Source organism: Salinivibrio socompensis S35 (genome assembly GCF_000513715.1).
Lineage (GTDB): Bacteria > Pseudomonadota > Gammaproteobacteria > Enterobacterales > Vibrionaceae > Salinivibrio > Salinivibrio socompensis.
Window position 1 is genome coordinate 1 of the sequence record NZ_AQOD01000037.1, and the last position, 56,418, is coordinate 56,418.

Genomic DNA, 56,418 nt, shown 5'->3' on the forward strand with positions numbered 1-56,418 from the left:
GCTTCGTCATGCTTCCTCAGCCTGTCATCGTCAGGGCGAGTTCTAGGTGTAATGGATGTAGATAGAAGTATGATYGWGGCAGCGTTCTTTAAAGCCGCACWYCATTTTCTGACGACCTAGCTGACCCACAAACAAATTGCTTGGCATAGTGAACATCTGCTCCATCACAGCGGTGATAAGCCGCTAGTGCTGGTGAGTAAAAAAGCGACTCGCGGCGGTACAGAAATATTCGTTTACTGCCAAGACAGACCGAGCTTATTCGCCCGTGTGGTTGCCGCATTAGATAAGAAAAACCTCAGTGTCCATGATGCCCAGGTGATGACCAGTAAAGATGGCCACGCACTCGATACCTTTATGGTGCTCGACCAAAACGATGAGGCTATCCCTATTGATCGACACCCCAGAATCATTGAAGGGGTTGGCAAAGCACTCGATGAGACTGGCAAGATAACCATTCCTAAACGTCGATCGCCGCAAAAGTTGCAACATTTTTCGGTTAAAACTCAGGTGTTATTTTTACCCACCAAAAACGGACGGCGTACACTTATGGAATTGGTCGCGCTTGACACGCCGGGGTTATTGGCACGTGTCGGGGCGGTTTTTGCTCGGCAAAATGTCAGTGTTCACGCGGCTAAAATTACCACCATTGGCGAGCGCGCAGAGGATTTTTTTATTGTCACGGATCTCGACAATCAAGCGCTCACCTCTGAACACCAAGCACAATTGAAAGCGGCACTCGAGAAAGCCTTCTCGCGCGCCAACAAATAATACCAGATCATCGCGAGTGTAAGGCTCGCGATCGTTACGATGTCTAACAATGAGGTGGCTATGTATCAACAGTTAAAAAACATCGGCGTTGAACACCCTGAAAAAATAGAACGCTACTCGCTACGCCAAGAAGCGAGCTACGATACGCTCAAAATTTATTTTAGTAAGCCAAAAGGCGATCTGTTTGCACGGAGTATGAAATTTAAATACCCGCGACAGCGTAAAAATGTGGTCGTCGACAGCGGTACAGGTCGCTCAAAAGAAGTGACAGAGATAAACCGGAGCCTATCTTTGGTCATTGATGAGCTCGATCAGATCGTACAACACGAGCATACCGAGCAAGACGTGAAGCAAAAAGTACTCACCGACCTACGTCATCTAGAAAAAGTGGTCGCCAGTAAGATTGCAGAAATCGAGGCCGAGCTCGAAAAACTGTAAGAACAGCATGCAAGTACACCGCCCATGGCAAGGTCTAGTTATCGAATGATGACGCCGGCGCTTCCCAGCCCAACTGTTCAATAACATGCTGCCAGACTGTATCCAAAGGCGCCTGAATAAAAACAGTCTCGCCACTGGCTGGATGCGTTAGCATCATTTCGCTGGCATGCAAGAGCAACTGATGACAATTAAACCGCTCTCTAAAGACGCGATTGTGCCGACCATCTCCATGCGTGGTGTCGCCAATGATTGGATGGCTTAAGTGGTGCATATGCCGCCGCAATTGATGCTTACGTCCAGTATGAGGTTGCATCGCTACCAAGCTATAACGACTGGTCTCATATCGTCCGGTCGCGATCGGCAACTCAACCGTCGCCAATGGCTGATAGTCAGTCACCGCCGGCTTTGCTGTCGCCGGTTGGCTGGCGTGTTTATCCGCTATTTTGTCTTGCTCTTCCACCAACGGATAATCGAGTTGTCCAGCGTCGGAAACCCAGCCTCGTACAATAGCATGGTACGTTTTTTTAACTCGTGCTTCAGCAAACTGCGGCATCATCTGAGAGGCCACCTTACTGGATAGCGCAAACACCAAGACCCCAGATGTCGGCTTATCCAGGCGATGCAGTGGGTACACGTGCTGGCCAATTTGATCTCGCAAAGTTTGCATCACAAACCGAGTTTCCCCCTTGTCTAACCAAGAGCGATGAACCAGCATCCCAGACGGTTTATTGACCACGACCAAGTACGCATCGTGGTACAAAATAGAGAGTGGCGATATTGTCATGATTGAGCAAAAAGCGCATCAATACGATAAATCACGTTGACGACTGCGGCCGCGCCATACTGATCTTTCATAGCCTCTTCCACATAGGGGGCCATTTCAACGTTGCTTGGCAGTGACTGGCCAGATAACACCAACTGGCGCATCCGTGGCAAAAATATCCATTGCAACCATTCATGGCATGCCAGTGTATCAACCGCAAACGGCTCAGTGCTCGCCAGTCGTTTGGGTGACGGTGGCGTCGACTGCAGTAACTCGTAACTTTCAAGCACTTGCTCTAATTCATCAAGGAGTTGTTCACATTGTTGGCAAAGAGTCATTGACAACCTCATCATTACTCAATCGGAAAAGCGCGAAGCATAGCACGAACCGATCAAAGACGACATCAACAAGGCGAGCATAGCCTGGATAAAAACTGGTATACTCGCGCTAATTAAGTGATAACGAAGAGCGGATATCATGCAAACGGTTCACGCCCTCAGCGCCCTGTTTGATCAAGCAGGTTGTCAATTCAGTGTCTATGATTTAGGCCGTCGAGTGTGTCGCCTAGAAGAGGCATCCTTTCGTGCCGTCGAGGCCAACCAACAACCTTACCCTCACCCATTACGCCAATATGCGCACATGGCCGTTGCTTTTTGGCCACCAGGGGGAACGCCCTGGGTATGGTTTTTAAAAATGCCTTTAGATGAACGAGGGTTATTAAATCACACCGCGATGGGCGATTTCCTTCAGTATGTCAGTGCTGCAATGGGCGAGAGTCTAACTGCAACGCCAAACAAGGCACAGCGCGAGAAACTGGCCAACAATCCTTACACCTTTACCCCAACTGACGACAAGATGGCGATGTTTCACGCCACACTGACCTATCAGCTGGGTCATCCCGCCAGCCAGTACTATGATTATGCTCAGCATTATCTGAATGGCGAGCTCGGCTGGGACAATTGGCAAGGTGTTGGGCTACAGGGCCTGGCAGATATTTGCGTGCGTATGCAAGCGCAAAATAATGCAACCCGCATCCGTAAAGCACTGAATAATATACCCACTATGCCACTGTATGCGCTTTTAGGTTGTTTGGAGCATTGTGATATTAATGCCAAATTAGCGGAAAGTTTACGCGAGATATTTACCCAAATGTGCCAACGCCAAGATGTCGACTTATTTTTGGTCAGTGCATTACTTCGTGCTCACGCAGGGCGCCTTCAGACACGGCACATTGTTGATAGAAGCCGTACTTGAAAGACCAGAACTCCACCACCGAGAAATTTTTGTCGCCATTGCTGGTCGCTGCTGGCGTAGCTTAGCGAATGAGTCCGTGCTTGATCGCTTTTTAATTGCTCTGGCGGACCAACACGATGCAGCGTTATTTCAGCAGATCTATACGGATTTAGTCATGTTGCCACCGTTACGCGGTGCACTACTGACCCGCCTACACGGTCACACATCGCCTGCACTGACGCAGGCAATGGCTCGGATGCAACAAGCCGTAACACAAACCACCCATGATCACTGATCTGTTTACCATCTTGCTGGTTGTCGTCGTTGCATTGCTATTTTGGCAACAGCGGCGACAGTCTGAGCAGGCTCATCAGCATATTCGTCAATACTGTCAGCGAATGGAGTTGCAGTTGCTCTCCATCGCGCGCGGTCGTCATACGATGGTCAAAACAAAAGTCGGTTGGCGATGGGTAACGCATTATTGGTTTGAGTTTTCAGCGACAGGTAATGATCACTACACCGGCCAAGCACAGCTTTATGGGCTAAGGCTGAAAACGATTGAGACGCCTGTCCATGCGATGCCAGGTCAATCCGATTAATCAATGGCAAGACCGTCAGTGAAAAGACATGGTCGCGCATCGCGATAAGCTGTACTAGATTAAAATAATGGTGCACACGCTGAGGTTGTTTTTGACAATGCGTGACAGGGAGTCACCGAGTGTCGGCCACCGAGTGTCGGGTCTAACACTCAAAAAGGAAAGGGCGCAGCTTGCGCCGCGCCCTAAAGTTTTACTTGCAGCTGTCCTGCTACTAAAAGGTGCTCCCTGCATCATTCCTTGATCAGTCGCTGATTCCTTCAGCGTCGTTCCTTGTCTCTCCGTCTTGGAGGTGTCCTTTCGTCATCCTGACAAACCGAAATTCCCATTTTCGATAAGCTCTCCATCCTGGATGGTGTCCATGACTTCATCCTGAAGTGGTCCTTAAGCCCCCGTCCTGGGTTGTCCTAAGTCTTCTTGACCTACAAGCTTCCTGCTTGTAGAGAACGGCTCCATCCGTTGTCCTTTTTGCAATCCCTGCCAGCGCTTCTTCCTGAAGTACTGCCTCATCCTGAGGGTCCAATCCTTGGTGATTCCTGTTCCCTGTGTCAGTTCCCTTCCGACACCCATAAGATTACGCGAATCGACGTTGGGTACAAGCCACTGTCACGTGCGTAATCTCTCATTTTTTTGTCTGAATAATCGATAAAAGAATAAGTGGCTGTTTTTATTTGGAAATAAATAAAGAAAAGCGATTTGTCTTGATGCGATTCTGCTTTTATCCCACGCCTTTGTAAGAGATATCGCACACGGCAAAGGGGGATTTTCTCTTCAGAATAGAATTGGGTTTTCAGCAGAAGGGACTCGGCCTAATGTTTTTACGCTTGCTATAGTTTTTACGTTTTCTACAGTGAGTATAGACCCATATCAACCGAATAGGAGAGACAATGGAAACGTTCCAACATGATTTGCAGTATCTGTTTGAGCAACTCGGTTTAGCCAGCGATCACTCTGCCATTGAGCACTTCTTATCCAGTCATTGTCTGGTGGACGGGCAAACGCTGGTGGATGCCCCTTTTTGGAATGCCGCGCAACGAGCATTGATTGATCAAGCAGTAAAAGAAGATGCCGACTGGGCTGAACAGGTTGATATGCTTGATGCATTGCTGAGAAAGCCCTAACCTTGCCGCTTACCTGAAAGCAAGGAGATGAAATGAGCTATCAAGCTGCATTAGAGCGAGCATTAAAAGCGCTTGCCGCCAAAGGACAGAGCGCGACAGTGGCAAAAATAAAAGCCCAACTGGATACACAAGTTCCATTGCCGCTTATCATTCAGGCAGTCAAAAGTGCCAAAGACAATCGGCCTCTTCCGGCAATGTCTGCGCCCGAAACCGTTTCGTCTGACGCTGAGCGTATCGATAAACTTGAACAACATATTACACAGCTAAGCGAGCGCTTGGCCCAGTTAGAAGCAAAACTGGGCAGCCAATAAAACAAGCGCATCGTCATCACGTCAGTTTAAAGTCCCAAGACAGATTAGACACCAAACGGCAACGGTCGCATTTGAACAAAAAGATATCATGGAGTGGGGACGCTAAACGCCATGGCTGCCCGCACTTAGGACAAGGGCGCTCTAACTCACTTTCTTTGTCCTGTGCCCCCCACACGATACTGATAATAGTAAGTTGGGTCCCGGTTAGATATTCAATGCGGCCACGCAAATCCCAGCCGCGTTGAAATAACCGGGTATGCGGGCTTTCTATTTCTTTTAGTCCTGCAAACTCAGCATCGCTAGCTCCTGCCATTTGTAGCTCGTCACAGGCCTGCCATTCCGTTTGCCACTTGATCACCGCTTTGTGGTCACCATTAAAGGTGGCGGGTAAGCGATAGAGCGGTATCGGAAGCAAGGTATCTCCGCAGCGCAGCGGTGAGCAAGTATGCACAAATGTGGTGTAGAGTACTTGCCAGCTCGGAGAAGCACTGGGCGCCGCCTGCTCTGAATTAAGATCGCGTCCCAAAAGACGCACTTTAGGCTGGGTTAAACACGCATCCGCCAATTGTTGCAACGCACGTTTGACTTGCGGGCTATGATATTTGGGTTGTAACGCGTCTTCATCAGGGCACACAACACGTAACTGAAATTGCCCCTCTTGCATGAGAATGGGAAACTCGCGTCCGAGCACCTGACCGTTATAACGAAGCGCGTCCATCAGGCCATTTAGCGTACGATCGACGGCACTGACTGTGGTGTTATCAAAACACTCAAACGTAAGCTCGGTTAGGATCATACGACATCAACCTCCAAAGCGGTTACAAACGCTTCGGCATCTTTAGCTATCACCTCGCGCGTGCCCGTATTCAATCCTTCCTTCACCACTTCGCCGCTCATGTTATCGATCGCAATAATCGTCATTTCGTCCTCCGTGGTGGCAATGAAAACAGTCGGGGTCAATTTACGCTGACGTTGCATCATTAAATGCCCCAAAATATTTTCTTGTAAACGTGCAAGATCGTCGTCGCTCCAAACTTGTACCAAACAGAGTGATTCCCCCTCAAACCGAACCGGTAAATCGGCACAATAGAGACGATTATAAAAATCCTTGATATCACTGTGTAAACGAAGCGATATGCCCGTTTCAACGTTGGTAAAATCTGCGGCGGTATCGCGCTTAACCGGCCTCCACTGCACTTGATGCGTATTTTCACTCACGGCACAAGGCGACGAGAGCCCAATATAGTCCTCTGTGCATGGCAAACTCTGATGCTGATGCTGCCATGCGGTAACGTAATTCTGTGCCAGCGCCCAAAGGGCAAGATGTAATGTGTTCTCCATTCGCAACCTACAGCAAGATTCAGTAAACTTTACCCATTCTACTTGAATCAATAGCAGATCCGTATGAGCAATTATCAAGATGCCGATGCCCTAGCAAAGCTATCTCTAGGCCAACACACTGATTATCCGACTGAATATGACCCGTCACAGCTACGTGCGGTCCCGCGTCAATTAAATCGCCAAGCTATCAGCCTCGATCAGGCGTCGCTTCCTTTTACGGGATATGATACTTGGACGCTCTATGAACTCTCCTGGTTAAACAAAAACGGCTTACCTCAAGTGGCGATAGGCGAAGTCCGTTTGCCCGCATCGAGTCCAAATCTGGTGGAATCGAAATCGTTCAAGTTATACCTCAATAGCTTTAACCAAACCCGATTCGATAACTGGCAGCAAGTGGCGAATGCATTGCAAACCGATCTTTCCGCGTGTGCTGGTGAAGCCGTGGATGTCACCTTATCGCCACTCAGTGAGCTAGAAGGGGAGACGATTGCCGGATTGTCTGGCGAATGCTTGGATCATCAAGACATCAGTATTGATGACTACCGTTTTCACCCGGAGTGGCTAGAAGACGCTGCTCAAGGTGCCGTCGTCTCTGAGACACTTCATAGTCATTTACTTAAATCTAATTGCTTGATCACCAACCAGCCCGATTGGGGCTCGGTGAGAATTGCTTATAAGGGCAAGAAAATAAACCGTGAGGAATTGCTTCGTTACCTGGTGTCATTCCGTGAACATAATGAATTTCACGAGCAGTGCGTTGAGCGCATTTTTATGGATATTATGCGCTTTTGTCAGCCTGAAAAACTGACCGTCTATGCTCGTTATACTCGCCGCGGTGGTTTAGACATTAACCCCTACCGTACCAATATGGGTAAAACCCCCAGTGAAAATAACCGGTTAGCACGACAGTAACCAAACAGGCTGCTTTTCGGCAGCCTTTCTTTCATTTTTATACATAGAGGATGGCGCATGCGCATCAGCCGACTACTTGTAGGCCTGCTTTTCTGGTTGACGTCGATGACGGCGTTCGCTTCTATCCACTCCTCGCCTGTCTTGACCGATGCCGAAAAATTACTGGATACGTCACCGATCCAATCATTAGAAATCAGCAATCGATTTCTCGCCCAACGACGATTAACAACAGGCGCTAATCGTTCACACGTCAACAATGATACAGATCGGTCTATCCGAACCCCACTGCACACGGTTTACGCGTACTTGATCAGTGCCCGTGCTTATGCGCATTTGGAGCAGCCGATTGAGTCCAAAGCGGCGCTCCAAAAAGCGTATCAGGTCGTTGAAGAGTACGATTTAAAACACACTTACGTGCAAGTCGTGCTTACCGAGGCGTCACTCATTTGGCATTTAGACCGCGATGAGCAAGGTGCACTTGCAAAGTTAGATAACGTACAAACGGCGATGAATGGCTTGCCGGAGAATAGCCTCAATGGACCCGATATTCGCTTTCGTAGTGCTCTGTTACGCGCCAACATACTGGCCGAAACATCTGATACCGAAACGGCGTCAGTGGCCTATGAAAACGCACGCAGCCAACTGAGCAATGATCCGCAAGATCGTCGCGACAAAGTCGAGTTTCAACTCTCATTTGGACGTTTCTTACTGGCACAAGCACAGCATGAAAGTGCATTAACTGAACTGCTTAGCGCGTTCTGGATCGCCAGTGAAAATGAATATACCGCACTGATCGCGAATGCCAACATGGAACTCGCTCGACTTTATTTCCAACAAGGTGTTCTTGAGCAAGCACTCGAACATGCCAATCAAGCGGCGGCGTTTTTCGAACACTTCTCACTCAGCCGACGACTATCAGCCTCTCAACGCCTATTGGCTGCCTTGTACGAGCAGCAATCTCGGTATAATTTTGCCCTCGTGCATTATTTTAATGCGCTAGAAGTTGAGCAGTCTCTTGGCCGAACGCAACCTTTAGCCGATGTACACCTCGCCATCGCACGGACCTACTTTGAACTAAAACACTTTCCCCTCAGTGATCGTTATATTCAGGATGCATTGCGGCTCGTGGGGAGTTTGCCTAACTCGCCACTGACAACACAGGCAATGCTGCTACAAGGCCGTATTCATTTAGCCCTTGAACAACCCAAACAAGCAGAAAAGGAAATCAAGACCGCGCTTGAGCGTGCAGAAGAGGAAAACGATTGCCTCTACCATGACCCACGCTTATCAGGCACTATCAAACGCATTAGAGGCTCAGGGGCGGTATCAAACGGCATTAGCAATGCAGCGAGAATATGAGCAATTACGTGCAAAACAGACACAGTCAAAGCAACAACAACAAGCAGATACCTTCAAACAACAGCAACGTGTGGTTGAACGTCAGTTACAAATGGATGAGTTACAGCGTCAGCTCGATACCGCGCATCAAGAACAGTTGCACCTCCAGAAAGTTAATTATTTCTTGTTGGGCAGCCTTGGCGTATTAATTGCGATTGTCTATCTGCGTCACCGTGCCGCCGTATTGCGTCAAATCGAGCTAGAGCAATTGCGTGATGACTTTTATACCCACCCACGCACTGGGCTGAGAAATTTACGCATGCTGAATGCCAAATTGCCACGTTCGCTCGAAAAAAGTAATGCCAACTTTGAGCAATGGTACCTCAACGATATGATCCACCAGCCACTGAGTGATCGGCTACGCTTTGCCATGTTTGATGTCGCTTTTCTCAAAGAATTGTTTTTGTTGCATGGCTATCAGCGTGCTCAAGACATAGAGCGTCAACTCGGGGAGTACCTGTCGGAACGCGTGACCCAATCTGGGCGCCTTTACCATTTTGCCGATACGCTGTTTATTTACATTGAAACCAACTGGGACGAAGACACTAAACCTGAAGCACTCGCGCAGTTTGTACAAACCTTGATTGAGGATTTTGTCACTCAATACCAAAACACGGTAACCGAGGAAACACCCGAGGACGCTGCTGCCGGAATATCAGATGAATTGCTTGATGAAAGCGCATCCACTGATGCCGCTCCCCAACCTCTGGCTTGTTTAACGCCACACGTCGCCATTGGCCTGGCGGAATACCCCTTTTTGCCACGCGCATACACCTCAATCAACGATCAAGAGTTGATCGAAATCTTGTTAACTGCCACACACCAAGCTAGAGCATTGGTCCAACAAAGCGAAGAAAGCCATTGGGTACACTTTAGTGCGATTAATACGGCGCCAGCAGCGAGCTTCGTTAACACTAACCTTCGTCAAGCCTGTTTGAAAGGGATTGACTCTGGGCTCGTAAAGGTTAAAACATCATCAAATGGCTTCATGGACTGGCAGAAGGATCACGAATCTGATAAAAAGCGACCATCTTTTATTGATGACGATAGCAATAAGTCGGTATAGCTAACGTCCGTGGGTGGGGCGATGTCGCCAACTATGATGCTAAATCGCGAATGTAATCAGGTATTTTCTCGACAAAATGACTAAGTCAACTCCATCACCGTTGTCGGCACAGACCGCTCAGGCGGATCATCATAATGCGCCTTCAGCGTATCGAGAGTTGGCTTTGAAGTCGCGTCGAGAGATCCACGCGCTTAAACGCTTAGTGTCGCGATTGATTGCAACATGCACAGGTAAAAACACCGCGGCAGATCAAAAATTAACCGATTTCCGTGACGTATTATACTCGGCGCAGGATGTTAGCGCGTTGCTTCCGCGTTTAGCTGTTATTGAACGCATGGTGAGTCATCAAGACATGACACAAAAAAAGCACAGTCACATCTCGAGCAGCAGTTTCACACCAGTGGTGAAACGCTACAACGTGTCACTGGCCTACCTGCTCAGCTCAAGCGAGATTTGCGAGAGTTGTTGGCAAAACCGGCAAACAGTGACACAGAGCGTACTCAGCATTTAATCCGATTGCTTCAGCTCTACGAGCGAGCCGTGACCTTGCAAGCCACACGCCCTCGGGCTCAACAGGCGCAAGTAACGCTCGACCAAGACCAAATTCGTCGCGTCGCCGATGAACTACAAAACCTCATTACAGAACTAGATATTGATGGTCAAGCTGGCAGTCAGCTGCTTGATATTCGTCGCCAATTATTGACTGATGTATCGCCGGCAACTGTCGTCTCACTCACGCTCACCGCACTTCGGTTAATTTTAGACGCCACACACGCGGAGCGTCTGGCGTCGCAACAGTTCCTCGCCCAGGTCAATGATGATCTGGTTTCAATTAGCCAGCAAAATACGCGCGCGTTTGATCATGCCACGCAATTACGCATGGCACACCAAAGCGTGGACCAACGTTTAGATCGCACCATTACTGATATTGAGCACGAACTGAGTTTAAAAGGTACCTCAGAGTCCAACCCTGAGGCCGCACTGACGCGTGCACTCGACGCGCTCAACGTCATAGCAAAAGAGAACGACGCCCTCAAAACGCGAGAGCAGGCACTCGAAGAGCAACTGAGTCATAATCAAAACCAGCTCAGCACGTTAGCCGAGCACACCATGGATCAACGCCGCCACGTTGGCGACCAAGAACGTAAGCGTTTACTCGATCCTCTGACCCGTGTTTACAATCGCGCCGCGCTCAACGATCGCCTCGAACATGAATTTCGCTTGTGGAAGAAGTACCAACGGCCGTTTTGCCTCGCGGTGATTGATATTGATCACTTCAAGCAAGTTAATCAACAGTTTGGGTATGAAGTCGGTGATAAAGCCTTGAAGATCGTCGCGCGTACGATTTATCAATGCTTGCGTGACACCGATTTTATTGCCCGATTTGGGGGCGAAGAATTTGTGATCTTATTACCTGATGCCAACGATGATACCCGCACGGAGATCCTAGCCAACATCAGCCATACCATCCGCAAGCTACCGTTAAAATTCAAAAACGAGCGCGTCGCGATCACGGTATCGATTGGTGCCACCCTCTTTAGCGGTCAAGATACCCCAACCCCGGTTCTAGAACGGGCAGACCAGGCACTATACCAAGCCAAAAACAGTGGGCGTAACCAAATCATTTGGTGTTAATTATTACTGGTCAATTGTGGCTGGCGTGTGTATTTTTAATTAACACACTGATTTTTATAGCACCGTGCTATCTCCCCTACTTGGTTTTCAAAAGGGGGCGGTCCGCAAGAGGTTGTCGTTATGATCACACATATTAGCCCTATTGGAACGATGGATCTGCTTTCCCAGATTGAAGTTGATCGTTTAAAAACCAGCGCCAGCAGCGGGTTATATCGTTTGTACCGAAACTGCTCATTGGCTGTTTTAAATTCCGGTAGTCATACGGATAGCTCTAAAGCGCTGCTAGAAAAGCATGAAAACTTCGAGATCCGGGTACTCCGTCGTGAGCGTGGGATCAAACTCGAGTTGGTCAACCCGCCCGAACATGCTTTCGTCGATGGTAAAATCATTCGTGGTATTCAAGAGCACATGTTTTCTGTGCTAAGAGATATCATTCATGTCAATGTGCAGCTTGAGCACAGCCCGGCGCTAAACCTAGACAGCTCGCCACATATTACCAATTTAATCTTCGGTATCTTACGCAACGCCAAAGCACTGCGTCCTCATGTCGATCCTAGCTTGGTTGTCTGTTGGGGCGGCCATTCGATCAATGACATCGAATACCAATACACCCGTGAAGTAGGGCATGAATAGCTGAGAGAGCTGGATATTTGTACCGGTTGCGGGCCAGGCGCGATGGAAGGCCGATGAAAGGCGCGGCCATCGGTCATGCAAAACAACGCACTTATGATAGCCGCTTTATAGGCCTGACTGAGCCGTCGATCATCGCCGCCGAACCACCCAACCCGATGGTGAATGAGTTGGTGATCATGCCCGATATCGAGAAGCGATTAGAAGCGTTTGTTCGTATAGCCCACGGTATCGTTATCTTTCCTGGCGGCGCCGGTACCGCAGAAGAGTTACTCTATATTCTTGGGATCATGATGCATCCCGATAATCGCGCACAACCACTACCGATCGTACTCACCGGACCAAAAGAGAGTGAAGCTTATTTCCGTAACATTGATGCATTCATTCGTGATGTGCTCGGTGAAGAAGCCACACAATACTATGAAATTGTGATTGATGATCCGGCCAAAGCTGCACGGTTAATGAAAAACGCCATGCCGGCGGTAAAAGAACATCGCAAAGCAACGGGTGACGCATACTCGTATAACTGGTCATTAAAAATTGAGCCTAGCTTTCAACACCCCTTCGCGCCCACACATGAGAACATGGCAAACCTTAACTTGCACATGAATCAACGCCCTGAGCTGCTTGCTTCTGCGCTGCGTCAGGCTTTTTCAGGCATCGTCGCAGGTAACGTAAAAGATGAAGGGATGCGCAATATTGAACGCCATGGCCCATTTAAGATTGATGGCGACAAATATTTGATGGCAAAAATGGATAAACTTTTGCAAAGCTTCGTCGAGCAACAGCGCATGAAGCTACCTGGCACCGAGTATGTGCCGTGCTATGAGATTGTGTCTTAGCGACAAGCGCAGCAACCCACGCCCTGCGTCCTAAACAAAAACCGGGTATAATGCGGCATTTATACGACGCATACCCGGTTTTTATTATGTCTAGGCTCCATGTTGTTATTATTGATGCGATGAATCTGATCCGCCGAGTCCACGCTGCCCAGCCGGATCAAGCGTCTATCGATGCGACGGCTCAGTCATGCATCAAAACCTTGGATAAAATCATCACTCATAGCCAGCCCAGCCATATTGTTGCCGTGTTTGATCATATTGGCCCCGACCGAGGTTGGCGGGCCGAGATACTTCCCACGTATAAACAGAACCGTAAACCCATGCCTGTAGCACTAGAAAAAGGCTTGGATACGATCCAAGAAGCATTTTGGCAACGCGGCGTCGATGCTTTGCTGTCGCAAGGCGATGAAGCCGACGACATGATTGCTACCTTGGCATTAAAAGTGGCAGCGCGTCATGAGCACGTCACGATTGTTTCAACCGATAAAGGCTATTGCCAGCTATTACAGCCCACGCTAAGCATTCGTGATTACTTCCAACATCGGTGGCTCGATTTAGCGTTTGTTGATGCTCAGTTTGGTGTGCGCCCCGAACAGCTCTGCGATTTTTGGGGACTGGCCGGGATCAGCAGTAGCGAGGTGAGCGGCGTCCCCGGTATTGGCCCAAAACCGCCGCGACCCTGCTTGAGCGATACACGACGCTAGAGGCGATTTCGCCGCGGACGATATTGAGCAAAAATGGCAAAAAAAGCTCGCCGGACACCAAGAGTTAGCGCAACGCTGTAAAAAGGTCGCTCAATTAAAAACGGATATCCCGTTAGGCTTTAACCTACAAGATATCCGCTTTGAACACTAACCGCGACTTGGCGCGCGTTTATGTCAACCGTGAGGGATTAGCACACGATTAACGCTGGCGTTTGACCCGTCGCATGTGCACGGTGATTTCTTCACGATCATGGTAAAGGTGTTTCGCGCGCATTTCATAGGGCACATTGTAGTCAGCTAAAAAAGCGCCGAGGGTTTCTAAGTTTTCTGATACCTGCTCATAGCGTCGGCTCATCGGCAGCTTTAAGTTAAAAATAGCCTCTTGGGCCCAGCCTTCAATCAGCCACTCGCCCATCAAGCGCGCCACTCGCGAGGGTTTTTCAATCATGTCGCACACCAACCAGGTCACATTCTTACGCGTCGGCTCAAATTTAAACCCGTCTTCGGCATGATGAAACACTTGCCCCGTTTCCATCAGGCTTTCTGCCATGGCACCGTTATCCACCGCATGGACAAACATCGACCGCTTCACTAATTGATAGGTCCAACCTCCGGGACAAGCGCCTAAATCGACCGCCCACATTCCTGGTGCTAAACGCGTATCCCACTCTTCCTTCGGTATAAAGTGATGAAAGGCTTCTTCCAGTTTTAATGTCGAACGGCTTGGCGCATCAGACGGAAATTTCATCCGTGGTAAGCCCATATAATGAGGCGAGTTATTGGTCGTCAGCGAGTAACCCACCAAGCAGGTACCCGGTGCGGTAAAGCATAAATGAATCACCGGTTTTTTGGGGTTATCTTTGGCTAACATAATCCCTTGTTTACGCAAGGCTTGACGCAATGGCACGGTGAACTTACGACAAAACTTCAACAAGGCCTTGGCCTCGTCGTTATCTGGGGTTTCCACTCGCAGATCGCCTCCTTTTGGGAGACCTTCTCCCGCTGCGAGAATCGGCGAGATACGATCATCCGGGTCGAGATCAGACAAGGTAGCAGTCACGGCGATCATTTGGCGAGCAAAGATCAGTGAACCTAAAGCCAGGTCACGGACAACACGTTCAGCGTCATCTTCTTGGTAACACTCAAAGAGAACATACGCACTGTTGTTTATCACGCGTGGAAATCCATACACGCCCATTTCGGTGGTTTTTTGTTGGATTTCTGCGGCGCAGTCTTTTTCAAACCCAGCACGGCAGTAAAGCAAAACCTGGTTCATAACACCCTCTGGTTCGACGATAGGATCACGCTATGTGATGATAAAAATAAGCTGCGCATTATATCTGTCATCTCGACAAGAAAGAAATGCAGATAGACCCTTTTAACACGATGGACTGGATAGAGAGGCATTCGTACGCCATGCGCCTACCGCGAGCCCTCCCCAGCCGATTAAAAAGCTCACCCCGCCGACCGGCGTTATCGGCCCGAGCCAGTGCATATCGGTAAGAGCGAGCAAATATAAACTGCCACTAAAACAAATCACACCGACTAACCAAGCCCAGGCCACCCAGTTGAATAACCGTGTGGAGAGCCGAGAGGCAAGTGCACACAGTCCAAGCAACGCTAAACTGTGCCACATCTGATAGTTGACGCCGGTTTTAAAAATGGCTAATTGATAATCGGATAAAACAGGTTTCAACCCATGTGCGGCAAAGGCACCGAGTCCGACAGCCAGCCCTGCGCCTAACGCGGCAATGCTGATCCAGTGGTTTAATTTCATGCTTTTGCTCCTTGGCGCTCAATAAAATCGAGTAGGCAGTTGACAGCAAACTGCCGATTGTCCAACTCGGTATAGCCTGACGCTTTGCGCGGTTTAAAGCTATGGTCGCCATCTGGAACGAACATACGCTCAATGCTTGATGAACACGGATAACCCATCACGTCTTCTTTTCGACCAAAGGTGTCGCGCTCTCCTTGCACAATCAACAACGGTTTAGTCACTGTCGCCAAGTGCTCACCTTTATATTTTTCAGGCTTGCCCGGGGGATGGAAAGGAAACCCAAAACATATCACTCCACTGACAGAACTGTGGTCGGTAAGATGGCTGGCCATACGCCCTCCCATCGATTTACCGGCAAGCCATAAACGGCTTTCCTTTGGGCGTAGACCATCGACGACATCAATCACGGATTCAAAGTGCGCAAGTAGCTTAGGTGCGCGATCTGGCGGGCGCTTTTTACCATCTTCCTTACACTTTTCCATATAGGGGAAATTAAACCGCACCACGCGACAATCGACACCGATACGTGTCGCAATATCCGTCATAAATTCATGCTCTTTTCCTGCGCCTGCGCCATGGGCCACGATCACCCAATCGGTCGCAGACTCAGGACCATCAAATTGTAAATCCATCATAAATTCATACTCGCTTGTTCTTTGGCCGCAGTCGCTAACATCCATTCTCGAAACGCGGTAATTCGCCCGGTATCGGCATCTCTTTGCTGACTCACTAAATAAAAGCCATTATCACTTTTTAATACCTGCTCAAAAGGTTGCACTAAGCGTCCAGAGGCCAACTCAGGCTGGGAAAGTACGTTGTTGCCCAAGGCGACACCCTGCCCGTGGGCCGCCGCCTGAAGCACCATCGACGAATGGCTAAAAATAGGACCGTGTTCAACATTCACTTCATTGAGCTGGTGTGCTTTGGCAAAGGCCTTCCATTCTTTGCGTGAACGATCATGCAATAATACATGATGCACCAGATCACCTGGCACTTGCAGCGGGTGTCCTGACTCAAGCAACATAGGGGAACACACTGGCAGCAAGCACTCTTGGTACAATAAGTCGCAACGTAAACCGGCCCAATGGCCGCGACCATAATAAATGGCAACGTCAACATCATCGGTTAATGAGCCATCCTCCAAATCAACCGCTTTAATCCGAACATCGATGTCTGGATGCGCTTTATTAAAATCAGCAAGACGCGGCACCAACCATTGAATCGCAAAGCTGGGTGGTAAGCTAATGGTAAGAGCCCCTTTGGCACTTCGCTCTAACACTTTATCGGTGGCATAAGAAAGCTCAGAGAATATATCTTTAATATCAAGAAAGTAGCTTTGCCCCTCTTCCGTTAACAACAGCGAACGGTTACGACGACGAAATAGCTTTAAACCCAGAAATTCTTCTAACGCTTTGATTTGATGGCTCACTGCCGCCTGCGTTACAAACAGCTCTTCAGCGGCACGGGTAAAACTTAAATGCCGTGCGGCTGCTTCAAAAACGCGCAGCGCGTTAAGTGGAGGAAGACGCCTTGCCATAAACGGACACCTTATTCATTAATTTTTCTAATCGTTGACATTATAAATTGTCGATTGCTGATATACCAGCAACACCCTATAGTGCATCCCGCATCCACTTGTGACGTCTCTTTATTTAGATTGTTTCCGTGGTTGCGATGTTGTGTTTGCATTTGTCTAACACTGGTTAGACAGGTAGTCGTATCTACCACTTTTAACTTCCTGTATTTTGACATTGTCTGTCATTACATATTTGTTGGCACTGAGCCTGGCTCAGTGCTTTTTTTTGTCCGTTGTATGGCGACATCACTCGGTCACCTCACCAAAACACTAAATCGCTTGAGTACTGCGCTACTTAAATACAACGTCGTTTAAGTACAACGTCGTTTAAGCACAAAGTCACTTGAGTTCAAGCCCCGAGACTGGGATCATAAGCAGGATTCAGTTTGGACAACGCATACTATGACGCAAGATTTCGACATCCATGCGCTACGCGCACAATTTCCTGCCTGCGCCGATCCTAAGTGGGTATACTTAGATAGCGCCGCGACCGCGCAAAAGCCTCAGGCTGTGATTGATGCCATCAGTGACTTTTACGGATCACCACTGGCAAACGTCCACCGTGGTCAGCATCAAGCGTCACTTTCTGCGACCGAGAAATTCGAGCAAGCGCGACGGGATGTGGCAGCGTTTATTGACGCTAAGCCGAGTGAAATCATTTGGACCCGAGGCGCCACTGAATCAATTAATTTGTTGGCTTACAGCCTGAGCCAGCATTTCACCCAACACGATAAAATCGTGGTCAGTGAGATGGAGCATCATGCCAATTTGATCCCATGGCAGTTAGTGGCGCAACGCACAGGCGCACAGCTGGTAAAAATTCCATGTTGTATCAACACGGGTCAGTTAGATATGGCGGCCTATCAGCAAGCGTTGATGACCCACCCTCGTATCGTGGCAATCAGTCATGTCAGTAACGTGACCGGAACACGCCACCCGATAGAAGAAATGACCGAACTCGCGCATCGTTATGGTGCTATTGTGATCATTGATGGTGCACAAGGGATCGTGCACGAGCCTCTCAGTATGCAAACCTTGAATGCTGACTTCTATGTTTTTTCCGGCCATAAATTGTACGGTCCGACAGGCATTGGCGTGCTTTATGGTAAGCAAGAGCGCTTAGCCGCGCTCTCTGCTTTTCATGGCGGTGGCAAAATGATTTCCGAGGTGAGTTTCGACAGCCACACCCTCGCCCCACTTCCGGCCCGCTTTGAAGCAGGCACCCCCAATGCAGCCGGGGCGATTGGGCTCGCCGCTGCTATTCACTGGCTGGATCAATATGACGCTCGGGCCATGGATGCCCATATTAGCCACTGTTACCAAGCACTACTCGACGGCTTGAAACAACGGCCAGTTATCAAGCTAATCTGCCCCCAACCATATAGCACCATGGTATCATTCGTGGTAGAGGGAGAGCATCATGCGGACATTGCTGAACTGCTAGGCCAACAAAACGTAGCAGTCCGCGCTGGCCACCACTGCGCGCACCCTTTTATCAAAGCGCTAGGGGTTGAGGGGACGGTCCGTGTGTCACTTGGCGCGTATAATAACCAAGAAGATATTCAACGCTTCCTCACGGCGTTAGACAAGACATTATATTTACTCGGTGTTTAATTACTTAATGACAGGATTTACGATGGACTTACCAACTCATCCGTTTGGCAGTGAGCTTGACCAACAAACGGTTGCCGAGATGCTCGCGCAACACACCAGTTGGGAAGACAAGTACCGTCAGCTTATCGTGTGGGGGAAGCGTTTACCGACGTTTACTGATGCACATAAACACGCTGCTAGCCTCGTGAGTGGATGCGAAAGTGACGTCTGGTTTTTACATTACTCGGATGGCAACACGCATTATTTCGCTGCAGACTCAAATGCAAGAATCGTAAAAGGTCTATTAGCCGTCGTACTCGCGTGTGTTCATGGTCAGCACGGTGATGCCATTCGGGCGCTTGATGTCGATCAGATTTTCCATCAAGCCGGATTATCGCACCATTTAAGTGAATCACGCACCAATGGGTTGCATGCGATCGTGCAATATATTCATCATCTTACGGCTTAACCCAAAGAACGTGCCCCACCCAAACTGCCCACATATAGCGACACTCTCTCTGCTTACCGACAAAATTCACTAACCAAATGTAATCCTTTTCACTTTATTACTTATGCTAATGTTTAGCGACCAAGAAAACACAATAAAAAAACCAAAAACAAACATACTATTAACAATTTATTGCAGTATTACCTACTAACATTGACCAAGATCGCGAATATGTAATCCAAGGCTTTTAACCTTTGCGTATTTGTCCAGATTCGTTAGCTTAGAAGCAGGCGGTCATGAAAGGGTCACACCGATAAGCTAGGCTGCCTAACAATATCGGCAGCATGGTTGTTAGCTATTGGCACAACGCTTGCTGCTGTTATAAGACAATAAGGATGACTGTAATTCTGGTTTAATGTGGTTCCAGATGCGGCTTCAGGCATCTCGTTATGTTTGCTTGTTGTAGTGAATGGAGTCATAGATGAAAAAACTGGCATTAGTAACTGGCGCAAAAGGCGGCATAGGATCAGCAATCACCGAAAAACTAGTTCAAGATGATTATCGCGTCATTGCGACACACTTCACGGGCGGGGCCCAATGCGCACAAGACTGGTTTGAAGAAAAAGGATTCAAGCAAGATCAAGTGCGCCTACTTGAGCTTGATGTCACCGACACAGATCAATGCGCCACCCGTATTGCCAAACTGCTTGAAGAAGAAGGCACTATTGACGTCTTGGTCAATAATGCTGGTATCACGCGTGACAGTGTATTCAAAAAGATGGATGCCGAAAAATGGCACGACGTTATCAACACCAACCTCAATAGCCTCTTTAACGTCACCCAACCTTTGTTCGCGGCAATGTGCGAAAAAGGCGGCGGACGTATCATTAATATCTCATCGGTGAATGGTCAGAAAGGTCAATTTGGTCAAGCAAACTATGCAGCGGCCAAAGCCGGTATGATGGGCTTTAGCAAATCTCTGGCTGCCGAGGGTGCCCGTGCAGGCGTGACTGTCAATGTGGTTGCGCCAGGGTATACCGCAACGCCAATGGTAACCGCCATGCGCGATGACGTACTTGAGTCGATTACCAACCAAATTCCGATGAAACGCTTGGCGAAGCCAGAAGAGATCGCGGCATCGGTGGCTTACTTGGCGAGCGAAGCAGGTGCATATATCACCGGTGAAACCTTATCGGTCAACGGCGGCCTGTACATGCAATAAATCAAGGATAGATTGATGGAACGCATTTTTATTGTGGCGGCAAAACGTACCGCCATCGGTGCCTTTTCAGGCACACTCAAAGATGTCCCAACCGGACAATTGGCAGCCTATGCAATCAAAGGCGCATTAGCTGAGAGCCGATTAAATGGTGAGACTATCGACGAAGTGATTGTGGGTAATGTGATCAGCGCCGGGCAAGGAATGGGGATCGGCCGGCAAGCGGCGATCTATGCCGATATTCCTGCCAGTGTTCCCGCCTACTCTGTGAATATGGTTTGCGGTAGCGGTATGAAATCTATCATGGATGCGGTGACTCACATTCGCGCCGGTGATGCCCAGCTTGTCGTTGCTGCTGGGGTAGAAAATATGTCTCAAATCCCCTTTGCAGCAGCGGGAAACCTACGAACCGGGCAAAGAATGGGCAACTTTGCGATGAAAGATCTGCTCATTAATGACGGCCTCACCGATGTCTACAATCAATACCATATGGGTGTTACCGCGGAGAACGTCGCCAAAGAGGTGGGGATCACCCGCGATCAACAGGATCAGTTTGCATTGAAAAGCCAGCAAAAGGCGATTGCGGCGATAGAGGCAGGTTACTTTAAAAATGAAATCACCCCTATTGAGATTAAACAACGTAAACAGACCCTCACCTTCGATACCGATGAGTATCCTAAAGCAGACGCAACCCTTGAGGGATTGAGCAAATTACGCCCAGCCTTTGATAAAGAAGGCTCGGTGACCGCGGGTAATGCATCAGGTATCAACGATGGTGCCAGCGCGGTGATCTTAGCCTCCGAGTCGGCAGTGACCCAGCATGGTCTCACCCCATTAGCAGAAGTGAGTGCTTATGCGCAGCACGGGGTTGATCCTAGCGTGATGGGATTAGGCCCGGTGGGTGCAGTCAATACTGCACTCGATAAAGCCAATCTCACTCTCGATAACATTGATTTATTTGAACTCAACGAGGCGTTTGCTGCGCAAGCACTCGGTGTGGTTCACCAATTGGCTGATCACCACAAAACGACGACCGATGCCATCTTGGCACGTGCTAACGTCAATGGCGGAGCAATTGCACTGGGACACCCGCTTGGTGCATCCGGCAACCGGATTGTCGTGACCTTGCTACACGAGCTCGCACGAAGAGGCGAAACCTATGGCGTCGCTTCTTTGTGTATTGGCGGCGGCATGGGTACCGCTTTAGTGATTAAGCGTACACAAGCATAAACGGACACTTGCGACCTTGGGGGTAATCCCCATAACAACACTATCAGGAGATACACCATGTACACAGATATGTTTAAAGCGTTTTCTGAGCAATCTGAAAAAGCCTTGGCTCCCTATGTTAATTTCAACAAATTGGTAGCCAAAAACGTCGAAACGTTAACCGAACTGCAAATGAACGCGATGCGTACATACAGCTCGCTCGGTCTTGAGCAGATGAAAGCCGCCAGCGAAGTGAAAGATGTCAGCAGCATGACATCATTTAGCAGCCAGCAACTGGCAGCATTGACCAAGCTGTCTCAGCAAATGATGGATGACAGCACCAAATTGCAAAACATCGCCAAAGAGTTCAAAGAAGATATCGACAAAGTCACGGCTGACAACATGAAAGCCGGCACCCCAGCATAAAGGCAGGTTACTGCACTATCGCCTGCTACTCACAGTGGCAGGCCTTTTTAGTGCTTTTCCGATCAAGAGGGCAACATTATGTTTCATCACTTCTTTTCGGACTACCTTGCCAGGCTGCAAGAACAAAACCAGCAATGGTGGCAGGATCTTGAGCAGGGCAAGGCAGCCGTAGACACACCGTTTAATCAAGCCATGCAGGAAGTCAGCCTGCAAGACACTGCTCAATTGCTGGAAGGCGCGGCTCAACAGCCCGCTGCACTTCTACAAGTACAGATGCAGTGGTGGGAACAACAAATGCAAATCTGGCAGAACGCCATGCTCGCCCGTGATAATACGGAAGAGGTGGTCAGCGAAGGTAGCGACGATAAACGTTTCAAGGACAAGGCATGGCAAGAAGATGTCCTCTATAACTTTATTAAGCAATCTTATCTGCTATTTGGGCGTACCTACATGGAAACCATTGAGGCCATCGAAGGGCTCGATGACAAAACCCGTGAGCGTCTCGCTTTTTTCTCTCGCCAAGCCATTAATGCCATGGCACCCAGTAACTACATCGCCACCAACCCAGAGTTGTTGAAAATGACGCTGGAATCCAAAGGTGAAAACTTACTGCGTGGTATGGAGCAGTTAAAACAAGACATGGAGTCTAGCGCAGACATCCTCAAAGTACGCATGACCAATAATAACGCCTTCCGTGTGGGTGATGACGTCGCGAACACCCCTGGAGACGTGGTTTATAGAAACGAGCTGTTCGAACTAATCCAATACCGTCCAGTCACCGAAAACGTCCATGCCACACCTGTATTAGTGGTGCCGCCTTTTATCAATAAGTATTACATTCTCGATTTACGCGAGAAAAACTCATTGGTTCGTTGGTTGGTCGAACAAGGACATACCGTGTTCCTTATGTCTTGGCGCAATCCTTCTGCTGAACAGGCTGACATTGGGTTTGAAGATTATGTCACGCAAGGGACAGTGAAAGCAGTTAGTGCCATTGAAGACATCACCGGCCAATCACAGATTAACGGTGTCGGCTATTGTATTGGCGGAACCGTATTGGCATGCACCATTGCTTACTACTCCGCCAAACGCATGAAAGCACGGATTAAGTCGGCGAGTTTCTTTACCACCTTACTCGACTTCTCTCAGCCTGGTGAAATTGGCGCCTACATTAATGACAGCATGATCCGTGCTATAGAAGCGCAGAATACGGCTCGCGGTTACATGGATGGACGCTCGTTGAGTGTGACCTTTAGCTTGTTACGAGAAAACAGCCTCTATTGGAACTATTACATCGAGAACTACCTGAAAGGTAATAGTCCGGTCGACTTTGATTTGCTGTATTGGAACAGTGATAGTACTAATGTGGCGGCGAAGACTCATAACTTCATTCTGCGCGATTTGTACCTTGAAAATAAACTGGTGCAAGACAAAGGTGTCAAAGTCGGTGGCGTGTGGATTGACCTCAATAAGATCAAAGTCCCCAGCTACTTTATTTCGACCAAAGAAGACCATATTGCCTTATGGCAAGGCACGTATCGCGGCGCGCTCAATGTCGGTGGCAACAAGACCTTCGTATTTGGGGGCGAGTCTGGCCATATTGCAGGGATTGTTAACCATCCTGTGAAGAAAAAATACGGCTTTTGGACCAATGATCACCTCGCGGATACGGCAGAAGAGTGGCTAGAAGGCGCGTCTCACCAGACAGGCTCATGGTGGACTCACTGGGAAAAATGGTTACGAAGTTATAGTCCGGCAGAGCAAGTTGCGCCTTATGCAATCGGTTCTGAAAACTATCCGGTACTCTATGCCGCCCCCGGCGAGTATGTGTGTCAGGTACTGCCTGTAAAATCGGACGTTGAGTCGAACTCAGCCGAATCTGAGCCGGAGAAAGAAGAGGCTTAATAGTTGTTTCACTGGGAAAATGGCGCCCCTACAGGAACACTGAGGGGCGTCACTTTTTAAAGGCGAGGAAAGCTTTAAAGCTGAATGAATTAACCTCCACGACGCTGATCAGCGGCGATTAACTTTTGTAAGATGCGTGAGACCGCGACAAAACCGAAACTGGCTGTCACCATGGTTGCGGCACCGAAACCACTGGCACAATCCATCCGTTTAGGCCCGTCTGCCGATGATTTACTCTCGCACACACTGCCATCCGGCTGCGGATATTTGAGCTGCTCGGTCGAGTAAACACAATCAATCCCAAACTTGCGTCCTTTCGTTTTGGTAAAACCATAAAAGCGACGCAAATTGTTGCGCAGTTTTGCCGCCAACGGATCTTGAATGGTTTTGGTGAGATCTGTCACCTGGATTTGCGTTGGGTCAATCTGCCCACCAGCTCCCCCGACGGTAATCACTTTGATTTTATACCGCTTGCAATAGGCGAGCAAAGCCGTTTTCGGTTTGATACTATCAATGGCATCCAACACATAGTCAAAGCGTTGATCGATATATTCAGCAATATTATCCGGTGAGATAAAGTCATCAATGACAGTAACCTGACAGTCCGGATTAATCGCCGTAATTCGCTCTGCCATCACTTCACTCTTGCTTTGACCAACCGTACCTTTCAGCGCATGGATTTGTCGGTTGGTATTGGTCACGCACACGTCATCCATATCAATGAGGGTAATCGCACCAATCCCAGTACGCGCCAGTGATTCTGCCGCCCACGAGCCCACACCACCAATTCCAATCACACAGATGTGGCTTTGACTAAATACTTCGAGCGCACGCTGCCCGTAGAGCCTCGCGGTTCCACCAAAACGTTGCCAATATGCATCTGATAGCTGATGTGTCATACCCATCTCTTTGTTCATCAAGCCGAGGGCGGTTATACCGACTTGCTTGCCGGATGTCTAGCCAGATCCGCACCAAACGCATCACACAGCCAATTCACAACTTGAGTAACAGCTGGCGAGCGCTGCTTATACCGCGCGCTGTAAAGGTAATAGCCATAGCCGCTATCTATGCTTAAACCCAACGGGTTAACAATCTGATGGTTTGACAGGGTGGCTGGAGCCATAAAGGTCGGGATCAACGCCATCCCCATCTGTTGCTTTACCCCTTCAAGCGCCATAAAAAAGTGCTCAAAACCTGCGCCATATTGCGGATTGCTATCAGCCAGTCCAAATTGCTGCCAAAACTGCTCCCACAGTGAAGGACGCGTTAAGTGAGAAAGGACCGGAATGCTCGATAACAACGCAGTTCGGTCGAGAGGCTCTGGCAGCAAGGTCGCTGATGCAACAAGCAATAAGTGCTCGCGAATCAAACAGACTCCTTGCGCGCCTGCCTGCTGATGAGGCTGACAGCGGATTAAAATATCCAGTTCGCTCTCTTTCCCTTGAGGCACATAATCACTGGCACTGACCACCACAGAAATATCAGGATACTGCGATTTAAACGCTGGCAGTTGGGGGATCAACCACAGGCTGGCAAATGATGGCGGTACCAGCAAACTGACTGACTCGTGCTGTATGCTTTGCTGACGCGCCTGTGCGGTGGCATTAGCAATATCATTCACGCTGGCCGATATCATAGTTAAATAAGGCTCACCGACACGGTTGAGTCTTACTCCACCAGCGTGTCGCTCAAAGAGTGGTTGACCAATCCCTTCTTCGAGCTGCTGTATTTGCTTGCTCACCGTACTTTGGCTGACATGCAATACCTTGGCAGCTTCTGAAAAGCTCCCCGCCTGTGCCACCGCAATCAGTGTTTGTAACGAACGCATCGACGGCAAACGCACATTCATTAAGCCATTCCTTTTTTGCATGCCTGGTGAAAATATATCCTTTGCGGTTCAAAACACAAGCCCACCATACTGACTTATCCATTTTTGGTAGAGGCCGTCCTATGAGCCATGTCTTTCACCGCCATTGTCATCACCTTCCTCCCACCATCGCCAGTGGTCAAGGGGTCTATCTAACAGATACTCAAGGTAAGCGGTATCTCGATGCCTGCGGAGGCGCTGCCGTGTCTTGTCTTGGTCACAACCACCCAGCTGTTTTAGAGGCTATCCATCATCAGCTTGATGCGATTCCTTATGCGCATACTGGCTTTTTTACCTCAGAAAGCAGTGAAGCGCTCGCCGATATGTTGACGGGTCTTGCGCCTCCCTCGATGAATCACGCTTACTTGGTCAGTGGTGGCTCAGAGGCCATGGAAACCGCACTCAAACTCGCCCGCCAGTATTGGGTCGAAGTAGGCGAGCCTCAGCGACAACACTTTATAGCACGTCGCCAAAGCTACCACGGTAATACACTCGGGGCACTGTCCGTGGGTGGCAACGCATGGCGACGCGCCCCCTTTGCGCCGTTGTTGATGGATACCAGTCTGATTGCGCCCTGTTACGCCTATCGTGATCAACGCGCCGATGAAACCGGATATGAGTACGGACAACGTGTGGCGAACGAGCTTGAAGCCATGCTGTTAGAGAAAGGACCAGAGACCGTCATCGGATTTGTCGCTGAGCCTGTCGTCGGAGCAACAGCTGGCGCATTGATCGCAGAAGCAGGCTATTTTAAGCGTATTCGTGAGATCTGCGACCAGTACAATATTTTGCTGATTCTTGATGAAGTGATGTGCGGCACCGGACGCACTGGACGCTTTTTCGCTTTTGAGCACGAAAGCATCGTTCCGGATATTGTCGCCATCGCCAAAGGACTGGCTGCCGGTTATCAACCTATTGGCGCCACCTTGGTCACTGATCGCCTCTATGAAGCGATAGCCTCAGGTTCAGGCTTTTTCCAACATGGCCACACCTTCATGGCCCACCCAACGGCATGTGCTGCCGCCTTGGCGACGCTCACCACCATTCAGCAAGAAGGTTTAATCGACGCCGCTGAGGAGCAAGGAAAGACGCTCAAAACGTTGCTACACCGTCAGTTCGATTCGCACCCTTTTGTCGGCGACATTCGTGGCCGAGGGCTATTTTTAGCGTTGGAGCTCGTAGCAGACAAAACCAGTAAGCGCCCCTTTTCATCTGATCTCGCGCTCCATCAGACGATAAAACAAACCGCCGTGCATAACGGACTGATGTGCTATCCCATGGGCGGCACCATTGATGGTAAACACGGGCATCACGTCCTGCTCGCACCACCGTATATTATTGAAGCACCTCATATTGAAGCGATAGTCGATAAGCTAGCACTGACATTTGAGATGTGCTTGCCTTGCCCATAACGACAGATTGAGCCAAGAGGAAAAAAAATGCTAGACGCAAGGACGATCATGGTTGCCCCCAATGGTGCGCACTTACAGCCGACACACCATCCGCGAGTGCCAGTCACAGGCGAGCAGCTTATTCACTGCCTTCAAGCATGTGCCGAGGCAGGCGCAACCATGGCCCACATCCATGCCCGTGATGAACAAGGAGCACATAGCCTAGACCCCATCATTAATCAACGCCTTTACCAGCAAGTGCAAGACGCTGTCGGTGATCGTATGGTGATTCAACTCACCACCGAAGCCGTAGGCCGCTATTCCCCCCTGCAACAAATGGCGCTGATTAAAGTCATCAAACCCGAAGCCGCTTCCTTTGCGCTACGAGAGCTTATCCCCGACCATCAGCCCCCAAGCAAAGCGGTAAGAGATTTTTTTGCTTGGACGGTTGAGGCTCGGATTTACAGCCAGTTTATTCTCTATCACCCCAGTGAACTGGCACGCTACTACACGCTGCGCGAACAAGGCATTTTGCCCTCACAAGGTCACCACCTGCTTTTTGTTGCAGGGCGAGATCGGACTCCACCCCGAGGCACATCCGAAGATGTCGTCGTCATGTATCATGCGCTTCACGCCGATAACACCATTCCTTGGTCTGTCTGCGCATTTGGGTGTGATGAAAGTCGCTGTGTAACGACAGCCGCGTTACTAGGCGGTGACGTTCGAATCGGCTTTGAAAACAACACCCAACACATCGATCACAGCCAAGCACTCGATAACGCATCACAGATCACAAATTTACGCAACACACTGGAAAACCTGGGATATTGTACTAAACCTGTACAAGCACTAAGACAAACCATGACCCAATCGTTTTAACCCAATACTATTGCTTGCAAATATTGTTAAAAGATTGAAAAAATAGCGCGGTGACACTTTATTGTCATCTTGTCATCGAGTGTCACACCATCTTCGAGGGTGCGCCCGGATAGCAACCTCTAACTTAAAAAGGAATCTTAAGCATGAAAGCGATGAAACCGACTCTGATTGCGCTCAGCTTTTCCGCTGCACTAGGAACCGCAGCAACGGCTCAAGCCAATCAGTTTGTAACCATTGGTACTGGCGGTGTGACGGGTGTTTATTACCCGACGGGCGGTGCAATTTGTCGTCTGGTTAATAAAAGTAAAGATGATCACGGCATTCGCTGCTCTGTCGAGAGTACAGGCGGTTCAATCTACAACATTAATACCATTCGTGCTGGCGAGCTCGATATGGGGATCGCACAATCCGACTGGCAATATCATGCCTATAAAGGCACCAGTAAGTTTAAAGACCAAGGCGAATTTAAAGATCTGCGCGCGGTTTTCTCTATCCATCCAGAACCTTTTACCGTGGTCGCTCGTGCGGATGCAAACGTAAAAACCTTTGATGATCTCGAAGGCAAGCGCGTTAACATTGGTAACCCAGGGTCAGGCCAACGCGGCACCATCGAAGTATTGATGGATCAAATGGGCTGGGATATGGATAAGTTTGGCCAAATCTCCGAGCTGAAAGCGTCTGAGCAATCAAAAGCCCTTTGTGATAACAAAATTGACGCCATGGTTTATGCGGTCGGTCACCCAAGTGGTGCAATTCAAGAAGCGACCACTGCGTGTGATAGCGTATTGGTTGAAGTCGCTAACGATGCAGCTAAGCAATTGATTAGCGAGCGCGATTATTACCGTAAAGCCGTATTACCAGGCGGTATGTACCGCGGAAACGACAACGACGTGACCACCTTTGGTGTCGGCGCGACATTTGTGTCTTCAACGCAAGTCTCTGAAGACGTTATCTATCATGTTGTCAAAGCCGTTTTTGAAAACTTTGATGATTTCCGTCGCTTACATCCAGCATTTGCCAACTTGAAGAAAGAAGAGATGGTGAAAGACGGCCTATCTGCGCCTCTTCACCCAGGCGCAGCACGTTATTACCGGGAAGCGGGTCTAATCGAGTAATCACTTCTCAGTAGCTTAAATGCAAAAGCGAGCGTCAAACGCTCGCTTTTTTAGTCCCGTCACGGTGTGATTAACCTTGGATGTGAGAGTCATTGCGGCGGTAAGGCGTCCAGTTTCCAAACCCGACCAAAGTGTTTGTAGTGTCCAGCTTGCTCGCCTGCTTCATTGCCCATCCCATGGTAAAGGTCGAGATGATTTTCTTTCACTGCCCCACCGGTATCCAACGCCATTAAGAGCTTGAGCACATGCTCTCCCGTCCATTTGCCCTGGTCATCAAGCTGTGGCACTTCAGCAAGTAATACACTGCCCATGGGTAAGTAACGTCGATCCGCCGCGACAGAGGCACCCGCTTTTAACGGGATACCAGCCGTCCCACTGACAGGAGCCGCCGCTTTGGGCGTAAAGAACACATACGACGGGTTGTGTTCCAATAACGTCCGCACCTCTTCGTCGTCGTGCGCCGCGACCCAGTCTTGAATCGCTTTTAACGACATATCTTCTCTGGCGACTTCACCATTTTCAATTAATACCTTACCAATACTGACATACGGATGACCGTTTTTGCCGCCGTAGGCAAAATACTCGAGCTGACCATCGTCGCTAAAGTGGACAAAGCCGCTGCCTTGCACTTCCATAATAAAGTTATCGATGCGAGATGCGCTGTAACCCAACGCCAAACCCAGCCCTTCTAAAGCACCGTCATAAATCGCTTTACGGTCGGGGCAATCCTCATCACAAGGAGGTTTGGCGTACACCGGATAACGGAATAAGGCATCCGGTTGATGACGCATTTCAATCACAGGCGAGAAATAGCCGGTAAACATCACGTTGCCAAAGTCATCCCCACCGCCCATTTGATTCACGCCGAGCCCATAGTCTGCCAGCGCACCGACATCCCCACCCGCATCGAGCCAACTGGCTAAGCGTTGATAAACCGCCTGATGCTGAGCAACTAACGAAGGAGACGTTGTCTCGACCTCTGCAAGCTGCTCCTGGAATAAACTAAAATCGCGCGGGCTTTCCGACACGACTTGGGAAACTGGCGTTAAAATACGCTCAAACCGCCCATCTTGATACTGCTGGCCACGATCAGTCGGCCGCACACACCCTGCGAGTAGCGCCACACACGCCATCACGACTAACGCTTTTTTCACACCATCACCCAATCAGTTAGTTTGTAGCGCTAAGGCTCGCAAAAAGCGATGAATTTGGCAATCACTTATCATTATCAAACTGTAAATGCCTGCAAAGTAATACAGATTTATTGTGATGCTATTCAGGTTATCTCGCTAAGTTTACTGCCATTCATCAAACTGCCATATAATTGTTGTGTACTGTGCATGAAACAAAATTGCATAGAAAATGCAACAAAAAGGAGTAATGATGGCTATGGACTTGAAAGTTGGGCGTTCGACGTTACTGGATAACGATGCAGTGGAATACCAATGGATCCGTATGATGGCCAGTGAAGGCTGCACACGCCATGTGATTAACACCAGCATTCAACGCTGCCTAGGCGGCGATTCAGAAACCGCCGATCTGTTACGCCGAGTGGCCACCAAGCAATGCTCAGTCAATGAGTTATTGACGACAATAGAGCCAGATCACACGATATCAGGTGTTCTTGGCACTACCGCGCCTGACTGACTAAATGGGACGCTAACGGTTACTTGGTTTTGGCAAAAAAAGACGTGTAATGCGCAGGCGACAGGCGCTCTAACGTCTTTTTGTTCTCGACTCGATACAGGTAGCTTTGTGTACCAATAGAATAAGTTAGCTGATCACCATCAAACTGATAGGTCGTTGTCACCCGGCTGCCATTGGTATAAATACCATCTTTACGCACCTCAAACCGGTCAGCAGCGTAAGGCGCGACATCTGTTTCCACCCATTCTCCATATAAATCAGCTTGCGTCACGTCAGGAGCAAAAAGCGCAGGCTGAGTCGCCACTAAAAATCCCGTCCCACCAAACAATATTAATAGAACTAACAGAACGACTTGTTTCGTTTTTCGCACACGCTACCCTCAATGCTTTTTATATCATACCAGCATAACTGACCCATTCTTTTACTTTAGACGCTGAACGCCAGATTGTGATCTTGCTTCATCTACCTATATTGAGAGTGCGAGCTCATTCTTATCGCTTCACGCGCGCACTGACACTGCACAGGACTTGACACCCAGACCAAAAAAAGAATAAAAAGGCATATAAAGTGAATAATTAAACGGATGCGCGCGTGAAGATAAGAAGTACCGCACTGGTAAAAGGATTTCGCCAATCGGCGCCTTATGTCAATGCTCACCGAGATAAAACCGCGGTGATCATGCTCGGGGGCGAGGCGATGGCGGATGAGAATTTTCAGAATATCGTCAATGATATTGCACTACTCAATAGCCTGGGCATGAAGCTGGTATTGGTCTTTGGCGCCCGTCCTCAAATCAATCGCACTCTCAATCAGTACGGACTGGAAACGCCCTATCACAAAAGCATACGCATCACCGATAGCCATGCGCTGGAGGTGGTAAAACAAGCCGCTGGCCAGGTCCAGCTCGATATTACCGCCCGCTTATCCATGGGCCTCAATAACACCCCGATGGCGGGCGCCCAGATAAATGTGATCAGTGGCAATTTTGTTATCGCTCAACCGCTGGGTGTCGATGAGGGGATTGATTATTGCCACAGTGGCAAAATTCGCCGTATCGACATTGAGGGAATTCAGCGTCAGTTGGATCAAAATGCGATTGTGTTGATGGGTCCGGTGGCTAGCTCAGTGACCGGCGAATGCTTTAACCTCACGTCTGAAGAAGTCGCCACCCAGGTCGCGATCCGCTTACGTGCAGACAAACTGATCGGCTTTTGCTCCGAACAAGGGGTATTGAACCAAGACAATGAAGTGATTTCTGAGTTATTGCCCACCAAGCCCAGCCTCTATTAGAAGCCAGAAAGGCCGCTGGCGATACGGGCTCTGGCACTAGCCGCTTTTTACGGGGCGCGATTGCTGCGTGTCGCGCGGGCGTCACTCGCAGCCATTTAATTAGCTATAAAAAAGACGGCGCCTTGATCCAAGAGCTGTTCTCAATTGAAGGGATCGGCACCCAGATCGTGATGGAGCGTGCCGAAAAAGTGCGCCAAGCGCAGATTGACGATATCGGTGGGATCTTGGATTTGATCCGACCTTTGGAGCAACAAGGGATCCTGGTGCGCCGCTCGCGAGAGCAATTGGAACAAGAAACTCCGCGCTTTACCATCATCGAACGGGACGGGTTAGTGATCGGCTGTGCGGCGCTCTACCCGTTTAGTGACGCGCGCACCGGCGAGATGGCATGTGTCGCCATTCATCCGGACTATCGTGATGGCGACCGCGGCGTCATGCTTCTCAATCACCTTAAACAACGCGCCAAAGCCAAAGGACTCGAGACCATTTTTGTACTCACCACCCACAGTCTGCACTGGTTCCTGGAACAAGGCTTTTTGCTCTCCGATGTGTCAGCGCTCCCTAACACCCGTCAAGAGCTATACAACTATCAGCGTCGCTCTAAGGTACTGACCCTATCGCTTTAACTGGCTTCGCTACTATAAAGGCGCCAACAAAGCATCTGGCAAGCCGCTATAACGAGCGGTGCGGGCGCCCACACCGTGACGTAATACCGGCCAAGACGCGTAGAGATCAAGCTGGCTTTTTGCCCGCGTGATGCCGGTATAAATCAGCTCGCGAGTGATCACCGGTGAAATGGTAGGCGGACACACCAGCACTGTGTGCGCAAACTCAGAGCCCTGTGATTTATGCACCGTCATCGCAAACGCGGTTTGATGGGCGGGCAGACGGCTGGCAAGCAGATAGCGCACCTCGCCATCGTGGGTTTCAAATGCCACACGCGTAATCCCTTCATGTTGCACCGCAATCCCAATATCGCCGTTATACAACCCCAGAGCATGATCGTTTTGCAAAATCAATGATCGGTCGGCCGTGATACCAGGTGTCACGCTCTTTAGCGATCAAACCTGCCGATGCCAAATGCTGCTCAATCGCTTGGTTTAATCCCGTTACGCCAAACGGACCTTCACTCAACGCACATAACAGTCGAAAACGGGTAAAGGCACTCAGCACGTCTGCCATTGGCTGTGCGTTATCAAACGTAGCATTGTCAAGCGTCGATAAGTAGTCGCGATATCCCGCTACCGTTTGGTGCATCAGTGTCTGATAGCTGTCATCACTCAACACATGGTGGGTAATATCGCCATAGCCGCGTTTTAACACCGCCCCCACTTCGGCCATCTCTCCTCGGTTCACGGCAAAGGCGAGCTGACCAATGCCGGATTGGGCATCAAAGCGATAGCTTTTGCGTAGTAAACACAAGGCGCTGGCAATCGCAGGCGCGTGCGGATTGTCCGGCACTTGAAAGCCTGTCAGTTGGCTTAAACGCGCTGCTTGCGCCGATGGGTAGCCAGCTTCCGCGTACTGACAAATATCGCCTAGCACCGCGCCCGCTTCCACAGAGGCAAGTTGATCTTTGTCTCCTAGCAGGATAATACGTGTAGAGGGCGCCAAGGCATCGAACAGCTGCGCCATCAAAGACAAATCCACCATCGAGGCTTCATCGACAATTAGTACATCCGCATGCACGGGATTATTTTTATGATGGCGAAACGCCACTCGCTGCGGAATGGCCCCTAATAATCGGTGAATGGTACTGGCTTGTGTCGGCAGCGCCGCTTTCACCTCATGGGCAACAGGCAAGGCCGCGATCGCCCGCCCGAGTGATTCGGTCAATCGGTTGGCCGCTTTGCCCGTCGGGGCGACCATTTTGATGGTAAGCCCTGTAGAGGTTGAACGTTCGGCATGGTGCGAAGCCACCAGCGCCGCCAACAAACGGGCTACCGTGGTGGTTTTACCGGTGCCCGGCCCCCCAGAAATCACCGCAAACGGCTGAGTCAGCGCCGTCGCCGCTGCCACTTTTTGCCAATCAATCTCCGTATGTGAGGTCGCAAATAGCGTATCCAGGGTTTGTCTAGCCTCATCCGGCACCGGCAGCGCCGTCAATCGTTGGCGAATATGCCCCGCCACTTGCTGCTCGGCATGCCAGTAGCGATGCAAATACAGTCGGTGCCCGGCGAGCACCAAGGGCGTTGCCTGGCCTCCGTCGGACACCACCGATGCCTGCGCTAATTGCTCACTTGGCGCTTGGCTATCAATGTGCGCCAGCAAAGGCTGCCAAGCGGCATCACTGGGCGGCTGCCACTGGTGAAGGTCAAGGCAGACATGCCCTTTCCCCACTTCGCGACTCAGCAGTGCCGCCCACACAGTGAGCGTTGCTTTATCCAACTGGGTTTCTTCTTCGCCCATCAGACAGGCAAATTGCACATCAATCGCCCGCAACTCCCCACGCTGGTAAAGCGCCATTAATGCTTGCTTCATACTGGCTCTCCAGCAAATAGATGGTCCAGTGCGTCAATCAGCGCCTTATCGGGACGATGCGCGAATACACCGGTCTCACCGCTATCACTGGCGCCACGTAAAAAGAAATAAAACACGCCCCCCACATGGGTGTCGTAATCATAATCTGGGATCCGCTGACGTAAAAAGCGGTGTAGCGCCAAGGTATAGATCTGGTACTGAAAGTCGTATCGGTGCGCGATCATCGCCTCTTTGAGCGCATCAGGGTGATAATCTGCCACGCTGTCCCCTAAGTGGTTCGACTTCCAATCCAGCACGTAATATTTGCCATCGGCGCGGAAGGTTAAATCGATAAAGCCTTTCAGCATCCCGCGCGCCGTCTCAAAGGTGAGCTGACCAGCACGCGCTGATAGCGCATCGTACCGCGCGGCGAGTCGGTTCAGTCGCTGACAGTCCAGTGCGGCCAAAGGCATCACGAACTCCATTTCTGTTAATCGACTGGCGTTATCAATCTGGTTCAGCATCAACCCTTGCTCATTGAGCGGGTGTTTTTAAGACCTGTGTCATCCACTGCTGCAATATCGGGTACCACTGTGGGTCATAGTTTTCCAAACTAAGATGGTGGGTGATGAGCTCAGCGACCTCTGCACTCATCATATCGCCGGTAAAGTCCACTTCTTCAAACAAGGTGTGTAAAAAGGTACCGGCTCGTGCGCCTTTGGGAAACGCAAAGACCGACCAAGGATCGACCGCCACATCAGGCGTTTCCTCATCCGCACGATCGTCGTCCGCGTCCAAGTCATAACTGGCCAATGTTGGCAAAGCGCTGATGTGATGGTTTTGTTTTAACAGCCCTGAGTAACTGGTTAAGCGCCACTGACGGTCAATCTTGCCGTCGAACTGACGCGCGGTTAGCGCCTCGTCGGCGCCCGTTTCAGGGGCATAACGGCTATCATCCAGCTCAGGCGGCGCGACCACAGCCACCGCATCGCTCGCGCTCACCAAACCCGCTAGGCTCTCGGCCAGCAGGCTAGCATCACCGGCTTCTCCATGCTGGAGCAAATAACCCAGTGCGGTTAAGTGCAAGGCCGAGTCTTTTTGCCGACTGTTACCTTGTTTTAGGGGAGCACAGCCGATAAAACAACCATACACGGCGCGCGTCACCGCCACGTACAGCAAGCGGATATCTTCAGCCAGCCGCTCTTTTTCAGCGCGCTCTTTGCCTTCATTAACATTATCCAACGCCAGCACCGGCTGATAGTGTTCATCGTGATAAAAAGGTTGGCTGCTTTCGCGATACTGACAAGCAAACGGCAAGTAAACTAGATCGTACTCCAAGCCTTTCGATTTGTGGATGGTGACGATTTGTACCAAATCACGCTCCGACTCCAACCGCACCTGCTGCTCTTCAGATTGTTGAGCCGGCTCGGCCATCCGCTCTTGTAGCCAGCGGATCAGCGCGTGAGGGTTGTCCAATTGCTGGCTGGCACTTTGCAGCAACTCCGCGATATGCAAAAAGTCGGTAACACAGCGCTCGCCTTGCGGCATCGCCAACCAGTTTTCTGCCACTTGGCGGGCACTGGCCACTTGGCGAAGCATCGGCATCACCCCACGGCGCTGCCAGGTATCACGGTAATGGCTAAAGGCCACCACCTCTTGCTCCCACAAGGCTTCGTCTTGATTGAGTAACGCCAGCTGCTCGGCGGTCAGGCCAAATAAGGGGCTGGCTAGTGCCGCCCGCAACTTACGCTCGTTTTCAGGCTGCATCACCGCCACCAAAATGCGCTCAATATCGCTGGCGACGGGGCTTTCGAACACATTATCACGATTGGAAAGGTACACAGACGCTACGCCTTTTTCAGCCAGCGCTTGCTTCACTAGCTGTGCCTCGCGCCCCGTGCGCACCAACACGGCGATATTATGCGGCTGAATCGCCGCTTGGCCGGAAGGAGTTTGTAGATAACTATTGCCCGCCACCGATTGGTTGAGCACTTGCGTGATATGCTGTGCGGTGCTCAACGCCAGTGTCTGTTCAAAATCTTGCTTGGCACACAATTCATCGGGGCTGTGATGCCAAAAGGTCAGCGCGGGCTGCTCCTCCCCCTCCACCACTAACGCTTTTTGTTTGGCGCTAGGCGAAGAGGCCACCTCTAAAAAGGGAATACTGTCTTGATAGACAAACGGCGCCGTAGCACGTGAGAACAAGGCATTGACCCCGCGTACCATCCCATCTGTCGAGCGCCAGTTAGTGGCAAGGTTATAGTGATCACTCACCTGCGCACGGGCATGAATATAGGTGAAGATATCGGCGCCACGAAAGGCATAAATCGCCTGCTTAGGGTCGCCAATCATCATTAAACCGGTGCGCTCCCCCTCTTCCCCTGTGTCTGTCTCTGCGTCTGCGAATACAGGGGCATCGTCCGCCACTGGCGGCTGATAGACAGTGCTAAAAATCTGATATTGCAGAGGGTCGGTGTCTTGGAATTCATCAATCATTGCCACCGGATATAAGCTGCAAATACGCGCAGCCAACTGACCTTGGCTATCTTGGTCAAGTGCACTGGCAAGTTGAGAAAGGAGATCGTCAAACGAGAGCCACCCTTGGCGGCGTTTTTCTTGGCGGAGCAGCTGCCGCACTTCTTTGATCGCCAGTGCGGTTAACCCCGGTTTTAACGTCGGCGGCTGATCAACCAATGCCTGAATCTGATCAAATAGTGCCAGACTCGGTGGCTCAGCTTTACTCTTGGCCGCCAACGTCTGTTGGGCGAATTTTTCCAATTTGTCGGGCAATTGATAATCAAGCGTCTCGGCATTGGCCCATTGTTCCATCGCATTAAGCCAGTTCGCCAGATGATCTTTACGATAACTGCGGCCATCGAGCTTGGCGGCGCTGAGCTGGTCGGTGATCTGCTCCCCCGCCTCGCGCCATGCGCGCTTCACCGCATCAATATTGGCAATCGCCGCTTGGTGTGCCGCCAACAGATCCTCGCCGAGCTCAGGCGCCTTTACGGTGACAGCCGGCCCGGATAAATAGGGCGCAATCTCTTTTAATAAGGCCTCTGGCGCGGGCCAGTAGCTGCTCACCACACCGGCTAACGATTTAGGCAGCGGATAAAAACGACGACGCCAAAAATCGGCCGCCGCGCGCGCTTTGATCTGTCGCTCGTCGGTGACAAATTCATGACTGAACAGGCTGCCCGACTCAAACGCATTTTGGGTCAGCATCCGCTGACAAAAACCGTGAATGGTATAGATGGCCGCCTCGTCCATCTGACGTTCGGCCTCTAACAGTCGCTGCGCCGCGGTTTTATGATCGCTAATCGCAGTCAATAAAGGCTTAATGATAGGATCGTCACTCTCACCGCGCATAAAGGCAAAACGCGCCTCATGAATGCGACGCCGAATACGGTCTTTTAGCTCTTGGGTCGCCGCTTCGGTGAAGGTCACCACCAGTACTTGCTCGACCCGACACGGCGCTACGCGGCCATGCCCAAGCAACAACCGCAAGTACAAGCCAGCAATGGTAAATGTCTTACCGGTGCCGGCGGAGGCTTCGATTAATCGGACGCATCAAGTGGCAAGGTGAGCGGGTTGAGGATCTGCGGTTCCATATCATTATTTCATCGCCTAGTCTGCCCGCTATTGTAGCAACCCCTTGGGGGAAAACATATTCCAGCTAAGACAACCGAGCTGCGCCCACTATCATTGCGATCAAAAAAGGCCAGCATGGCTGGCCTTGGTTCATTTATTGAGACGCAACGCTTACGACTGAATCCACACTGGGTTGGTCCATGCCGTGCTGCCGTCTTTGTCTTCCACTTCTAGGTTGATCCAACCTTCTGCATCCGCAGGGATGGGCAGTGATAGCTCAAGACGCTGGGGGCTCTCTTCGGGGTTAATGGTGATGCTGTTTAGCACCTCACCACCTTGACCGATTAAGCGCACTTCTTTGAGGCCATCAGCGGCGACTACATTAATATCCCACTTATCACCTGCCTTGGCGCTTTCACCAAACATGATGTTTTGTGGATACAAGATAGGGCCTTGAGTGGCATAGCCATGACCGGCTTTCAACGCTTTGGCAAAGGCCAGTGGCGTTAGCTCACCATCAACGTTCGCCATCATACGAATACGACCGGTTAGCTGGTTCCACGCATCATGGGTATCGGTACCCGCAGTCAGGTACATGGCTTCGCCGCTATCCCACATATCATGTGCTTTTTTCAGGGTCGGCTCGTTATCGACACGTGCGTTAAGCTCCATCAGGTCGAAACGATCGGTCTCGCCGCCTGGAACGGCATCTTTCGCGAGGTTAGTGAAGTAGCCATAATCATTATATGGGTGGTTCATTGGTACGACTTCTGCGCCCATCTCATGCGCGGCATCAATCAAGGTATGCACGTCATCGGTGCCCGGATCGACAGTCAACGCTGCGCCATTATCGATTGGGAATGGGTTCATGTGACCCCATGATGGCGAGATCTCAATCGATGGAATGAAAGGCACACCACGTTTTGCGGATAGGTCAGCAAACACTTTATGATTGATGGTGGAGTCGTGATCACTGATAAAGGTCAGATCCAAGTCGGTTGCCAACTGAGCACGCACCACGATTTCTGGTGGGGTTACCCCTTCCAGCACATTGCCGTGGTGGTGCAAGTCAGCGCCATACCAATGGTTACGGTTGGGGAAAGTCACCTGTGGGATCTTAACCTGCTGCTTATTGGTTTTACCCGATTCGAGCGTCACGTCCAAGGTTTGAGATTCTGCGGTAAAGCCTGCACCGGCGTTAATGCCCAGTTTGTATTCACCCGGCGCCAGTTTTAGCTCGGCATGGCCGGCAGGTAGTAGATCGGTAAAGAAAGTGCGTTTACCCAAAAATTCAACCGGTGGCGCTTGGCCTTCGATGATAGTGACGCGCGCATCTTTCGCTACACCAGACACCGCTTCTTCTACGTTAAGTGCAAGCGTCACTGGGCTTTTCAGCGAGGTGAAATCCAGTGTTTGCTCACTGTCGGCACTCACGGTTATAGATTGTAGCTGGCTGTTCGCATGCCCTGTTGCCGTGCCATACACCTGGTACTTGCCTTCTGGCAACGCCATGCTGTACTGACCATCTTTAGCAAGCGTCCACGCGTAAGGGTGACCCTCTTTTTCGATCATCACAATCGCATCTGCAGGGACATTGCCATTGTCAGCAAGAAGTTGCCCTTGAATCGTGCCCGTGGCTTCGCCATGACGCTCAGCTTCTGATTTAACAATCGGTGCCATATCACCGTTTGGAACAACCTGCAGCTGGGATTCGAAGGTACGGCTTTCACCGGCTTTAAGCGTGTGACCCAGGTACATATCACGGCCATTATACTTGATGCGGTCAAAGTCAGGCGCGTGCAGCGCAAACGCCCAGTCACGATCATACGCGACCATGCGATCGGCGAGTGCGTTATCCGCCATCGCTTCTTCATTGCCTTCTAGGCAGGTACCGCGAACTGATAGCCCGTATCCGGCCAAATCGTGTGACCAGATTCTAGCTCGAGATCGTCTTCGCCTTGGTTGTTCATCACGGTTTTAAGATCAATCGCATCAGAGCCCGCTTCCAGCGTGTACCAAGTGGTAATGTCGACCTTGTCGAAGTTACGGCTCACTTTGATCACCGCTTTTTCATCGCTGTCTTCAACAATATCAATCGACTTGCGATCGTTCGGCCAGGCTGACCAGCTATTGGGGATGAAATCTGCAAAAGCGACTCGGTCTAGATCAATTTTGCCATTTTTCACCGCCGCTAAGTCAACCAAGGTGCCACGTGGCACGCCCCATGGTGGCGCAGACTCAACCGCCAATGCGAACGCAACATGCTCGTTTTTTACCGTAATATCTTGAGCGTGCGTGGCTTCGCCATCTGGGATCGCGGTTTTACCCTGAGTAATACTGACGTCTGCGTGCGCTGAGGCGCCAAGCAAAAGGCCAGAGACTAAGGTTGCCACTGCGCTTTTTGAGAATTTATGCATGAAGGCACTTCCTTTTTTTCATGGTTTGTTATGTGAATTTTCGATGTCATTGTGCGTTAAGTTAATTACACGTTCAAATAAAAAACATCATAAAAAGTTCAACAAACCCCACAAATACTATGCTCACTAACAAAAATAAAAACACTAACAGACTGATTTTAATGAACTCAAACTAAATACACCCTATCAAAATAATCGTTTAAAAAATGTTTAGACCCCGAATTGATTGAACCCTAATGAGCACTCAATTGTGCAAAGCACAACCAACAAAGTGATAACAATCACAGCAAATCAATCGACCAATCAGGCAAAAAGGTCCGATGTTTTAGCCTATGCGTCGCTGCGTTAAATTGAATAAAAAAGCAAAAATAACAACTAAAAATCACAGAGAGTCGGGTATCTCTGACTGCGTAAGGCCTAAACGGAAGAGTGAAAACCAGGTTTACCTGGCAGAAAGGAAGAGATAGGGCGCAGCACCGCAGCATCGGGCCCGCCCAGCATCGTGCTACGCCACTAGCGTTTTTGCCGATGCGACAACATGGGTAGAAGGTGTTGATCGCCCTTTGCCAACAGCGCTTGGCCGAAGCTCTCACGCCATTGCGGCCAAACGCGATACACATAAGGGTCTTGTACTTCACCAAGGTTAAAGCCCCCAACAAAGGCATCATGCATGGCTTTTAGCGCTTTGTCTTGGCCGGTTTCACTGTTATCAAAGCCTTTTTTGCTGTCACGAGCTTTTATTCCCGCGCCTACTGTACTTGGCAGATAAGTAAGCGGCTGATTCAGACCGTGTTGATAGTCTTCAACCAAGGCTTGTAGGTGTGCAAGCGCGTCATCTTTGCTGAGTGGGGAAAACTCGATGGTTTCTTTCACCCCCACCAGCGTGCTCGGCACCGCTTCGCCCATCGCGCATTGACATAAGTGATCAATCCATACCGCGAGCTGATGACGCACGGTCAGATCGCCACAATGAAAGCGGACCAAGCTGTGTTTATAACGCCGATTGAGCCAGCCTTGCAGCTGCACCTCACCTAGCGCAGTGGTGAGCGTCAGATTAAGCTCAAGATCAGGACGAGGAACAGCGAGCAAAGGCGTTAAGCGTTGGTACATATCACGGATCACCGTGACTTGATTATCCAAAGTCAGTTCCCCAAAGTACGCCAACGGCAACTTACCCTGTCCGCGCTGTCGGGCCATAAAGTCCTGCACACTTTGGGGACTGTCATCGGTTTCAATAAAGTGCGCTAACAGCTGATCGCGTAGCTGAAAGCGGTGCAAGGTATCTAAACTAAAGGGTTCAAATTCCTCTAACGGCGCTTCCAACTGCTCAAAGAAGACTTTCAAACGACGTTGGAAAAAATAACGTACGGGTAACCGCCAAAAGCGCTGCAACTCTGCCAGCTCGACCACAGGATCGCTTTGACTGTCCGGATCAGGACTTAGCGCATCGGTAATAAACTCAGGGAGTAGCGTCCCTTGTCCTTTGGCGGCAGGCAGCCACTCTTGCGCATAACTTCCAGCACCGGAAAAAGCCGCTGGACTAAATGGCGTCAGCGGATGATATTGGATAAGCATAGCTTCCAACCGCTGGCGTGACTGGGCTTCGGGTAAGTCGCTGTCGCCTGCCAAACAGTAGCCTTGGGTACAATATTCGAGCAGCTCGGTGACCAGCACCGAGGGAACTTTTAAGCTGTTATCTTGTACTGATCGACCGACGTAACTGATATATAAGCGCTGTTGCGCCGACTGCAGTGCTTCTAAAAACAGGTAGCGGTCATCATCACGGCGCGAACGATCGCCTGCGCGGGTGCGGCCAACCATGAGGTCAAAACCGACACTGGGCACAGTGCGCGGATACACGCCATCATTCATCCCTAGCAAACACACCACCTGGAACGGAATCGAGCGCATTGGCATTAAGGTGCAAAAGTTAACCTGGCCGGCCAAAAAGCGCTGACTGACTCGCTCGTTGTTCAGGCGACCATTAAAGTAATCGCGCACCACCGGCAAGCTAAGGGTGTGGGTAAAGGCGGCATCACTTAGCTGTGTCAGCCAACTGTCCAACTGGGTACGGATGAGCTTGACCGCCAACTCTTCATCCCCTTCGATGGCGAAGCAGTCATCCAGCATTTGGGTCAGCCGAGCCACCCACGCCTTTCCATCGCACTCAGTAGCAAGTTTCTGCTGGTAGTGAATCAAGGTGTCGATAAACAGTCCTAAACGCCCTGCTAACTCGGCATTCAGCCTTGCACCTCATCATACGGCATGGTGCCCGCAAACAAGCCGACTTCACTCGGCATCGCATAGCCAAGTAACATACGTTTTAGGCCAAATAGCCAGGTATTTTGATACTGCTCCGGCAACGCAAACTGGCTCGCAGTATGGGTATCAAGCCCCCAGCGAATGCCGGTTTCTTCCACCCATTGTTTAATTTGATCAAACTGTTGGCTGTCGATGGCAAAGCGGCGCGATACCGCCGGTACCTCAAGCAGTTCCAACAGCTCTGCTGCACTACACCGGCTATCGGGCAAGGTGAGTAAACGTAAAAAGGCGGCTAATACCGGGCTTTCTTGATCGGCGCTGCGATCTGAAATGGAAAAAGGAATAAAGCGATTGCTGGGCGCATTACCAAACACCGCTTGAATCGCTGGACTGTAGGCATTGATATCCGCCACCATCACAATCACATCACGGGGACTAAGCTGAGGATTGGCCTCAAACATCGCCAACAGCTGGTCGTGCAACACTTCGACTTCGCGCATCGGGCTGTGACAGGCATGGATAGCCACGGAAAAGTCGTCTGGCGTGATGTCTGCCTTCGCGGCACTGGTCTCCGTTTGCTTGGGATCGCCCGGCTCGTTCAAATCCAAAATATCCGCTTGAATGTGATGGAGCAGGTTATCGCGGTTGACCTCGACAAAGCCGCTATCAATCTCATTGCAGGCCATTTCCGAGAGCAGCAGTAAGTTATCGCGCCCCAGTTTTCCCATCGACGCCAGCAAGCTGTTCCCCACCTCACCGTACTCCGGTTCATCGAGCCCCAGTGCCAATTGGCTCTCGGCGGGGATGTCTTCAATTCGGCTGACTTTATCCCGCGCCAACGCCGCACGTTTGGCGAGATAGCGTTTGTCGCGAATATCCCCCCAGTAATAACGGCATGGATTGGTGAACATAAAGTGCACCTCCACATGCTCACCCAATGCTTGCAACGCATCTAGATAACGCGGTGGGAGCGCGGAGATGCCAAACACAAACACCCGCTCAATATCGCCGAGCCCCTCGGGTTTGTGCTGGTGGCTGGTCAAGGTATCAATAAACTCTTGATACAAGTTCGCGCGGTGATACGGCGATTGCCCCAGTGCCAAGGTATGATCGTATAAACGGCGCCACAGTTTTTGCTGCCAAGGCTGCACATCGTCAAGCTCGGGCACCGGCTGCTCTTGCTCCCATGCTAGCACCCACTCGGGGCGATAGACCAAATACTGGTCGAAAATATCGGCCACTTTTTCGGCCAGCTGATAAGCGCGCTGCTGATCCTGGCTATCTTCTAAGTACGCGGCTAAATCGGCGAATTCAGGCGCATCCAGACAGCTAGGTAAAAGGTCCATCAGCTTCCACGTCATCGCCTCTTTATTGAAATCACTGCGCTCAGGCACACCATCCAATACCCGCACAAACAACTGCCAGATAAAGGTGGCAGGGAGCGGGAATTCGACGTTGGCGACAATCTGCTGCTCTTTGGCGAGCGCCATTTTTAACCACTGCGCCATGCCGGGGCTTTGCACCAGAATTAGTTCTTTTTGAAAGGGGTCGGACAGCGGACGCTGTTGGATCAGGGAGACCAACAGCGATTTCAACAGATCGAGCTGATTAGAGTGATAAACAGTAAACACAAGGCGCTCACATGGGAAAGATAACTGGCATCGATTGTGGCCGATTGCAGTGATAAGCGCAAACAGCCACCGACACACCGCGACCTAGCACACGACTTGCTCACCGTGTGATCACACAGACAATCGCTGAGCGATTAAACGCGATTGTCTCCCACACTGAAAGCGATCAACTGGCTGATATGGTTCAGTGAACGGCCCGACTCTTGCTGCCAGTCATTAAATGCCTGTTGCGTCGCTTGCATCGCCCGTTTCGTCTCTCGGCCACTATCGACAATCTTGGTCGCACGCAGATAGTGCTCAATATCACGGGTGAACAAGAAGGTATCTTTGCCCATTCTACGCAACGTGTAGGCTCCTGTGTTACCGCCTAAACGCTTACCGTGTTTTTTCAAATACTGCCATAAACCGACAATATCTTCGGTGGGCCAGTCGGCAACAAACTGGCCAAAGCTACCGTGCGATTGCTGCACCCGATGGATCATGTCCGCATTGTGCGGAATAGTCATCACCTTGGTTAAATGACGAATGATCGCGGGATTGGTGGCTTTTTCTTCCCACATCTCCGGTGGCATCAACAACATTTTATCGATATCAAAGCCCCAAAAAACCTCTTCAAACCCCGGCCACTTTTTGCGTACCACCTGCCAGCTAATGCCGGATTGAAATACCTTTTGGCTAAACGCCGCTAACCAGCGATCATCCGGTATCTCACACAGAGCCTGATGTTTAAGCGGAGCCACCAGCATGCGCTCTAACTCACGTTGACCGCCTTTGCGTTCGGCGGCACGTTGATAAATGGTGCTAAATTTTTCTCTCATGTCACAATCATGGCAGGGTCGGTAGACAATGGCCCTTATCCTACTGTATAAAAAGACAGTAAATCAACGAAGAGAGGGTAATTATGGCCGTTATCGTCAAGTACGTGGTCGAACGCGAGGGAGAAGAAAAGATGACATTTACCTCCAAAGCCGAAGCCGACGCCTACGATAAAATGTTGGATATGGCAGATGCGATGTTCGACTTGATTGGAGAAAGCGAACTGGTAGACGACGAAGAAAAGCGTGAAGCCTTGTCGCTATACCTTGCTCAACACAAAGACTCTGTCCTCGAGGCGCTGGGCGCCAAACGTAAAGCCGTCAAGAAAAAGCCGGCGACAGCGAGTGACAGTAAAGCGGATGAAAGTAGCGACGACAACAAAGACGCTGACGCTGCCTAGTACTCCTATTGCTAATCCTGTTGGCATCCGCGAAAGAGCAAGCCCACTTGGCTTGCTTTTTTTATGCGCTGAACCTTTATTTTGCTCGCAAGGTATCACCCACGCTAGACATCAACACGAATCGAATCAGTGCCCCGACCTGTGTGGGTTTTTCTCTCCGCCTGAGGCTAAGCGCTTCCAACCGCTGGCGGTTGTCTTTAAGATGCAGTATTAATGTTGAAGCCCAAATAAACACAAGGAGATCTTCCCCGATGGCAAGTTTCGCTCTGGCGCTCGGTACTGCGACCCAAAACAAGGACGGCAAAATCATTGAAGCCTATTTCCCGTCTCCCCTACTTAACCCTAGTGATGATCTGGTCAATGCCTTAAGCGCACTCACCGATTATGACGCCGGCAATCAGGTCGTAGAGATTGCACCAGAAGCCTGCGCTGCGATCAGTGAAGCCTTCACCGCCGCTGGCGCTCAAGAGGCCGCTAACTTTGCCAATATGGCACAACAAACCACCCAACCACTGATCCTGGTGATCTTAGAAAACGACAGCAAACCCGCATCGGTTGCTGAAGGCTTCCTCAAGCTTCAACTGATCTCACACCGCTTAGTCAAACCACACGGTGTGGTGTTAGAAGGGCTATTTGGCCTGCTGCACAATATTGCTTGGACTAACCAAGGCCCGATCGATTTGCCTGAACTGCCTGAGCGCCAAATGGAAGCACGTCTGAAAGGCGAAACGCTGACGGTTGAGTGCGTGGATAAATTCCCGAAAATGACCGATTACGTGGTACCTGCGGGTGTGCGTATTGCCGATACCGCGCGTGTTCGTTTGGGCGCCCATGTCGGCGAAGGCACAACTGTGATGCATGAAGGCTTTATCAACTTCAATGCAGGCACCGAAGGCAAGAGCATGATTGAAGGCCGTATATCAGCTGGCGTGATGGTCGGTCAAGGTAGCGATATTGGTGGTGGCGCGTCGATCATGGGCACTCTCAGTGGCGGTGGCCAGCTTGTGATCTCCATCGGCGAGAACTCATTGCTCGGTGCCAACGCTGGTCTTGGCTTCCCATTGGGCGATCGTTGTACCATCGAATCGGGCCTATATGTCACCGCGGGCACTAAGGTAACCATGCTCGACGCCGATGGTAATGTCGTAGAAAGCATCAAAGCGCGTGATTTGGCCGGTAAATCGGATCTATTGTTCCGTCGTAACTCAAAAACAGGTGCGGTTGAGTGTTTGACCAACAAAAGTGCGGTCGAACTCAATCACGATCTACACGCCAATAACTAATACGGCGATGTCAGTATGAGCACTTCCTAGGGCGGCTTTCGAGGCCGCCTTTTTTATGTATTTTTCTTGGCGTGTACAATACAAATTCAGCAGGCTCAACAACGTGATCCATGGCTTTGTGGCATCATTTTTGACCACTAATAAAAATCAGGATGGTAGGATGGGCACGAGGAGGCCCTGATTGGCGTGTAATCAGCATTCGTGATCCTTTCCAACGTAGCATTTTCATCTGTGAGTTCAAGGCTTTTTGCCTCTTTTCCGTGTCAGGATTCGCAAATGCTCACAGATCCTCCTATCAAACTCCTTCCCCCTTTAAACATGAGCCAAGTCACGTTATCAATGGCGTAAACCGGTAATCTAAAGATGAACCTAATACAGGGGAACAAAGAGGAACGAGTATGAGAGTGGAAATTGCAGGCAAAAATATCGAAATCACTCCCGCCATCCGTGAGCGCATCGAAAGCCGCTTTGACAAGTTGGCCAAGTGGCAGGTGGCACTCATCAATCCTCATGCTGTGATCAGTAAAGAGCCAAACCACCAGTTTAAAGTCGAGGCCAAAGCTGGGCTGCCTGGTTCAACGCTGGTTGCCTCAGCGGAAAGCGACGACATGTACAAAGCAATTAATGACGTGGGCCAAAAGCTGGAGAAACAACTCAATAAAGTCCAACACAAAGGCGAGGCGCGTCGTAACGAAAAATCTGCTGCGACGGTTGCGATGGAAGAAAATCCATCCGACGAGGAAATCTAACCCTCAGCGCGAGACCTAATACGTTAAACATGTCAGCCCCGCCTTCGCGGGGCTTTTTGATCCTTGACACGTCTGCCTGCGCCCCATATGGTTAATCTATACGCAAACATAACAACACAACGCCCAATGCTGATGACCGCCCATTTCTTTCGCTTCTTTTTTATCTCGCCAACGCGGGAGGAAGCGTGCTAAGCCTTAACAGCATGGCGCACTAACCTCCCAACCGGGAGGTTTTTTTGTATTAGAACAAGGATAATGTATGCCAGACACACCACGCCCACTGGACGAAATACGCACGCGAATTAGCCAGCTTGATCAAGAGCTGCTGACATTATTAGCAGAGCGCCGCCGCTTAAGCCTAGATGTCGCCAAAAATAAAGTCGCGGTGCAAAAGCCAATTCGCGATCAGGCCCGCGAGCAAGCCTTGTTAGAAGAATTGGTGACCCAAGCACAAGGTTATCAGCTTGATGCCCATTACGTGCTAAGCCTGTTTCATACCATTATCGAAGACTCGGTATTGATCCAGCAGCGTTATCTACAAAATCTAGCCAATCCAGACAATCAGCGTCCGGTGGCACGGGTTTCTTTCTTGGGCAGCCAGGGCTCTTATTCCTATTTGGCTGCTCGCCAGTACTTTAGCCGTAAGCAAACCGAACTGGTGGAGATGTCGTGCGATAGCTTTAAAAAGGTGGTGGAAACAGTAGAAACTGGGCATGCCGATTACGGCATCTTGCCGGTCGAGAACACCAGCTCAGGGTCGATCAATGAAGTGTACGATCAGTTGCAACACACACGTTTGTCGATTGTCGGTGAGCTCACGCTGCCTATCGACCATTGCCTGCTTACCGTCGGCGATCAAGACCCCAGCCAAGTCGATACCTTGTATGCTCATCCACAGCCACACCAACAATGTAGCGAATACATTGACACCTTGGGTAAAGTGAAGAAGATTTATTGCTCCAGCACCGCTGAAGCCATGCAACAAGTGGCGGAGTTAAACCAGTCCAATGTGGCCGCGATTGGCCATGCGGCAAGCGGTGAGTTTTACGGTTTAACCGCGATTAAGAGCGAGATTGCCAACCAACAGCAAAATCACACCCGCTTTATTGTGGTGGCGCGTAAACCGGTCAAAGTTTCTAAACTCACGCCTGCGAAAACCACTTTCATTATGTCGACGTCACAACAAGCCGGCTCCTTGGTGGAGTGTTTAATGGTATTGCGCGAGCGCGGCATCAATATGACCAAGTTGGAATCTCGCCCGGTACTCGGCAACCCGTGGGAAGAGATGTTTTACGTCGATGTCGAAGCCAATATGACGAGCGATGCGATGCACAGTGCGCTTGAAGCACTCACCACCCTCACTCGCTATTTAAAAGTGCTCGGCTGCTACCCGTCAGAGACCATTTCCCCCACCGAGGTATCGCTGCCAGACAGTAACGACTAACTATCAGTTGCCCATAAAAAAGCCCACAGTGTGGGCTTTAGCTAATTATAACGAAACAACGCGTAAGCAATTAGGTCTGCGAGTTGAATCAATCTTGTTGCTTCAGAATCGATAAAGGCAGGGACTTCTGCCATATTTCTCAGCCGCCCCCAGTCATGACCATCGAGTTTAAACGCTTTAGCGAGTGCTTGAATCGGTACTTCTTTGCTGCTCTTGTCAAAAAGAATCAGACCTCTTTGGGTATTATTGAAGTGAACATGTTGTCTGGCTAAGAAATGATCGAATATACGAACCCCTAAGATAATAGAGAGTCGCTACGAAAGGAACTGGGGGAAAGAAGGCGGCGGAAAGAGCTATGAGCTCAGCGCACTACAACAAGGCAGCACACCATAGATTGTTTCCAACCGCTCGATAACTATATCCCTAAATCACAGACTCTGCAACGATAGTTCTAACACGCTTTCGACCGCTTGCTGTAGCCTCAAACACGCAATAACCGTACATCTCATAGCGACGAAATAATACTTTCGAATCCGCTTAGCCTACTACAAAGACTCACTTTTCCACGTGCGAGCCTGATTATAAATACCCTATCATTTTATCCCTGCGATCCAGTTCTTAGTCCGTCATATCGATATACACACTATCTCACTTTATCTGTGTAGCTCTCTATCCTCCTATCCCTCGGAAAGGTGAGCCTTGACTAGGTCGCGATGCGATGGGTGGCGTCGTTGGCTTGTCGCAACAGGCCTTGGCTTTCTTGTAAAAAGCGTGGAGCGTAATCACCAAACCAGTTTTCCACTTGCGCGAAGGCATCGACAAAAGTGGACTTGTCGTGCTGCTCGAGCAAATCAATCGCCTCGCCAAAACGCTGGTAAAAGCGTTTAATCATCGCCAAGTTTTGCGGCGAGGACATAATAATATCTGCGTAGAGACTGGCATCTTGGGCAAACAGTCGCCCCACCATAGCCAGTTCTAAGCGATAAATCGGTGAGCTTAGTGCGGTAAGCTGATCCAGATTCGGGTTTTCTTCTGCCAGATGCACGCCGTAAACAAACGAGGTAAAGTGGCGTAGCGCTTGGATCAGCGTCATGCCTTCATCATGCTCGATGGCACTGATCCGATTTAACCCAGCGCCCCAAATGCGAAACTGCTCTAGCAGCCATTGGTACGCCTCAGGATGTCGGCCATCGCAATACACCATTACCTGCTTAGCAAGGCTGGCCACATCTGGGCCAAACATGGGGTGCAGGCCAACTACTGGGCCGGAGTGCACGGATAACATCGCTTGTAGCGGGCCGGATTTCACCGAAGTGAGATCCACTAATAAGCAATCGTCTGGCAGCTGGGTCAGCTTGCTGATCACCGCTTCCGTGACATCAATCGGCACCGACACCACCACCATGCCCGCATCGGCTAGCAGGGAATCGGCACTCTCCCAATCCTCTTTATCCAGCACCGCAACCTGATAACCCGACAAACGGAATAAGCGAGCAAATAAGCCACCCAGCTGGCCCTTACCGCCAATCACCACCACGCGGCGTAAATCTGGGTTTAAGCACTTAAAGCCAGAGTCATTTTCACTACTGTACGACTCGCGCATTGTGCGTCGCAGCACATCTTCAATCAGATCCGGTGGCACGCCTTGAGACTCCGCTTCTTGACGACGCGAAGCGAGCATCGCCGCTTCGCGGTCTGGCGCATAAATGGGCAAGCCATGTTGACTTTTTACTTCTCCCACTTCGGCTACCAGCGCCAAGCGGCGCGCGAGCAAGCTCACCATTTGTTTATCGACATCGTCTATTTGATCGCGCAGTCGGCTGAGTTCCGCCACCATGGTTTAGTCCTGTTGAATACGTTGTTGAAGAGAGGTTGCTAGCTCTTGATGAGCATGACGTAACAATTGTTCGGTAGACGCCCAATCAATGCAAGCATCCGTGATCGATACCCCGTATTCCATTTCGTGTTTGGGTAAGTCTGCCGATTGGTTACCCGCATTGAGGTGGCTTTCGATCATCAGTCCAATCACGGAGCGGTTCCCTTGTTTGATTTGATGGATCACATCTTCTGCCACCAACGGCTGACGACGGTAATCTTTGCGTGAGTTAGCGTGGCTGCAGTCCACCATCAAAGAAGGGTTAAGCCCCGCCGCGTCCATTTGCTGCTCACATTCGGCCACAGACACCGAGTCGTAGTTGGTTTGCTTACCACCGCGCAGAATCACGTGACCGTTAGGATTACCTTGGGTATTCAGCAGCGCCACTTGGCCGGCTTGATTAATACCCATAAAGCGATGTCCCGAGGCCGCGGCTTTCATCGCATTGGTGGCAGTGGCGAGGTTGCCGTCAGTCCCGTTTTTAAATCCAATCGGCATCGACAGGCCACTGGCCATTTCCCGGTGGGTCTGCGATTCGGTGGTACGCGCGCCAATCGCCGCCCAACTAAACAGGTCACCAATATATTGCGGGCTGATTGGATCCAAGGCTTCGGTCGCTAATGGGATCCCCATCTGTGCGAGGTCAGTCAACAAGCCTCGTGCTTGTTTAAGGCCTGATTCCACATCGAAGGTGCCATCCAGGTGTGGATCGTTGATTAACCCTTTCCAGCCAGTGGTGGTGCGCGGTTTTTCAAAGTAGACCCGCATAACAATAAACAAGTGATCGCTGAGTTCATCCGACAAGGCTTTCAGACGACGCGCGTAATCTTTCGCCGCTTCCACATCATGAATTGAGCACGGGCCACAGACCACCAATAGACGATGGTCACGTTTATGAATGATATCTGCCACGGTCTCTCGTGCCTGACTGATCGCAGCCCGGGTACTTTTTTCAATAGGAACTGGGCGCGAAGCTGCTCTGGCGTTAGAAGCACCTGCTCATCGCGGATATGAATATTGGTCACCGAATCTTGCTGCATAGCCTTGCCTTTAATGTTCATCAGGTTTTACACAAACAATACCAGCCTATATTTTTAAAGCAATAGTAGCTGTACCTTTTAATTTACTGTGTAATATTTAGTTTACAAAAGAGATATAAATAGAGTCTTTAACAGGCAACCGTTACTATAGCGCATTGGTCTTTTTTTGTATTGATGGTTATGGCACTGGTTCTCTCACTTCTGCAGCAGATGAGCGTCTATCTAGTGATCGCCTATTTGCTGAGTAAAACACTGGCGTTTATGCCACTGCTGAGTATCTCTGGGCGGCTGTCGCATAAGGTCGTTTGTTATTTTCTCTTCTCAGACTTTTGTATTCTCGGGACCTATTTTGGTTTGGGTATTCAAGATGCAATAGCCAACACAAGAGCAATCGGTGCGGTGATGGGCGGATTGCTTGGCGGCCCGGTTGTGGGCTTTTTGGTCGGGCTAAGCGGCGGCTTACATCGCTATAGCTTGGGCGGTTTTACCGACTTGGCCTGCGCCATTTCCACCACGGCAGAGGGTTGTTTGGTGGTCAGTACGCGCTAAAAATGACGTGTCAGCCTGATATATGAACACGGGCAACGGTTACCCTACCCTTGACCTATCAAGCGCCCAGCATGGAGAGAGAGGCATGATAAAAGCACTGATTGTTGATGATGAGCTGCATGCTCGTGAAGCACTGGAAGACGAGTTACTGACCCTAGGCAACGTTGAAGTCATAGGTCGGTGTAACAATGCCATCGATGCACTGAAAACCATCAATCAGACTCGCCCGGACGTGGTATTTTTAGACATTCAAATGCCACGGGTAACCGGCTTAGAGCTATTGGCCATGCTCGATCCTGACACCATGCCCAAGGTCGTGTTTGTGACTGCCTATGATGAATACGCCTTGCAAGCGTTTGAGGAAAATGCGTTCGACTATTTGTTAAAACCTGTCGAAACCGTACGGCTAAAAAAATCCCTGGAAAAGCTCACCCGTGAACTGAGCCAGAAAAATGACTATCAGACGATTACGCCAGCGTTGGATTTGCTCCCCTGCGCGGGACACAGTCGGATCACATTGATCCCTCATCAGGAAGTCGAAGTCGCGCGTACCGCCTTAAGCGGCGTAGCATTATTAACGGCCAAAGGTGAGTCCACCACACACCTGAGTTTAAAGGTGCTAGAAGACAAAACGCCTCTGATACGCTGCCATCGACAATATTTGGTTCACCCCGCCGCTATCCGCGAAATCCGTTTGCTCGACAACGGCCTTGCCGAGGTGATTACTACCTCAGCTTACGCTGTGCCTGTAAGCCGACGCTATTTAAAAACGTTAAAAGATTAACTGGGACTTAGCTAATCCTTGCACGTTGACACTCGAGATCAATAAAGCTAGGAGTCAATAAAATAAGCCATTAGATTGGCTTTGAGAATCGTTGTAACCACGCTTCCATTCCATTCTAAAACGCTGAGATCCTGGCCGACTTTCACACACGCCCATATACGGGTTGCCGTCTAGCCCCAACTGGTAAGCATGCGCGGGATCGCAATAATCATCGATACCATGGATATATCCCTGTTCGTAATCTAGATAGTTGGCGTTCACGCTGACGCTAGATTGACCGGCTAGAGTCTGCAAGTCTTTCAATGAGCGCTGTGGCAAACCGCGCTGTCCATCTTGCTCCCCTAACCCATACCAATTCTGATCGTCAACCAAGCCTTGGGTGGTGGAAGCGGCGCAACCGACCAAAAGGACGAATGCCAATAGTGAAAAAAGCGTCTGTTTCATGCCCTATCCTTTCCCTAATAAAAAAGCCTCAGTGAATACTGAGGCTTAGATCTTAGCGTATTTAACTGAATATTGCTTGAAGACCAATCATATAGCTGAGGGCTGACGGGTTCAGCATCGGCCTCTCAACCATGACGTCTTATCGGCGATTATTTCTCCTCAGCTATCAACTGAGCATTTGGTTTATAGCCAATCAGGAAAGCAATCGTGGCGGCAAGAGTCGCGCCCACGCCTATCATAGTAGAGATATTCATCGGTAAGCTAAACCCTATTTCGGCATTGGCCAAATAGGTTACCGTCACTGCGGTCATGAACATCGCAGGAATGGTGCATACCCAGTGCAATTTATCGCGCTTAATCAAATAGGCAGCCGCCGCCCACAGCATGATCATCGCCCCATAAAAGATAAAGCGACCTGACTTTTCATTCTGCATGCAACGCGCCATTAGAGGAGACTGAGTGGCATGGAAACCTGACACCGCACCACAAGCAATCGTGATAAACAGCAGTGGCCATAACGGCAAGTCGGTCGGATGGAAGTTGGTGGCAACATCGAGCCCTTGGCTATAGAAACTGTGATCGCTCACGGCCAAACCGATAATTAACCCAACCGACATAAACACCAGCAAGGCACCAAATATCGGATAAAAACGGCCAATAATTTTATCAATGGGCACGACAGTGGCGAGCACATAATAGGCAAAGATTATGCCACCCACATGGTAACGCTCATCTCTGATAAGCTGCCCAGCAACTTAGCTGGACCGAGCACAAAGACCACACCCACGAGCATTAGCAGTAACACCGCAAAGAAGTTCATAAAATGTTTAGCGAAGTTACCGAGGTGATCACCCACCACAGATGGCACAGACGCGCCATTGGCTCGAACACTGAGCATGCCAGAGAAGTAGTCGTGCACGGCACCGGCAAAAATACAGCCAAACACAATCCATAGCATGGCAACGGGGCCGTAAAGTGCACCAAGATTGGGCCAAAAATCGGACCCAGACCTGCAATATTAAGTAGTTGAATAATATACACTTTCTTATCTGACAGTGGCACAAAGTCCACACCATCGTTCATGCTCATCGCCGGGGTCGCTTTTTGCGGCTTTGGCGCAAAGATTTTGGTAATAAAGGTGCCGTAGGTAAAGTAACCGACAATCAAGGTCACCACGCAAAGTAAAAACCAGGACATAATTGCTCTCCGTATCATTCGCAGTACTGCTGCCAATTTTCAATAGCGCTGCTGCCAATTTCTAATAAGGTAAAAATGTCATTTTGTCAGTTAGTTTGTCGAACTCACGTGCTTTAGCTGCGAGTGGTCGTAGGGTTAAATAAGTGGCTGTGATAGGAATTAAGCGGCTGTGGTAGACATGAAGTGGCGCAGAATAGGGACAGGCTAGCAGGGGTGGCCGTATTTTTACCATTAAAAAGCCCGTCCTGTGTGGGACGGGCTTTTCGAGCAATAAACGCCAAAGCGATTATTTCTTGTTAAGACGCTCTTTAATTCGAGCTGACTTACCAGAACGCTCACGCAGGTAGTACAGTTTGGCACGACGTACTGCACCGCGACGTTTAACAGTAATGCTGTCGATAACTGGCGAATGGGCTTGGAAAGTACGCTCTACACCTTCACCGCTTGATACTTTACGTACAGTGAATGCAGAGTGCAGACCACGGTTGCGCTTAGCAATAACCACACCTTCATATGGCTGCAGACGCTCACGGTTACCTTCTTTTACTTTAAGCTGTACTAGGACAGTGTCACCTGCTTGAAACTCAGGCAGGTCTTTTTTCATTTGCTCGTCTTCGAGCTGCTTGATGATGTTACTCATTATTTATAACCCTAGAATAAACTGAAACTCAATTTGATTCGGCACTTGCACGGTGTTCTTTGATGAACTCGGCAAGTAGTGATTCCTGTTCGTCAGTCAGAGCTAGGTTTTCCAGGAGCTCTGGTCGTCGTAACCAAGTGCGACCTAGCGATTGCTTCAATCGCCAGCGACGAATGTCCTTATGATTACCGGATTTTAGCACCTCTGGTACCACCAACCCATCTAATACATCAGGACGCGTATAGTGTGGACAGTCTAGCAACCCATTGGCAAAGGAATCTTCCTCTGCTGACGCCATGTCACCAAGTACACCCGGTACAAACCGAGCAACGGCATCCACTAACGTCATCGCGGGTAGCTCGCCCCCACTGAGCACAAAATCTCCCACTGACCATTCTTCGTCAACGTGAGTTTGAATAATGCGCTCGTCTACCCCTTCGTACCGACCACAAATCAAAATAAGTTTATCATTGCTAGCCAGCGATTCGACCCCCGCTTGATCAAGCTTGCGCCCTTGCGGAGAGAGGTAAACCACTTTCGCTTTATCGCCTGCGGCGTGTTTAGCTGCATGAATCGCATCGCGCAAAGGCGCTACCATCATGAGCATGCCGGGGCCACCACCGTAGGGTCGATCATCAACCGTCCGATGTTTGTCTTGCGTGAAGTCACGAGGATTCCACGTCTCGACGTTCAATAACCCTTTTTTTACCGCTTGGCCCGTGACTCCAAAATCAG

Annotated in this window: 47 protein-coding genes and 11 pseudogenes; 32 read left to right on the forward strand and 26 right to left on the reverse strand. The window is 50.1% G+C overall.

Annotated features, from left to right (window positions below):
• Positions 1-123 precede the first annotated feature (123 nt).
• Together DZ54_RS0105545 and DZ54_RS0105550 are read left to right on the forward strand one after the other, a co-directional pair.
• Positions 124-768, forward strand: a pseudogene (locus DZ54_RS0105545) (ACT domain-containing protein); the annotation flags it as partial.
• A gap of 60 nt (positions 769-828) precedes the next feature.
• On the forward strand, positions 829-1,206 hold the full coding sequence (locus DZ54_RS0105550; protein ID WP_021022007.1) for a DUF3461 family protein: 378 nt from the start codon (positions 829-831) through the stop codon (positions 1,204-1,206).
• Positions 1,207-1,240: 34 nt separating this feature from the next.
• Here the strand turns inward: DZ54_RS0105550 and truC are convergent, their stop codons facing one another.
• Complete coding sequence (gene truC, locus DZ54_RS0105555; RefSeq protein ID WP_025673371.1) at positions 1,241-1,990, reverse strand: tRNA pseudouridine(65) synthase TruC; 750 nt, start codon at positions 1,988-1,990, stop codon at positions 1,241-1,243.
• Positions 1,987-2,307, reverse strand: coding sequence for a YqcC family protein (locus DZ54_RS0105560; RefSeq protein ID WP_025673372.1), 321 nt, complete (start codon positions 2,305-2,307; stop codon positions 1,987-1,989). Before DZ54_RS0105560 ends, truC begins: the two co-directional genes overlap by 4 nt.
• 139 nt (positions 2,308-2,446) lie before the next feature.
• On the opposite strand from DZ54_RS0105560, the gene DZ54_RS19390 reads away from it, so the two are divergent.
• The 5 genes from DZ54_RS19390 (at position 2,447) to DZ54_RS0105585 (ending at position 5,230) form a co-directional block, all read left to right on the forward strand.
• The gene (locus tag DZ54_RS19390) at positions 2,447-3,223 is read left to right on the forward strand and encodes a DUF3549 family protein (RefSeq protein WP_338057031.1); all 777 of its coding nucleotides are present in this window, start codon (positions 2,447-2,449) and stop codon (positions 3,221-3,223) included.
• The gene (locus DZ54_RS27070; protein ID WP_338057032.1) at positions 3,204-3,497 is read left to right on the forward strand and encodes a DUF3549 family protein; all 294 of its coding nucleotides are present in this window, start codon (positions 3,204-3,206) and stop codon (positions 3,495-3,497) included. The genes DZ54_RS19390 and DZ54_RS27070 overlap by 20 nt, the downstream gene beginning before the upstream one ends.
• On the forward strand, positions 3,487-3,801 hold the full coding sequence (locus DZ54_RS0105570) for a DUF3301 domain-containing protein (RefSeq protein WP_025673373.1): 315 nt from the start codon (positions 3,487-3,489) through the stop codon (positions 3,799-3,801). Before DZ54_RS27070 ends, DZ54_RS0105570 begins: the two co-directional genes overlap by 11 nt.
• 884 nt (positions 3,802-4,685) lie before the next feature.
• On the forward strand, positions 4,686-4,919 hold the full coding sequence (locus tag DZ54_RS0105580) for a DUF2789 family protein (RefSeq protein WP_025673375.1): 234 nt from the start codon (positions 4,686-4,688) through the stop codon (positions 4,917-4,919).
• Between the two features lie 32 nt (positions 4,920-4,951).
• Positions 4,952-5,230: a hypothetical protein gene (locus DZ54_RS0105585; protein ID WP_025673376.1), complete on the forward strand. Its 279-nt coding sequence runs from the start codon at positions 4,952-4,954 to the stop codon at positions 5,228-5,230.
• Between the two features lie 16 nt (positions 5,231-5,246).
• On the opposite strand, the gene DZ54_RS19395 is transcribed toward DZ54_RS0105585, so the two are convergent.
• Positions 5,247-6,026 carry a Zn-ribbon-containing protein gene (locus DZ54_RS19395; RefSeq protein WP_081721600.1) on the reverse strand — a complete coding sequence of 260 codons (780 nt, stop codon included), beginning with the start codon at positions 6,024-6,026 and terminating at the stop codon, positions 5,247-5,249.
• Positions 6,023-6,571, reverse strand: a complete 549-nt coding sequence (gene syd / locus DZ54_RS0105595) for a SecY-interacting protein (protein ID WP_025673377.1) — start codon at positions 6,569-6,571, stop codon at positions 6,023-6,025. Before syd ends, DZ54_RS19395 begins: the two co-directional genes overlap by 4 nt.
• A 63-nt stretch (positions 6,572-6,634) precedes the next feature.
• Here syd and queF point away from each other — a divergent pair, with 63 nt between their 5' ends.
• The 8 genes and pseudogenes from queF (at position 6,635) to xni (ending at position 13,909) form a co-directional block, all read left to right on the forward strand.
• Positions 6,635-7,483, forward strand: a complete 849-nt coding sequence (gene queF, locus DZ54_RS0105600; protein ID WP_025673378.1) for an NADPH-dependent 7-cyano-7-deazaguanine reductase QueF — start codon at positions 6,635-6,637, stop codon at positions 7,481-7,483.
• Positions 7,484-7,540: 57 nt separating this feature from the next.
• Positions 7,541-8,842, forward strand: a complete 1,302-nt coding sequence (locus DZ54_RS23305) for a tetratricopeptide repeat protein (RefSeq protein ID WP_051415926.1) — start codon at positions 7,541-7,543, stop codon at positions 8,840-8,842.
• Positions 8,826-9,947 carry a hypothetical protein gene (locus DZ54_RS23310; RefSeq protein ID WP_051415927.1) on the forward strand — a complete coding sequence of 374 codons (1,122 nt, stop codon included), beginning with the start codon at positions 8,826-8,828 and terminating at the stop codon, positions 9,945-9,947. The genes DZ54_RS23305 and DZ54_RS23310 overlap by 17 nt, the downstream gene beginning before the upstream one ends.
• 76 nt (positions 9,948-10,023) lie before the next feature.
• Positions 10,024-10,458, forward strand: coding sequence for a hypothetical protein (locus tag DZ54_RS24700; protein WP_128080456.1), 435 nt, complete (start codon positions 10,024-10,026; stop codon positions 10,456-10,458).
• Positions 10,371-10,985: pseudogene (locus DZ54_RS27075) on the forward strand (hypothetical protein); the annotation flags it as partial. The gene DZ54_RS24700 and the pseudogene DZ54_RS27075, both read left to right, overlap by 88 nt.
• A 72-nt stretch (positions 10,986-11,057) precedes the next feature.
• On the forward strand, positions 11,058-11,582 hold the full coding sequence (locus DZ54_RS27080) for a GGDEF domain-containing protein (protein ID WP_338057036.1): 525 nt from the start codon (positions 11,058-11,060) through the stop codon (positions 11,580-11,582).
• A gap of 120 nt (positions 11,583-11,702) precedes the next feature.
• Positions 11,703-13,054: pseudogene (gene ppnN / locus DZ54_RS19410) on the forward strand (nucleotide 5'-monophosphate nucleosidase PpnN).
• Between the two features lie 86 nt (positions 13,055-13,140).
• A pseudogene (gene xni / locus DZ54_RS19415) lies at positions 13,141-13,909 on the forward strand (flap endonuclease Xni).
• A gap of 48 nt (positions 13,910-13,957) precedes the next feature.
• On the opposite strand, the gene rlmM reads toward xni, so the two are convergent.
• The 4 genes from rlmM to DZ54_RS0105640 form a co-directional block, all read right to left on the reverse strand.
• Entirely contained in the window at positions 13,958-15,034 is a 1,077-nt protein-coding gene (gene rlmM, locus DZ54_RS0105625) for a 23S rRNA (cytidine(2498)-2'-O)-methyltransferase RlmM (RefSeq protein WP_025673379.1), read from the reverse strand.
• A 102-nt stretch (positions 15,035-15,136) separates the two neighbouring features.
• Positions 15,137-15,535: a DUF423 domain-containing protein gene (locus tag DZ54_RS0105630; protein WP_025673380.1), complete on the reverse strand. Its 399-nt coding sequence runs from the start codon at positions 15,533-15,535 to the stop codon at positions 15,137-15,139.
• Positions 15,532-16,170 (reverse strand): alpha/beta family hydrolase, encoded by a 639-nt coding sequence (locus DZ54_RS0105635; protein WP_025673381.1) that lies wholly within the window; start codon positions 16,168-16,170, stop codon positions 15,532-15,534. The genes DZ54_RS0105630 and DZ54_RS0105635 overlap by 4 nt, the downstream gene beginning before the upstream one ends.
• A complete protein-coding gene (locus DZ54_RS0105640) occupies positions 16,167-17,072 on the reverse strand; it encodes a transcriptional regulator GcvA (protein WP_025673382.1) in 906 nt (301 codons plus the stop codon). Before DZ54_RS0105640 ends, DZ54_RS0105635 begins: the two co-directional genes overlap by 4 nt.
• A gap of 441 nt (positions 17,073-17,513) precedes the next feature.
• On the opposite strand from DZ54_RS0105640, the gene DZ54_RS0105645 reads away from it, so the two are divergent.
• The 6 genes from DZ54_RS0105645 (at position 17,514) to phaC (ending at position 23,911) form a co-directional block, all read left to right on the forward strand.
• Positions 17,514-18,725, forward strand: a complete 1,212-nt coding sequence (locus DZ54_RS0105645) for an aminotransferase class V-fold PLP-dependent enzyme (RefSeq protein ID WP_025673383.1) — start codon at positions 17,514-17,516, stop codon at positions 18,723-18,725.
• A gap of 22 nt (positions 18,726-18,747) precedes the next feature.
• A complete protein-coding gene (gene csdE / locus DZ54_RS0105650) occupies positions 18,748-19,173 on the forward strand; it encodes a cysteine desulfurase sulfur acceptor subunit CsdE (protein ID WP_025673384.1) in 426 nt (141 codons plus the stop codon).
• A 460-nt stretch (positions 19,174-19,633) separates the two neighbouring features.
• Positions 19,634-20,374, forward strand: coding sequence for an SDR family oxidoreductase (locus tag DZ54_RS0105655; RefSeq protein ID WP_025673385.1), 741 nt, complete (start codon positions 19,634-19,636; stop codon positions 20,372-20,374).
• A 15-nt stretch (positions 20,375-20,389) separates the two neighbouring features.
• On the forward strand, positions 20,390-21,601 hold the full coding sequence (locus DZ54_RS0105660) for an acetyl-CoA C-acetyltransferase (RefSeq protein ID WP_025673386.1): 1,212 nt from the start codon (positions 20,390-20,392) through the stop codon (positions 21,599-21,601).
• 57 nt (positions 21,602-21,658) lie between these two features.
• Positions 21,659-22,006: a phasin family protein gene (locus tag DZ54_RS0105665; protein WP_025673387.1), complete on the forward strand. Its 348-nt coding sequence runs from the start codon at positions 21,659-21,661 to the stop codon at positions 22,004-22,006.
• A gap of 78 nt (positions 22,007-22,084) precedes the next feature.
• The gene (gene phaC / locus DZ54_RS0105670) at positions 22,085-23,911 is read left to right on the forward strand and encodes a class I poly(R)-hydroxyalkanoic acid synthase (protein WP_025673388.1); all 1,827 of its coding nucleotides are present in this window, start codon (positions 22,085-22,087) and stop codon (positions 23,909-23,911) included.
• An 89-nt stretch (positions 23,912-24,000) separates the two neighbouring features.
• Here the strand turns inward: phaC and tcdA are convergent, their stop codons facing one another.
• Both tcdA and DZ54_RS0105680 read right to left on the reverse strand, forming a co-directional pair.
• Positions 24,001-24,810 carry a tRNA cyclic N6-threonylcarbamoyladenosine(37) synthase TcdA gene (gene tcdA / locus DZ54_RS0105675; RefSeq protein WP_128080458.1) on the reverse strand — a complete coding sequence of 270 codons (810 nt, stop codon included), beginning with the start codon at positions 24,808-24,810 and terminating at the stop codon, positions 24,001-24,003.
• Between the two features lie 32 nt (positions 24,811-24,842).
• On the reverse strand, positions 24,843-25,760 hold the full coding sequence (locus tag DZ54_RS0105680; RefSeq protein WP_025673390.1) for a LysR family transcriptional regulator: 918 nt from the start codon (positions 25,758-25,760) through the stop codon (positions 24,843-24,845).
• A gap of 101 nt (positions 25,761-25,861) precedes the next feature.
• On the opposite strand from DZ54_RS0105680, the gene DZ54_RS0105685 reads away from it, so the two are divergent.
• The 3 genes from DZ54_RS0105685 to DZ54_RS0105695 all read left to right on the forward strand — a co-directional run bounded on the left by DZ54_RS0105685 (position 25,862) and on the right by DZ54_RS0105695 (position 29,163).
• On the forward strand, positions 25,862-27,190 hold the full coding sequence (locus DZ54_RS0105685; protein ID WP_025673391.1) for an aspartate aminotransferase family protein: 1,329 nt from the start codon (positions 25,862-25,864) through the stop codon (positions 27,188-27,190).
• 27 nt (positions 27,191-27,217) lie between these two features.
• Positions 27,218-28,048: a beta-keto acid cleavage family enzyme gene (locus DZ54_RS0105690; RefSeq protein ID WP_025673392.1), complete on the forward strand. Its 831-nt coding sequence runs from the start codon at positions 27,218-27,220 to the stop codon at positions 28,046-28,048.
• Between the two features lie 143 nt (positions 28,049-28,191).
• Positions 28,192-29,163: a TAXI family TRAP transporter solute-binding subunit gene (locus DZ54_RS0105695; RefSeq protein ID WP_025673393.1), complete on the forward strand. Its 972-nt coding sequence runs from the start codon at positions 28,192-28,194 to the stop codon at positions 29,161-29,163.
• Positions 29,164-29,252: 89 nt separating this feature from the next.
• On the opposite strand, the gene mltA is transcribed toward DZ54_RS0105695, so the two are convergent.
• Positions 29,253-30,317: a murein transglycosylase A gene (mltA, locus tag DZ54_RS19420; protein ID WP_037353665.1), complete on the reverse strand. Its 1,065-nt coding sequence runs from the start codon at positions 30,315-30,317 to the stop codon at positions 29,253-29,255.
• A gap of 235 nt (positions 30,318-30,552) precedes the next feature.
• Here mltA and DZ54_RS0105705 point away from each other — a divergent pair, with 235 nt between their 5' ends.
• Positions 30,553-30,810: a hypothetical protein gene (locus DZ54_RS0105705; RefSeq protein ID WP_025673394.1), complete on the forward strand. Its 258-nt coding sequence runs from the start codon at positions 30,553-30,555 to the stop codon at positions 30,808-30,810.
• 19 nt (positions 30,811-30,829) lie between these two features.
• Here the strand turns inward: DZ54_RS0105705 and DZ54_RS0105710 are convergent, their stop codons facing one another.
• Complete coding sequence (locus DZ54_RS0105710; RefSeq protein WP_025673395.1) at positions 30,830-31,180, reverse strand: DUF2850 domain-containing protein; 351 nt, start codon at positions 31,178-31,180, stop codon at positions 30,830-30,832.
• Between the two features lie 221 nt (positions 31,181-31,401).
• Between DZ54_RS0105710 and argA the strand changes: the two are divergent.
• Positions 31,402-32,726, forward strand: a pseudogene (gene argA / locus DZ54_RS19425) (amino-acid N-acetyltransferase).
• A gap of 12 nt (positions 32,727-32,738) precedes the next feature.
• Here the strand turns inward: argA and recD are convergent.
• The 6 genes and pseudogenes from recD to DZ54_RS0105740 all read right to left on the reverse strand — a co-directional run bounded on the left by recD (position 32,739) and on the right by DZ54_RS0105740 (position 45,279).
• Positions 32,739-34,581: pseudogene (recD, locus tag DZ54_RS19430) on the reverse strand (exodeoxyribonuclease V subunit alpha).
• Positions 34,578-38,171 (reverse strand): annotated as a pseudogene (recB, locus tag DZ54_RS19435) (exodeoxyribonuclease V subunit beta). The pseudogenes recD and recB overlap by 4 nt, the downstream one beginning before the upstream one ends.
• 151 nt (positions 38,172-38,322) lie before the next feature.
• Positions 38,323-40,071, reverse strand: coding sequence for a CehA/McbA family metallohydrolase (locus DZ54_RS19440; protein ID WP_240473923.1), 1,749 nt, complete (start codon positions 40,069-40,071; stop codon positions 38,323-38,325).
• On the reverse strand, positions 40,032-40,568 hold the full coding sequence (locus DZ54_RS25850) for a hypothetical protein (RefSeq protein WP_240473924.1): 537 nt from the start codon (positions 40,566-40,568) through the stop codon (positions 40,032-40,034). Before DZ54_RS25850 ends, DZ54_RS19440 begins: the two co-directional genes overlap by 40 nt.
• Positions 40,569-41,081: 513 nt before the next feature.
• Positions 41,082-44,461 (reverse strand): annotated as a pseudogene (gene recC / locus DZ54_RS27370) (exodeoxyribonuclease V subunit gamma).
• 134 nt (positions 44,462-44,595) lie between these two features.
• On the reverse strand, positions 44,596-45,279 hold the full coding sequence (locus DZ54_RS0105740; protein WP_025673396.1) for a DNA-3-methyladenine glycosylase I: 684 nt from the start codon (positions 45,277-45,279) through the stop codon (positions 44,596-44,598).
• 83 nt (positions 45,280-45,362) lie between these two features.
• On the opposite strand from DZ54_RS0105740, the gene DZ54_RS0105745 reads away from it, so the two are divergent.
• The 4 genes from DZ54_RS0105745 to pheA all read left to right on the forward strand — a co-directional run bounded on the left by DZ54_RS0105745 (position 45,363) and on the right by pheA (position 49,153).
• Positions 45,363-45,677, forward strand: coding sequence for a YebG family protein (locus tag DZ54_RS0105745; protein ID WP_025673397.1), 315 nt, complete (start codon positions 45,363-45,365; stop codon positions 45,675-45,677).
• 251 nt (positions 45,678-45,928) lie between these two features.
• Positions 45,929-46,960, forward strand: coding sequence for a 2,3,4,5-tetrahydropyridine-2,6-dicarboxylate N-succinyltransferase (gene dapD, locus DZ54_RS0105750; RefSeq protein WP_025673398.1), 1,032 nt, complete (start codon positions 45,929-45,931; stop codon positions 46,958-46,960).
• Positions 46,961-47,358: 398 nt separating this feature from the next.
• Positions 47,359-47,709 carry a ribosome hibernation-promoting factor, HPF/YfiA family gene (hpf, locus tag DZ54_RS0105755; protein ID WP_025673399.1) on the forward strand — a complete coding sequence of 117 codons (351 nt, stop codon included), beginning with the start codon at positions 47,359-47,361 and terminating at the stop codon, positions 47,707-47,709.
• A 259-nt stretch (positions 47,710-47,968) separates the two neighbouring features.
• A complete protein-coding gene (gene pheA / locus DZ54_RS0105760; protein WP_025673400.1) occupies positions 47,969-49,153 on the forward strand; it encodes a prephenate dehydratase in 1,185 nt (394 codons plus the stop codon).
• Positions 49,154-49,194: 41 nt separating this feature from the next.
• Here pheA and DZ54_RS27375 read toward each other — a convergent pair whose 3' ends face one another.
• The 3 genes and pseudogenes from DZ54_RS27375 to DZ54_RS19450 form a co-directional block, all read right to left on the reverse strand.
• Entirely contained in the window at positions 49,195-49,458 is a 264-nt protein-coding gene (locus tag DZ54_RS27375) for a DUF3800 domain-containing protein (protein WP_081721602.1), read from the reverse strand.
• Positions 49,459-49,856: 398 nt separating this feature from the next.
• Complete coding sequence (gene tyrA / locus DZ54_RS0105765) at positions 49,857-50,990, reverse strand: bifunctional chorismate mutase/prephenate dehydrogenase (RefSeq protein ID WP_025673401.1); 1,134 nt, start codon at positions 50,988-50,990, stop codon at positions 49,857-49,859.
• A gap of 3 nt (positions 50,991-50,993) precedes the next feature.
• A pseudogene (locus tag DZ54_RS19450) lies at positions 50,994-52,069 on the reverse strand (3-deoxy-7-phosphoheptulonate synthase).
• Between the two features lie 180 nt (positions 52,070-52,249).
• Here DZ54_RS19450 and DZ54_RS0105775 point away from each other — a divergent pair.
• Positions 52,250-52,600: pseudogene (locus DZ54_RS0105775) on the forward strand (LytS/YhcK type 5TM receptor domain-containing protein); the annotation flags it as partial.
• 103 nt (positions 52,601-52,703) lie between these two features.
• Entirely contained in the window at positions 52,704-53,402 is a 699-nt protein-coding gene (gene btsR / locus DZ54_RS19455) for a two-component system response regulator BtsR (RefSeq protein WP_037353663.1), read from the forward strand.
• Positions 53,403-53,456: 54 nt separating this feature from the next.
• Here the strand turns inward: btsR and DZ54_RS0105785 are convergent, their stop codons facing one another.
• From DZ54_RS0105785 to trmD, 5 genes and pseudogenes are all read right to left on the reverse strand, one after another.
• A complete protein-coding gene (locus DZ54_RS0105785) occupies positions 53,457-53,846 on the reverse strand; it encodes a DUF2799 domain-containing protein (RefSeq protein WP_025673403.1) in 390 nt (129 codons plus the stop codon).
• Between the two features lie 149 nt (positions 53,847-53,995).
• Positions 53,996-54,565, reverse strand: a complete 570-nt coding sequence (locus DZ54_RS27380; protein WP_420804838.1) for a carbon starvation CstA family protein — start codon at positions 54,563-54,565, stop codon at positions 53,996-53,998.
• Positions 54,553-55,061: pseudogene (locus DZ54_RS27385) on the reverse strand (carbon starvation CstA family protein). The gene DZ54_RS27380 and the pseudogene DZ54_RS27385 overlap by 13 nt, the downstream one beginning before the upstream one ends.
• A gap of 268 nt (positions 55,062-55,329) precedes the next feature.
• Positions 55,330-55,683, reverse strand: coding sequence for a 50S ribosomal protein L19 (gene rplS, locus DZ54_RS0105795; protein WP_025673404.1), 354 nt, complete (start codon positions 55,681-55,683; stop codon positions 55,330-55,332).
• Positions 55,684-55,711: 28 nt separating this feature from the next.
• On the reverse strand, positions 55,712-56,418 hold a 707-nt coding region (gene trmD / locus DZ54_RS0105800; protein ID WP_025673405.1), incomplete at its 5' end, for a tRNA (guanosine(37)-N1)-methyltransferase TrmD.

What these genes read in the sequence shown, in the direction of transcription:
- DZ54_RS0105785 (WP_025673403.1), bottom strand. Translation starts at nt 53,846, where the DNA reads ATGAAACAGACGCTTTTTTCACTATTGGCATTCGTCCTTTTGGTCGGT.
- DZ54_RS0105690 (WP_025673392.1), top strand. Translation starts at nt 27,218, where the DNA reads ATGCTAGACGCAAGGACGATCATGGTTGCCCCCAATGGTGCGCACTTA.
- DZ54_RS0105695 (WP_025673393.1), top strand. Translation starts at nt 28,192, where the DNA reads ATGAAAGCGATGAAACCGACTCTGATTGCGCTCAGCTTTTCCGCTGCA.
- queF (WP_025673378.1), top strand. Translation starts at nt 6,635, where the DNA reads ATGAGCAATTATCAAGATGCCGATGCCCTAGCAAAGCTATCTCTAGGC.
- DZ54_RS0105630 (WP_025673380.1), bottom strand. Translation starts at nt 15,535, where the DNA reads ATGAAATTAAACCACTGGATCAGCATTGCCGCGTTAGGCGCAGGGCTG.
- DZ54_RS24700 (WP_128080456.1), top strand. Translation starts at nt 10,024, where the DNA reads ATGACTAAGTCAACTCCATCACCGTTGTCGGCACAGACCGCTCAGGCG.
- btsR (WP_037353663.1), top strand. Translation starts at nt 52,704, where the DNA reads ATGATAAAAGCACTGATTGTTGATGATGAGCTGCATGCTCGTGAAGCA.
- rplS (WP_025673404.1), bottom strand. Translation starts at nt 55,683, where the DNA reads ATGAGTAACATCATCAAGCAGCTCGAAGACGAGCAAATGAAAAAAGAC.
- DZ54_RS0105665 (WP_025673387.1), top strand. Translation starts at nt 21,659, where the DNA reads ATGTACACAGATATGTTTAAAGCGTTTTCTGAGCAATCTGAAAAAGCC.
- csdE (WP_025673384.1), top strand. Translation starts at nt 18,748, where the DNA reads ATGGACTTACCAACTCATCCGTTTGGCAGTGAGCTTGACCAACAAACG.
- DZ54_RS19390 (WP_338057031.1), top strand. Translation starts at nt 2,447, where the DNA reads ATGCAAACGGTTCACGCCCTCAGCGCCCTGTTTGATCAAGCAGGTTGT.
- hpf (WP_025673399.1), top strand. Translation starts at nt 47,359, where the DNA reads ATGAGAGTGGAAATTGCAGGCAAAAATATCGAAATCACTCCCGCCATC.
- rlmM (WP_025673379.1), bottom strand. Translation starts at nt 15,034, where the DNA reads ATGAACCAGGTTTTGCTTTACTGCCGTGCTGGGTTTGAAAAAGACTGC.
- dapD (WP_025673398.1), top strand. Translation starts at nt 45,929, where the DNA reads ATGGCAAGTTTCGCTCTGGCGCTCGGTACTGCGACCCAAAACAAGGAC.
- DZ54_RS0105740 (WP_025673396.1), bottom strand. Translation starts at nt 45,279, where the DNA reads ATGAGAGAAAAATTTAGCACCATTTATCAACGTGCCGCCGAACGCAAA.
- pheA (WP_025673400.1), top strand. Translation starts at nt 47,969, where the DNA reads ATGCCAGACACACCACGCCCACTGGACGAAATACGCACGCGAATTAGC.
- DZ54_RS23310 (WP_051415927.1), top strand. Translation starts at nt 8,826, where the DNA reads ATGCAGCGAGAATATGAGCAATTACGTGCAAAACAGACACAGTCAAAG.
- truC (WP_025673371.1), bottom strand. Translation starts at nt 1,990, where the DNA reads ATGACAATATCGCCACTCTCTATTTTGTACCACGATGCGTACTTGGTC.
- DZ54_RS0105660 (WP_025673386.1), top strand. Translation starts at nt 20,390, where the DNA reads ATGGAACGCATTTTTATTGTGGCGGCAAAACGTACCGCCATCGGTGCC.
- DZ54_RS0105705 (WP_025673394.1), top strand. Translation starts at nt 30,553, where the DNA reads ATGGACTTGAAAGTTGGGCGTTCGACGTTACTGGATAACGATGCAGTG.
- DZ54_RS27080 (WP_338057036.1), top strand. Translation starts at nt 11,058, where the DNA reads ATGGATCAACGCCGCCACGTTGGCGACCAAGAACGTAAGCGTTTACTC.
- DZ54_RS25850 (WP_240473924.1), bottom strand. Translation starts at nt 40,568, where the DNA reads ATGCATAAATTCTCAAAAAGCGCAGTGGCAACCTTAGTCTCTGGCCTT.
- syd (WP_025673377.1), bottom strand. Translation starts at nt 6,571, where the DNA reads ATGGAGAACACATTACATCTTGCCCTTTGGGCGCTGGCACAGAATTAC.
- DZ54_RS0105560 (WP_025673372.1), bottom strand. Translation starts at nt 2,307, where the DNA reads ATGACTCTTTGCCAACAATGTGAACAACTCCTTGATGAATTAGAGCAA.
- DZ54_RS0105645 (WP_025673383.1), top strand. Translation starts at nt 17,514, where the DNA reads ATGACGCAAGATTTCGACATCCATGCGCTACGCGCACAATTTCCTGCC.
- DZ54_RS0105640 (WP_025673382.1), bottom strand. Translation starts at nt 17,072, where the DNA reads ATGGCAAGGCGTCTTCCTCCACTTAACGCGCTGCGCGTTTTTGAAGCA.
- DZ54_RS23305 (WP_051415926.1), top strand. Translation starts at nt 7,541, where the DNA reads ATGCGCATCAGCCGACTACTTGTAGGCCTGCTTTTCTGGTTGACGTCG.
- DZ54_RS0105570 (WP_025673373.1), top strand. Translation starts at nt 3,487, where the DNA reads ATGATCACTGATCTGTTTACCATCTTGCTGGTTGTCGTCGTTGCATTG.
- DZ54_RS19395 (WP_081721600.1), bottom strand. Translation starts at nt 6,026, where the DNA reads ATGATCCTAACCGAGCTTACGTTTGAGTGTTTTGATAACACCACAGTC.
- DZ54_RS0105580 (WP_025673375.1), top strand. Translation starts at nt 4,686, where the DNA reads ATGGAAACGTTCCAACATGATTTGCAGTATCTGTTTGAGCAACTCGGT.
- tyrA (WP_025673401.1), bottom strand. Translation starts at nt 50,990, where the DNA reads ATGGTGGCGGAACTCAGCCGACTGCGCGATCAAATAGACGATGTCGAT.
- DZ54_RS0105550 (WP_021022007.1), top strand. Translation starts at nt 829, where the DNA reads ATGTATCAACAGTTAAAAAACATCGGCGTTGAACACCCTGAAAAAATA.
- phaC (WP_025673388.1), top strand. Translation starts at nt 22,085, where the DNA reads ATGTTTCATCACTTCTTTTCGGACTACCTTGCCAGGCTGCAAGAACAA.
- DZ54_RS0105585 (WP_025673376.1), top strand. Translation starts at nt 4,952, where the DNA reads ATGAGCTATCAAGCTGCATTAGAGCGAGCATTAAAAGCGCTTGCCGCC.
- DZ54_RS0105680 (WP_025673390.1), bottom strand. Translation starts at nt 25,760, where the DNA reads ATGAATGTGCGTTTGCCGTCGATGCGTTCGTTACAAACACTGATTGCG.
- DZ54_RS0105635 (WP_025673381.1), bottom strand. Translation starts at nt 16,170, where the DNA reads ATGATGGATTTACAATTTGATGGTCCTGAGTCTGCGACCGATTGGGTG.
- DZ54_RS0105685 (WP_025673391.1), top strand. Translation starts at nt 25,862, where the DNA reads ATGAGCCATGTCTTTCACCGCCATTGTCATCACCTTCCTCCCACCATC.
- tcdA (WP_128080458.1), bottom strand. Translation starts at nt 24,810, where the DNA reads ATGACACATCAGCTATCAGATGCATATTGGCAACGTTTTGGTGGAACC.
- DZ54_RS0105655 (WP_025673385.1), top strand. Translation starts at nt 19,634, where the DNA reads ATGAAAAAACTGGCATTAGTAACTGGCGCAAAAGGCGGCATAGGATCA.
- DZ54_RS0105745 (WP_025673397.1), top strand. Translation starts at nt 45,363, where the DNA reads ATGGCCGTTATCGTCAAGTACGTGGTCGAACGCGAGGGAGAAGAAAAG.